Genomic DNA, 55133 nt, shown 5'->3' with positions numbered 1-55133 from the left:
CCGCGTCCTCCTCAGGGGGCGCTTCATCGCCCCTCCCCTCGGGCCGGTGCGAGACCGGACACGGGATCCGACGCGCCGTCGGACATGGACAGCGGGTCCGGTCCGGGGGCGGCGGGCCCTTCCGGGTCGAGGTGCGGAAGCAGCCGGTCCAGCCAGCCGGGGAGCCACCAGTTGGCACGTCCGAAGAGGTACATGGTCGCGGGCACGAGCAGCAGGCGCACCACGGTGGCGTCGATGATGACGCTGATGCCGAGGCCCAGTGCGAGCATCTTGACGGCGACGTTCGTGGAGAGCAGGAACGCGAGGAAGACACTGGTCATGATCAGTGCCGCGCAGGTGATGACGCGGGCGGTGGCGGCGAGGCCGGTGGCGACGGCCAAGTGGTTGTCCTCGTACTGCAGCCAGGTCTCGCGGATCCGGGAGAGCAGGAAGACCTCGTAGTCCATGGAGAGTCCGAAGACGATCGCGAACATCATCATCGGTACGTAGGACTCGACGGGCACCTTCTCGGTGACGCCGAACAGCGCACCTCCCCAGCCCCATTGGAAGACGGCGACGACCACGCCGTAGGCGGCGGCGATGGAGACGAGGTTGAGCACGGCGGCCTTGAGCGCCACCAGCGGGCTGCGGAAGACGGTGAGCAGCAGCAGGAACGCGGCGGCGACCACCACGGCGATGACCAGGGGCAGTTTGGCCGTGAGGGTGTCGGTGAAGGTCTGCGCGGCGGCGGTCGTGCCCGTGACGTAGCCGGTGGCTCCGGTGCCCGCCAGAGCCCGCGGCAGCGTTTCGTCCCGCACCGTGTGGATCAGGTCGGCGGTGGCCTCGTCCTGCGGGCCGGTGGCGGGTATGACGGTGGTGATGAGCAGGGCGTGGTCGGGGCTGGAAACCGGGGGAGTGACGGAGGCGACGCCGGGTACGGCGGCCAGGTCCTTGCGGAGCGAGCCGGCGAGGTCCTGGCGCAGGCTCTCGTTCGCGACCCGGCTGCTGTCGAGGTGGGTGACGACGGTGAGCGGGCCGTTGGCGCCGGGTCCGAAGGCCTCGGTGACCAGGTCATAGGCACGGCGGTCGGTCCTGCTGGTGGACTGGGCCCCGGCATCGACGTGGCCCAGCTGCATGGACGCGACCGGGACGGCGAGCACGCCGAGCACGAGCAGACCGCCGACCAGGAAGAACCACGGGCGCCGGCTGACCCGGACGGCCCAGCGGTGCCAGACGTCGGCCTCGCCGGTGGGTTCGGCGACCGGCTTGCGGACGTGGAGGCGGTCGATCCGCCGGCCGAGCAGTCCCAGCAGGGCGGGCGTCAGGGTCACCGACGCGGCGGCGGCCACGACGACACTGAGTCCGGCGGCGACGCCGAGGGCGCCGATGAAGCCCACGCCTGAGGCGCAGAGTCCGCCCAGGGCCATGGCGACCGTGGCGGCGGCGACCAGCACGGCGCGGCCGCTGGTGGCGACGGTACGGCCGACCGCCTCGGCGGGTTCCGTTCCGGCGTGCAGCAGGGCCCGGTAGCGGGTGGCCAGGAAGAGCGCGTAGTCGATGCCGACACCGAGGCCCACCATGGCGGCCAGCGTCGGCGCGGCCTGCGCGAAGCTGAACTGCCCGGCGAGCAGCCCGATTCCGGCGAGGCTGACGGACAGGCCGATTACCGCCGTCAGCAGCGGCAGGCCGGTGGCGGCGACGCTGCCGAATCCGATCAGCAGCACGAGCACGGCGACGGCCAGGCCGATGGCCTCGGAGGCCCGGTCGGCGGACTTGGGCGTGGCCAGCTCCCCGAGCGGGGCCCCGTACTCCACGGTGAGGTCGTCGGCGCGCAGCGGCTCGACGGCCGCGTCGACCTCGGCGAGGTAGGAGGGTTCGAAACCCGCCGGGTTGCCGTCGAAGCGGACGGTCACCTGGGCGGTCCGCCCGTCCGCGGAGACCGCGCCGGGGGTGGCGAACGGGTCGGCGACGGACAGCACGTCCGGCAGCCGACCCAGATCGGCGACGGTGGCGTCGACGACCGCCCGGTGGTCGGTGACCGCCCCCTCGTCGGACGTGATCACGAGGGCGGAGGCCGTGCCGGCCGACCCGGTGGTGTGGGCCGACAGCAGGTCGGCACCGGTCTGGGTGTTGGTACCGGGCAGCGAGAAGCTGTCCGAGAAGGTGCCGCCCCACGTGTGGTTGGCCAGCCCGAGGCCGACCAGTGCCAGGACCCACAGTGCGACGACCCGCCAGGCGTGGCGGGCGCACCAGCGTCCGCTCCGGTGGAGGAGCCCCGGCTCCTCGGCCGATTCAGTGTTCATGGGGCCACTGTGGTCGGTGTGTGTAAGAGGGGCGTGGGCGCATTGTTCGGGGAATGTACGGGCGCGGTCGCCCGGGGCGGGACGCCGGCCGTACCGCCTCAGCCCGGGGCGGGAGGCCGGCCCGCGTCACGGTCCGGGGCGGGAGGCAGGCCCGCGTCACGGTCCGGGGCCGGCGCCGACGGGAGGCTGACGGTGAAGCAGGCGCCGCCCTCCGGACCGTGCCCCTCGACGCGGAGGGCGGCGCCGAGCCGGCCCGTCAGGCGGTGGGCGATGGCCAGCCCCAGGCCGCTGCCGACCGGGCGGGTGCCGCGGTAGCGCTCGTGCAGGGCGCCGTGGTCGAAGGCGATCCGTACGTCGTCGTCGGTGAGGCCCGGCCCGCCGTCGCGGACCTGGAGCGCGGCCCCGCCGCCCGCGGCGGCCGCTCGGACGGCGAGGACCAGGGGTGCGCCCTCGGGCGTGACCCGTAGCGCGTTCTGCACCAGGCCGTCGATCAGCTGCCGGACCCGGAAGGCGTCCGTGGCGACGACGACGGGCCCGTCGGGCCGCTCCAGCCGGAGGTCCACACCGTGGCGTGCGCACAGGCCGGTCCAGAACGCGGCCGCCTCGGAGAGCACCGCGACCAGGTCGGCCGGGGCCACGTCGAGGCGGAAGTCGTCGGCCTCCAGCCGGGCCAGGTCCAGCAGGTCCCCGAGGAACCGGTCCAGGCGCCGGGTCTCGTCGGCCAGGATGCCGCCCACCTCAGGCACCCGCTCAGGCTCGATCAGCCCGTCGGCGAGTGCCTCGGCGTAACCCTGGAGCGCGGTCAGGGGGGTCCGCAGGTCGTGGGAGACGGACAGCAGGAACTCGCGCTGCCGGTTCTCGCTGCGGGCCAGCGCCGCGTCCAGGACGTTGAGGGCGCGTCCGATGTCCGCGGTCTCCCGGGGGCCGTCGACCGGCGCCGGTACGCCCCGTTCGCCGTCGGCGAGCCGGTGCGCGATCTGCGCGGCCGTCACGAGCGGACGGGCGATCCGGCGGGCCAGGAGCGCGCCGGCCAGGGCCGCGCCGAGCATGCCGAAGACCAGCGGCGCGATCACGTTGCGGCGGATCTGGTTCGTGTTCTCGGTGACCACCGAGTACGGCTCGGTCAGTACGACGGCGCCGCCGCGTACGCCGGGCTGCCCGACCAGCAGGACCTCCCGGCCGCCCAGGATGCCGGTGGTGGAGACCGGCTTCCCCGCGAGCAGGGCCGCTTTGGACGCCCTGTCGACGGCTGGGCTGGCGGTTCCGCTCACGGCGCCGTCCGGGGCGAGGACCGCGAGCTGCACCCCGTTCGGCCCGGCCAGCACCTGGGCGCCGTTGAAGAGGGCTTCGGACAGGACCGGCAGGCGGCTGAGGACCGTTGCCTGACGGGTCAGTTGGTCGCGCTCGCGCTGCTCCGCGCCGTGCGCTGCGGTCTGCCAGGCGATCAGCCCGGTCAGGGCCACCGCGAGCGCGGCGACCACGGTGGTCAGTACGACGATCTTGCGTGCGAGGGAGCCGCTGCGCGGGCCCGCACCGGTGAGGGGTCCGGGTCGGGGGTCGTTCACGGGCCGGGGGCCGTCGCGCTGTACCCGACGCCGCGGACCGTGCGGATCGGGCTCGCCCCGCCGAGCTTGGCGCGCAGCTGCGAGACGAAGACGTCGACCATGCGGGTGTCGCGGTAGCCGGCGTACCCCCATACCTGGGCGAGCAGTTGCTCGCGGGTGAAGACCTGCCCCTCGTGCCGCAGGAGGTGGGCGAGCAGGTTGAACTCGGTGGCGGTGAGTTCGACCGGCTCGCCGTCGCGGCGCACGGTGCGGCTGACGGGGTCCACAGTGAGCCGGCCGGTCATCGCGGGCGGCGGACCGGGCGGGCCCGCCGCCCGGCGCAGTACGGCCTTGACCCGGGCGACCAGTTCGCGTGGGGAGAAGGGCTTGGTGAGGTAGTCGTCGGCGCCGAGTTCGAGCCCGAGGATCCGGTCGGCCTCCTCGCCCCGCGCGGTGACCAGCAGGACCGGTGTCCAGTCGCCGGCGTCCCGCAGGGCGCGGCAGAAGGCGATCCCGTCCATACCGGGCAGGCCGACGTCCAGGACGATCGCCACCGGGTGCATGCGGCGCGCGGCCGCGAGACCGGCGTTGCCGTCGGCCTCGACGTGGACGCCGAAGCCGTCCCGTGCCAAGTAGAGTCGCTGCACGTCGGAGATGTGGCGCTCGTCCTCGACGATCAGCACGAGGCCTTGGGACCGGGTCATCACTGCCTCTCACACGCGGTTGGCAGCACCGATGCTAACCGCGCCGAGCGGCCGTTCCGGTGGGCGCGCCGCCATCCGTACATGACCCGAACAATGTGCCGACCGCGCTCGGGCCGCAGAGATTTGTCCGAAGTGCGACTTTGGCTGGTTTCGCTCTTGCGATCGCTTGCTCGAAAATGCTTGCCATGTTCTGAGGGTAGGCTAACCTAACCACCGTGCAAGCAGCTGAAGAGACCTCCGCGGACACCCGTTCCCACGGTCATGAACTCTCCGTCCGGGGCGTCACCGTGGCGTACGACGGCGTAGACGTCGTCCACGACGCCTCCATGACGCTCCGACCCGGCGAAGTGACCGTCCTGGTGGGGCCGAACGGCAGCGGCAAGTCCACCGTGCTGCGCACCGTCGCCCGGCTGCAGCGGCCCCGTACCGGCACCCTCGTCATCGACGGGGACGCCGACGGCTTCTCGCTGAGCCCCCGTGAGTTCTCGCGCCGTGTCGCCCTCCTGACACAGGGACGCCCCACACCGAGCGGGCTGACGGTACGGGACCTCGTCGAATTCGGCCGGTACCCCTACCACGGACGCTGGGGCAGGGACGATCCGGGCGGCCGGGCCGCGGTGGACCGCGCGCTCGCCCTCACGGGCGTCGAGGAACTCGCCGAACGCGGTGCCGAGCACCTGTCCGGCGGACAGCTCCAGCGCGTCTGGCTGGCCGGCTGCCTCGCCCAGGAGACGGGCGTGCTCCTCCTCGACGAACCGACGACCTACCTCGACCTGCGCTACCAGGTCGAACTCCTCGACCTCATGCGCGATCTGGCGGACGACCACGGCATCGCCGTGGGCGCCGTCCTGCACGACCTCGACCAGGCCGCCGCCGTGGCCGACCGGATCGTCCTGCTCCACAGCGGACGGGTCATCGCCGACGGCGCGCCCGAAGAGGTACTGACGCCCGAGCGGCTGACCGACACATACGGCATCCGCATCGACGTCGAAACCGACCCCCTCACGGGCCAGTTGCGCACCCGCGCGATAGGCCGCCACCACTTGCGTACCGAAAGGCTCAGTACCACCTCATGAGACGACTCCTCATCACCGCGGCGGCCGCCACCGCCGCGGCCCTCGCCCTGACCGCCTGCGGGACCACCGAGCCCGTCGCCGACGACGCGAAGAAGACCGCCGAGCCCATCACCCTCACCGACGCCTCGGGCGCGAAGGTGGAGCTCGCCGGCCCCGCCAAGAAGGTCGTCGGGACCGAGTGGAACGTCGTCGAGAGCCTCATCTCGCTGGGTGTCGAGCCGGTCGGCGTCGCCGACGTCAAGGGCTACCAGACCTGGAACACCGCCGTCCCGCTCAAGGGCGAGGCCAAGGACATCGGCACGCGCGGCGAGCCCAGCATGGACACCATCGCCTCGCTGAAGCCCGACCTCGTCATCGCCACCTCCGACCTGCCGCCGGCCGCCCTCCAGCAGCTGCGCAAGGTCGCCCCGGTCCTCGAGGTGCGCCCCGGCGACGCCGCCGACCCGATCGGTCAGATGACCAAGAACCTGGACCTCATCGCCCGGGCCACCGGCACCACGGCGCAGGCCGACAAGCTCAAGCAGGGCTTCCAGGTCAAGCTGGAGCAGGGCAGGAAGGCGCTCTCCGACGCGGGCAAGACCGGCGCCCCGTACGCCTTCGCGGACGGCTACGTCGTCTCCAACCAGGTCTCGATCCGCCCGTACACCAGCGGTTCGCTCATCGGCGGGGTCAACGAGAAGCTCGGCCTGAAGAACGCCTGGACCGTTCCGGGTGACGAGGCCTACGGCCTGGCCACCAGCGACGTCGAGGGCCTCACCAAGCTCGGTGACGTGGAGTTCGCCTACATCGGCAACGACGGCGACAAGGACAGCAACCCGTTCGCCGGTGTCCTCGCGCAGGACAAGGTGTGGACCTCCCTGCCGTTCGTGCAGAAGGGCAACGTGAACCGCCTGCCCGACGGCATCTGGATGTTCGGCGGAACCGAGTCGATGAACAAGTACATCGACTCCGTCGTCGCCACCCTGACGAAGTAGCACCATGGCCGTCACCGCAACCACCGCCGCCACCCGTCCTTCGTCCCTCACGTCCCGGACGGGCGCGGCCGCGGTGACGGCCGTACTCGTCCTCCTCGTCACCGCCCTCGCGGCCGTGGACATCACCCAGGGCACCGCCTCCGTCGGCGTGCCCGAGGTGTGGCGGGCCCTCACCGGCCGGGCCGAACCGGGCGACGCGTCCGTCGTCATCGCCTCCCGGCTGCCGCGGATGGCCGCCGGACTGTTCGTCGGCGCCGTCCTCGGCATGGCGGGCGCCGCCCTCCAGGCGGTCAGCCGCAACGTCCTGGCCTCGCCCGACACCCTCGCCGTCAACGCCGGTTCCTACTTCGGCCTCGGCATCCTCGCCGTCTCCGGGATCTCGCTCCCGTTGCTGGCCTCCTCCGGCGTCGCCTTCGTCGGCGGTCTCGCCGCGGCGGCCGTCGTCCTCGGCCTTTCCGGCCTCGGCGCCGGCACCGTCCGGCTCGTCCTCGCGGGCAGCGCCCTCACCCTCGGACTCTCCGCCGTCACCGAGGGCCTGCTCCTGCTGTTCCCCCAGCAGACCGAGGGCCTCTTCCGGTGGAACCAGGGCAGCATCGCCCAGCACGGTTTCGGCGGTCTCCTGCAGATGGCGCCGATCGGCCTCGTGGGCCTGGTCGGACTGCTCCTCCTCGCCCGCCGCGTCGACGCCCTGGCCCTCGGCGACGACGCGGCCCGCGGCCTCGGCGTTCCCGTCCGCTCCACCCGGGTCACCGCGGTCGTGCTCGCCGCCCTGCTCTCCACGGCCGCCGTCACGCTCGCCGGCCCCGTCGGTTTCGTCGGCATGTGCGCCCCCGCCCTCGTCCGTCCGTTCGCCCGCCGCTTCCGCGGGTTCACCAGGAACCGGGCGAGCCTGCCGCTCGCAGGGCTCACCGGTGCGGCGCTGGTCCTCGGCTCCGACGTCCTGCTGCGGTCCCTCGTACGCTCGGACGTCGCGGTCGCCGTGCCCACCGGAGTCGTCACCAGCCTCGTCGGCGCCGTCTTCCTGATCGTCATGGCCATCCGGGTCAAGGACACCGCCGGCGCCACCGCCGTCGACCGCCTGCACATCAGGAGCCGGGTCGTCTTCCTCACCACCACGGCCGTCCTGGTGGCCGTACTCGTCGGCGTGGTCCTCGCCGCCCTGCTGCTGGGAGACACCAAGCTGCTCCTCGGCGACGTGATGAACTGGGCGCAGGGCAGGGCCGGACGGACGATCACCTTCGTCCTCGACACCCGCGTACCGCGCATCCTCGCCGCCCTCCTCGCCGGCGCGGCACTCGCCCTGGCCGGCACCCTGGTCCAGGCCGTGACCCGCAATCCGCTCGCCGAACCGGGCGTCCTCGGCGTCTCCGGCGGCGCGGCGCTGGGCGCCGTCCTCCTCGTGACGACGGTGCCGCCGGCCGGATCCTGGAGCGTGGCCGGCGCCGCGTTCGCGGGCGCCGCACTCAGCTCCGTCATCGTCTTCGGGCTCGCCGCCCGCGGCGGGTTCCAGCAGAACCGGCTGGTCCTCGTCGGGTTCGGCGTGGCGACCGCGGCGGCGGCGCTGGTCAGCCTCCTGATCATCCTCACCGACCCGTTCAACGCGACGAAGGCGCTCACCTGGCTGTCCGGCTCCACCTACGGCCGGACCCTGCCCGACGTGGTGCCCCTCGCGATCGTCCTCGTCGTCGGCCTGGTCGTCGCGGTCGCCCGGCGCACCGAACTCGACCTCGTGTCGCTCGACGAGGACACCCCGCGGCTGCTCGGACTGAGCCTGGGCCGTGGCCGCTTCGGCTTCCTCCTGCTCGGCGTTCTGCTCAGCGCCGCCGCCGTGGCCGCGGCCGGCACGATCGGATTCGTGGGACTCGTGGCCCCGCACGCGGCGCGGGCCCTGGTGGGCCGCCGGCACACCCGGGTGGTTCCGGTCGCGGTGCTGCTCGGCGCCGTCCTCGTCTGCACCGCGGACCTGGTGGGCCGCACCGTGATCGCACCGGCCCAGCTCGGCGCGGGCCTCATGACCGCGGTCATCGGCACGCCGTACTTCCTCCACCTGCTGGTACGCAGCCGCCGCTAGCGCGGCGGGGGACCGCCGAGGGGCCGGGTGGGGCGCGCACAGCCGCGCGCCGTACCCCGCCCCTGGGATCGACCGCGGGGACGACCTCTACATCGGAGGTCCGCGGCCGTACGCCGAGGCCGCGGCGCACGCCCGCCGATCCGTTCTGACCGTCGAAACCGTCGAACGCTCCCCGTACGACCCGGCCCTCGACGAGACGGACCCCCAGGCACCCGCCGACGGAGCCTTCTGGACCGAGCTCCACCGCCTGGTCGCCGAGCGCGGCGGGGTCCTGGTCGAGGAGCGCTACGTCGCCGGCGCCCACCACTGGCACCGGCTCACCACCACCGCCGGGATCACCCGCGCCCGGGCCCGGCTGACGCCGCGCGCCCGGCTGGCGGTGTGGCCGGACCTGAGCGACGACATCGAGGCGGGCGCGCTGGCGCACCAACCGGACCCCGGCCGACGAGCGGCGGACCCTGCTCGGCTCGGTGCGGATCGGGGACGTGGTGACCGGCACCGTCGTGAGCGGCCTGGACGACGTCGGCGTCCATGTGGACCTGGACGTGGACCTGGACGTGGACCTGCACGTGGACGGGAAGCGGGGGCGGCCCCTGGGCTTCCTGCGCGTCCCCGAGATGTCCTGGGAGCACTTCGACGACCTGGACCGGGTCGCCCCGATCGGCCGCCGGATCCGCGCCGAGGTACTCGACGTCGACCTGGAGCGGGAGCGCGTCAGCCTGTCCGTCAAGGCGCTGCACCCGGACCCCTGGCGCCCGTTCGCCGACACCCACCGGATCGGCTACAGCCTGCCCGGCGTCATCACCCGGATCATTGCGTTCGGGGTGTTCGTACGCCTCGCACCGGGCGTCGAGGGCATGGTCCACACGAGCGAGCTGCCCGACAGGACGTTCGAGAGCGGGGACGAGGTGCGTGCCACCCTGCTCGACGTGGACCTGCGGCGGCGCCGCATCAGCCTCGCGCTGGACGGTTGAGCGGCCTGCTGAGTGGCCTGCTGAGCAGCCCGCGGAGCGGCCCGCCGGGCGCCCGTACCTCCCCCGGAGCGGGTGACACGAGTGGTGATCACCACCGATCACCGGTTCAGTGGGGGCGTGGACCGATCATCACAGTCCGTACTCCCGCGTGAGCGTGCAGCCCGGTGACCTCCATGGACCACCGGGCACCCACCGGTGACCCCATGCTCACGGCCAGGTTCACACCCCCCGCCGTACCCGAGCTGCTGGTCCACCGGCCCGAGCTGCTCGAGCGCCTGACAGCCGGGGTGCGCGGGCCGCTCACCCTCATCAACGGACCGGCCGGATCGGGCAAGACCGTGCTCACCGCCCACTGGGCGGCCGACCGCCGCGCGCCGCGTCCCCCCATGTGGCTCACCGTCGAACCCGAGGACGCCCCCGGAGCCTTCTGGGCGTACGTCCTGGAGGCCCTGCACCGCGGCGGGGTGGGCCTGCCCGCCGAGGTCGGCAGGCCCACCCGGGCGGAAGGGGTCACCACGTCGTTCCTGGTGCGCCTGGCGGAGGGGCTGGCCGCGTCCCCGCGGCCCGCGGTCCTCGTGCTCGACCAGTTCGACACCGCCCAGCCGCCCGCCACGGCCGAGGGACTGGACTTCGTACTGCGCCACGCGGCCGGGGGCCTGCGCATCGTGCTCACCAGCCGATCGGACCCCCTGCTGCCCCTGCACCGCTACCGGGCGGCGGGCGAGGTCGCGGAGATCCGGCACGCCGACCTCAGGTTCACCCAGGAGGACGCCGAGGCGCTGCTGAACGAGCACCGGCTGGACATCTCGCCGGACGGGATCCGACGGCTGATGGAGCGTACGGAGGGCTGGGCGGCCGGGGTACGCCTGTGCGCGCTGGCGATGCAGCGCAGCGCCGACCCGGAGGCGTTCCTGCGCCAGTTCGCCGCCGACCGCACCACGATCGCCGGCTACCTCCTCACCGAGGTGCTCGACGCCCAGCCTCCGCCCACCCGGGACCTGCTGCTGCGGGTCTGCGTCACGGACCGCGTCCACCCGGACCTCGCGGACGCGCTGACCGGCCGGGACGACGGCGCGCGGACCCTTGCCGGGCTGGCCCGCGACAACGCGTTCCTGGAGCAGATCGACGCCTCGGCCTGGTACCGGCTGCACCCGCTGTTCGCCGAGGTCCTGCGCGCGCACCTGCGCGAGCGCTGCCCAGGTCTGGAACCCCGGCTGCACGGCCGTGCAGCCCGCTGGCTCGCCGGGACCGGGCGGCTCACGGAGGCCGTGCTGCAGGGCGCGGCCGCCGGGGATTGGCCGTTCGCGGCCGCGCAGCTGGTCGACCACCTGGCCCTCGGCCGCCTCTTCACCGGCCTGGACGCGGACCGGCTGGGCCGGGCGTTCGCCGGGATGCCGGTCGGGACGGCGGCCGCGGGGGCGGCGGGGGCGGCGGGGTCGTCAGGGGCGGCGCCCGCGCTGGTCGCGGCGGCCCGCCGCTTGGCCGCACAGGACCTTCCCGGATGTGAGGCCGCACTGCGGCAGGCGGACGCCGCCCTCACGGACTCCAGTGGTTCGCAGGCGCTCCTGGGCCGCGCCTTCCTCGGCGCACTCGCCGGGCGCGCGGCCGGGGACCTGGCGGCCACCGAGCGGGCCGCTGCCGACGTCGACCGGCTGCGGAGGGAGCTGCCGCCGCCCCTGCTCGCCGAGCGGCCCGAACTCGAAGCCCTGTGGCGGGCGCACCTGGGCGCCGCGGAACTCGGCGCCGGACACCTGGACCGGGCCGAGGCCGCGCTCGCCGCCGCCGTCGCCGCGTGCGGGCCACCCGGAGCGGAGCACCCCGCAACGGAGTACCCGCTCTGCGACGCCCTCGGCTCACTGGCCCTGGTCGAACTGCTGCGCGGCCGGTTGAGGCGGGCCGCCGAACACGCCCGCGCCTGCCTCGCCGTCGCCGAGCGGTCCGCCCTTCCGGCCGAGCGCCGGACCGCGGTCGCCCACCTGGTCCTGGCGGGCGTGGCCGCCGAGCAGGACGACCTGCCGGCCGCACGCGGCCACCTCGTCCTGGCGGCCGAGGCGAACGGCCTGCGCCCGGACCCCGCGACCGCAGCCCGGTCCGCCGTCATCGCCGCCCGGATCGCGGTCGCGGAGGGCGAGGCGGACGCGGCGCTCGCCGCGCTGCGCGCGGTGGACCCGGCCCGGCTGTCCCCCTGGGCGCTGGACGCGCTGGCCGTGGCCGAGTCGGCCGTCCATCTGGCCCGCGGGGACGCCGAGGCGGCCCTCCAAGTCCTGGACGCTTCGGCCGCGGACCGGCCGGAGCACGCGGTGGCCCGGGCACGCGCCCTCCTGGCCCTGGGCCGCGGAGCGTGCGCATCCCAAGCCCTGGCGGGCGTACCGCAGGACGACGGCGCCGCCACGCCGGTACGGGCCCACGCGTGCCTGCTCCGCGCGCAGCTCGCCGAGGCGGCCGGCGACTTCGAGGAGGCGCACCGGCGGCTGGGGGAGGCTCTGGCGCTCGCCCGCCCCGAGGAGCTGCGCCGGATGTTCGTCGAGAGCGGTCCCTCGGTGCGCCGGATCCTGGACCGGGACCCGCCGCCTGCCCGCCTGCACGGCTGGCTGACCCCCCGCACCCCGGTCCGCACCGGGCGCGCGCACCAGGACGGCGGGCAACCGCCGGTGGTGGAAGCGCTGAGCGCGCGCGAGGTCGAGGTGCTGCGCAAGGCCGCGGAGCTGCTGTCCACCGAGGAGATCGCGGCCGAGCTGTTCGTATCGGCCAACACGGTCAAGACCCACCTGAAGAGCATCTACCGCAAGCTCTGCGTCACCCGGCGCAGCGACGCGGTCCACCGGGCGCAGGACCTCGGGATGCTCTGAGCCGCGCCGAAGGGGCGGGGGTGCTGGGGACCGCTCTTTCGCCCGTACCGGGCGATGCCAGACGTCCGCCGGGGACCCACGATGGCGGGAGAAGGCCGGGAGCGGGCCGGGCCCCCTCCGCAGCCCCAGCACCCGATGCCTTCGTTCCGAGAGGAGTGAGGGCCTCATGCGCTACGAATTCCGTATCTCGGGGATCGTGCCGGACACGCTCGCCGCGCGCTTTCCCGAGCTCGACCGGATCCCCGTACCGGAGCAGACGCTCCTGTTCGGCAGCGTGGCGGACGAGGCCCATCTGTACGGGCTCCTCACCCGCTTCCAGTCCCTGGGGCTGCGCGTGCTCGAAATGCGCCGGCTGCCGGCCTGAGGCGCGGGGCCGGAGCGGGAGCCCGAGACGGCGACGGGCGAACCACCCGCTTCGGGTGATCACAGGGACCGGGCCCCCGGACGACACTGCGATGTGGGCGCCGAAGCCTGTCACCGACGAGCCGGAGCAGGACGGTCCTGCGCTGTACCGCCAACTGTGAGGTGAATTCCATGGGCCAGCCGACACCGACCGGGGGAAACTGGAACACCGGCCCTGCGCCGGGCAACACGCCGATGTTCTCGGGCGACGACGGCCAGGGCACGGGGAACGTGGGCACGATGTTCGCCGCGGTCCTCCTCCTGGTGGTCGGATGCCTCTCGATATTCCAGGGCATCGCCGCCATCGCCAAGGACGACGTCTACGCCCGCATCGGAAGCTACGTCTTCGAATTCGACCTGACGGCGTGGGGATGGATCCACCTCATCGTCGGAATCGTCGTCGTCCTCACCGGCGTGGGCCTCTTCGCCGGCTCGAACGTGGCCAGGGGAGCGGGCATCGCCCTCGCCGCCATCAGCGTGATCCTCAACTTCATGTGGCTGCCGTACCAGCCCTGGTGGTCGATCATCATCATCGCGATCGACGTGTTCATCATCTGGGCACTGTGCACGAGCTGGACGCACACCACCGAGTGACGCGAGGCCCCGGAGGTACCCGACCCGACGACGGGTCGGGTACCTCCGCGTTCCGGAACGAGCCTAGGCCTGGACCAGCGCGTGCAGATGCTCGTCGTGCCAGCCGTCGGCGTGCAGCAGGGCACTGCGCATGGTGCCTTCGAACGCGTACCCGGCCTTCTCCGCCACGCGGCAGGAGGCCGTGTTGGTCACCGCGTGGCACAACCGCAGGCGGTGCAGGCCGAGATCGTCGAGTGCCCAGCGGCCGACGCGCTCCGTCGCCGCTACGGCGACGCCCGCGCCGCGGGCCGCGGGCAGCAGCCAGTAGACGATCTCGGCACTGCCTCTCGCGAGATCGATGTCGCCCCAGCCGGTCAGCCCCGCCGCCTCGCCGCCCGGCCGGGCGATGGCCCACATCGCGCTGAGCTCGGCCCGCCACCGCTGGTGCATCCGCTCGATCCGCTCGGCCGCTTCCTCCGCGGAGTTCAGGAACAGGCGGTTCCACTGGCGGACGGCCGGGTCCCGGCTCGCGGCCAGCAGGGCGTCGGCATCGCTGATCCGCCAGGGGCGCAGCTCCCAGCCGCCGGGCAGCGCGAGTACGGGCTGCTCCAACGCGGCCAGGCGGCCTGCGGGGACGACGGGCGGTATGGGCGCGTCAGTGATCATCACGGAATCCTGCCACAGCCGCCGAACGCAGCGGCGCTGAGCGTGCACCGGGAAGGAGGCCTGGTGGGCGAGCGCCCGTCGGCCCCGCCGCCGATGCGCGCGAGCAGATCGTCGAGCGCGAGGTACTCCACCCAGTGCTCCCCGCCGGTGGCCCGCGCGCAGTTGGGCGGGACGCGGCGGTGCGCCGAGGGACGTGAGGAGATCCACCACCGGTGACGGGAGCGGCCGCAGCGGTGGATCGGCGGGGGCGTGCAGGGCCCTGGACAGAGCGGCTGAGGGGGTCACCGGTGCAGACTACCGACGTGAGGTGACCGAGCTCCGGGGTCAGGACCAGCCCAGCTCCGTGTAGCGGCGGCCGGCGCGGATGCCCTCGATCGCCGCCCCGGCGTACGGCACGATCGGCGACGGCAGTGCGTCCGTCGGCCACCAGGCCCAGCTGAGGCACTTGTCCGGCTCGCGGACCTCCTCGGTCCCCTCCCATCGGTGCGCGCGGAAGACCAGTTGCATGCGCGGCCGGGAGCCCGGGGGATCGACCACGTGCACGGTGTGCACGAGTTCGAGGTCCGCCGCACGGATCCGCAGGCCGGCCTCCTCCCGCGCCTCGCGGATCAGGCAGGAGATCGCGGACTCCCGCTCGCAGTGCCCCGCGAGGAAGTGGTGGTGCGAGGCACCGAAGGGGGAGTCGGGATGCCGAAGCCCGAGGAGTACGCGGCCCTCGCGTTCCAGGTAGAGGTGGGCCCCGATGACGTTGGGGCAGGCCCGGCCGCCGGCCACCGCGGCGGGGGCCGATGACCGGGCCTGGTGCAGGTCGATGACCTGCTGCGTCCACGGGCACATCGTCAGGTACGCGGTCGTCGCCGCGTCGAACCAGCGGAGCATGATCCCTTCACCGAGCGGCAGGGCGTCGGCGTCGCCGTCCCAGGCGCCGAGGTAGACCTGGATCCGCCCCTGGTCCAGGCCGTCGGGGCTGGTGCAGTCGACCACGGTGAACGGCTCCAGCGGAACCGTCAGGCCCGTCTCCTCCTTCAGCTCCCGCACGATCGCCTCGTGCGCGGTCTCGTTCTCCTCACGGCCGCCGCCCGGGACGCTCCACGTCCCGGGGTCGCAGATCTCCGGTTTGTTCGCGTCGCGCAGGTGCAGCAGGTACTGGCCGCGCGGGTTGACCAGCAGAGCGGCGGTGCCGTTCGGTTCGGCGGAAGTGGTGGACATGGGCGGGCTCCCCCTCGTCGCGTCCTGCGGATGGGCACATCACGCGTATGCATGCCCAAAGAACCGCGGTCCGCGCGGCCTTGACGGTCGGGGCGCGGATTCGACCGGACCGCCTGACCTGACCTGACCTGACCTGACCTGACCTGACCTGACCTGAGCGTACGTACATCCCTACGCCTCAGGTTCCGATGGCCTGCCCGAAGGTGAAGAAGCCGTCCGGGTCCACCCGTTGCTTGATCTCGACGAGCCGCCGATAGTTGGCGCCGTAGTACGCCGTGCGCCAGTCCGGCAGGTCCGGGTCGATGAAGTTCTGGTACGCCCCCTCGCCCACGTACGGCGCCATCGCCTCCCGCAGCCCCGCCAACCAGCGGAGATTCGCCTCCACGGCGTCCGCGCCGTCCTGCTCGGACCAGGAGGTGTCCATGCTGACCAGGCTCAGCGCGTCCCGGTGGACGAACGCGGTGTCGCCCGGCGCCACCCGGTTGATCGCCCCGCCCCACGTGTACAGGGCCAGGCCGCAGCCGTCCGGATTGCCGCTGCCGGGCCTGCGTGCGAGCAGGTCGAGGACGGTGGCGAGGGCCTCGGCGGGCAACGGCTCGGTGGCGAAGTGGGTGCGTACCGCGAACGCCCCGGCGGAGGTCTCGTGCAGCAGGTAGTCCTTCGCCTCCCAGAAGGTGCGGTCGGCGATGTCCTCGCGCACCGGGCGGGTGGCCGCGAGGGCCGGGGCGAGCAGCTCACGCAGCTCGCTCGCCGGGCCCAGGTGCAGACCGACGGCCGACACCGCGGCCCCGGTTCCGTCGGCGGCGCTGACACCGAGCCGGAGGGAGAGTGCATCCGGTGCCTTGCGCGCGATCTCCTGCATCACGGTGAACACCTCGGGCGCGTCCGCCCCCTCCCACAGCAGCAGGCAGGTGGAGACGTCGGACACCGGGCTCGCCCGGAAGGTGAAGGACAGGTTGATGCCGAAGTTGCCGCCGCCGCCCCCGCGGCAGGCCCAGTACAGGTCGGGGTTCTCCCGGTCGTCGCACGTCAGCAGTCGACCGTCGGCGGTCAGCAGCGTGGTGCGCACGAGTGCGTCCGCCGTGAGCCCGAGCGTGCGCGAGGTGGAGGAGGAGCCCCCGCCGAGGGTGAGGCCGGCGATGCCGACGGACGCGCCGTTGCCCAGCGCGAAAGCCATCTCGTGGGGCTGGATCGCTGCGTACACGTCGGACATCCGCGCCCCGCCCGCGGCGGTGACCAGGCCGGTGGAGCCGTCGGCGGTCACGGTGTTCAACGCGCTGAGGTCGAGGACCAGTCCGCTGCCCGCCGAGTAGCCGGCGTAGCTGTGTCCGCCGCCGCGCGCGACGAGGCCGATGCCGCTCTCGCGTGCCCACGCGACGGCGCTGCGCACATCGGCGGTCTTCGACACCGACAGCACGCCGCTCGGAGCGGTGGCCGCGAACCGCTTGTTGAACGGGGCGCAGGCCGCGTGGAAGCCGGAGTCGCCGGGGCGTAGCACACGGCCCGTCACGGCCCGCTCCAGTCGCCGCCAGTCGGATGCGGAGGGGCCGCGCGTCGCGCTCGGGCGGCCGCCGCCGCTCATCGGACCTCCTCGATGTAGGAGATCCCGGTCGCGGCGTGCGGGCCGTAGCGCTCCCACTTCTCACGCAGTCGCAGGCGGCCGTCCTCGGCCACCTCGGGGGTGTTGACCGTGCGTCCGCAGACCACTTCGCCGGTCGCGAAGACGAGGGTGTAGCCCATGGAGAGGGTGCCGTCCGGCTCGCAGGTGCCCACCGTCCAGCCGCGGCGCACCTCGCCGCCGACGACCTCGCCCCACACCAGGTCGCCCTGCTGGTGGTAGACGGCGACGGTCCGGATGTCGCCCTCGGGTTTGCGGAACTTCCGCCCGTCGTAGTTGATCACGGGGCCGACTCCGGCTGCCGGGCGAGGAACTCTGCCGACATGTCGGGGCCCCACCAGATCGCGTAGTAGGAGAAGTCCGCATCGTGCTTGTTGACGATGTGGTGCTCGACCCCGCCCCTCATCAGCGCGATGTCCCCGGCGGCGAGTTCGTGGCGCCGGTCCTTGCAGACCACCTCGGCCCGGCCGGACATGACGATGAACATCTCGCGTTCGTGATGGGCGTGGGCATCCGTCACGTCGCCGGGGCGCAGGACGCACCACGCCCCGCGGAAAGGGGTGTCAGGGGTGTCCAGTCCGGGCCACGGATGGAGCAGTTTCAGATCCAGTCCGTGGTCCCGAACCAGGTTTTCCGGCTCATTTCTCCGAATGGTCACGTCGGATTGTTGCTGGTCGGTCAACGTCCCACTCCGATCGACGTCCCTCATTTTCACGGCGGCGCGTGACGTCGTTCAGGCTAGAAGCCGGGGACTCCCGTCCGACAGGGGAATTGTTCCCTTGTCGAAAGGGAATTGGGGGTACGGTGGCGACGGCTGATCGCCGATCGGTGGATCAGCCGTGCCCGAGACCGGCATCCCGGGCGAGCACGATGGCCTGCGAGCGATCGGCCACGCCGAGCTTGCCGAATATCACCGAGACGCGGTTGCTGACGGTCTTCGACGCGAGTACGAGTTCGCGGGCGATGGTGCCGTTCGACTTACCCGCGGCGATGCGTTCCAGAACATCCCTTTCCCGGTTGGTCAGTTGCGGGAACGGATAGTAATACTGCTGTCCGGACGTCGCGCGCATAAGGGCGCCGAGCCGCCCGGCAATCGATTTGTCGATGATGGCCTCGCCTGCCGCCACGGCCTGGATCCCCCGCAGGATCTGGTCCGCGTCGGCCCGTTTGAACAGGTACCCCCGGGCGCCCGCCTGGAGCGCCGAGGTGATGGCCTGATCGTCGTCCACGGCGCTGAAGACGAGGATGCCCGTGCCGGGCCATAATCGCAGAACCTCGGGAATGACCTTTGCTCCGGCCGATCCGTCCATCTGCGGGTCGAGTACGAGGACACCGGGCCGGCAGCGGCACATTTCCTCGATCACCTCGTCCGCCGTCGCGGCCTCACCGACGACCGAAATGCCACCGGACCGTTCGAGAACGGAACGCACACCGTGGCGAATTGCGGGTTGGGCGTCGGCGAGGACGACGGAAACCGAGGTGGGGACTCGGTGGACGACCGGGAAGTCCTGGTCGGGACGGAGCGGCGCACCCTCTCTTCGTGGATCGGCATGTGGCGAGAGTGGCCAGATTAATCTCATGGTGTTCGTTTTCTGGTTCATTCGTACCTTCCCCCCACTTGATCGTGCCAGGCGGTCCATGCTGACCTGCCGGTACCCAGAATGGTCCAGAGGTCCAGCCCACCGCAACGGTGAGGAGTATGGGAAGAAGTACGATAGTTATGTCTGTGAGGGCATCACTATTCGCCCGTTATTCCATGGCTTCGCACATGCATCGACAATTCGAAATCGAGCCGTGTCACGCACCCACTGATCCGACCACTCCGACATCCTGTGCGCGACGTAGGATCGCCTCCCGGTCGCGCCAGTGGGCCCAGAATGCTCCGGTGTATCCGAGCCCGCCCAGACTGGTCAGGAAGGGATTGTCCGCGTAGTTGTTGTCGTGCTCGCTGGAGCCCGCCAGCGTCGGCAGCATCACCCGGTGGTGGTCCGCGGGATCGACGAGCTCCCACAGGAGATCGACGGAGCGGCTCCAGCGCCCGGCGGGATCGGCGAGCGTGTCGGTGCCCTCCAGCAGATCCGGCGAGAAGTAGCAGACCAGCCGGAAGTTGCCCGACGCGTCGAACATGAACTGCCGCTCGTACTCCACCGGCCCCGAACACTGCGACTGGGGCTTCAGGACGATCGGCTCGGTGGCCGTATTGGACTGCAGGCCCGCCACCGTGCGTACCCCGTCGCACCGCGCGGCCATCTCGATGCCCATCGGGGTGTGCGGGAAGAGCCGCAGCCCCAGCGAGAACCCGGTCACGGTCGCATCCAGTGCCATGAACGCGTCTACGCATTCGCGCATGGTCCGCGGGGTCTCGCCCGGCATTCCGAAGAGCGCCTCGACCATGGTCAGCATGCCGTTGGCGTGGCAGAGTCGGACCAGCCGCTCGGTGTCGGCGAAGGTGTAGTAGGTGGTGCCCTTCTGCGTGACCTTCCAGCCGCTCAGCATGTCGCCCCGGACATGGTCCGAGCCGACGTTCACCCCTCGGCAGCCCGCCGCGGCGAGCAGCTCGGCGAACTCCTCGTCGAAGGGCGCGGGTTGGCAGTAGACCCACAGCCGCAACGCGTTCAGCGGGTTCCCGGCGTCGGAGTGCTTGCGCCGGACGATCTCGCGCAGCAGGTTCTTGGCGTGGGATATGGACAGGTTGAACTCACTGTCGGTGGTGTGCTGGTCGAGCACGCCCTGCGAGGCCAGCGACTGCATTTCGTCGACGACCGCGGCCACATCCCGCCGGCCCGTCCGGATGCCCTTGGCGTCCGGCTCCACACAGTGCGAACAGCGGTAGGTGCAGCCGTTCTTGGTGAGGATCCCGGCCAGCCCGCCGCGCTGGTAGTACAGCAGGTTGTCCACCTTGTGCGGCTCGCCGGAGCGGCGGACGTACATTCCGGAGCGGTCCACCTGCCAGGTCCGGTCCTCGAACTGCCCGGCGGGCAGCGGCGCCGCCGCCATACGGCCCGACAGGGTCAGCGCCGGCGGCGGCACCCGGGTCACCCCTTCCGGCGTATTGCGGATGAGCCCGCTGACCGTGTCCGTGCCACGCCCGGTGACCAGCGCGTCGGCGAGGTCGCAGATGATCTGCTCGCCCGGTCCCTTGACGCCGAAATCGATGCCGAAGTAGTCGACGAGCGCGAAGGGCATGGAGGAGAAGCCGATACCGCCGCCGACGATCGGCGCGTCGGTCAGCCGCCTGATCTCGGTGATGATCTCCTTGTGCTCGCCGACGAAAGGGCGCTGTTCGAAGGCGTAGACGGTGTCGGTATTGCGGACGGTGACACCGACGAGGACGGGACTGTGCGTCCCGAAGTACTCGGAGAGGCAGGACTTCCAGTCCTCCCGGTGGAACGTGAGGTCGACCACCTCGACCTCGAAGTCGGCGGCCTCCAACGAGGTCGTGAGCACATCGAGCGCATAGGGTGCGATCGGTGGGTGCACCTTGTTGGGATTGACCAAAAGCACCAGGCCTCGGCCCATCGAAATTTCTCCCCCCTGGCCTGCACGCAGGCGAAATTGCGTTATCTGACGATGCCGAGGCAGATCCCGAACTCGGGCTTCCCGCCCAGCAGATAGGCGCCGGCCGACTGGAGAATGCGGTCCTGGGCGGTGGCGTGCTGGCACATCGTGGTGGTGTCGCGCATCCAGCGGTCCATCGGCGACGACTGGTGGATCGACCAGGTCTGGAGCAGGTCGCAGAGCCGGGCCACGATCGACCGTGAGGTGCGGAAGGCGTGCACCCAGGCGATCGGGGACGCGGCGCGCTCCTCGGGAGTGAGGTCGTCCAGGGTGCCCCCGGCGGCCAGCACCTCCCACTGGCGGTGCTGGCTCCCGTACACACCGCTGCGGGTGGCGAGGAAGTCCGCCTCGCACTCGGCGAGCAGGACCTGGGCCCGGAAGTGGTCCTTCCAGGCCACCCCGGTCATCCGGTCGACCCGGGTCCGGGCGATCTCCCGCGCGTGGTCCAGGGCGGCCCGGGCCACCCCGAGCGCCACCCCGCACATGCTGCGGGTGAACGCGTCCGGCTGGGCGAGCGGGCCGGGCCGGCCGCGTACCTTCCCGAAGCTGTACGTGTGCTCCTCGGGGACGAAGACGTCGACCATCGTGTAGTCGCAGCTCCCGGTGCCGCGCATCCCCATGGTGTGCCAGTTGTCGATGACCTCCACCTGCGCCCGGGGCACCAGGAACTGCCGCGACTCGTGCGGATTGCTGCCGTCCGGGCTCGCGTACGGCCTGCCGTCCTCGAAGACGAACGCGCCCGAGGTCACCCAGTCGCAATGGGTGATCCCACTGCCGAACGACCAGCGGCCCGAGAGCCGGAAACCACCGGGAACCCGCTCGGCGTGCCCGGTCGGCTGCAGCAGCCCCGCCATGATCGTGTCGGGGGTCGGGAAGATCTCCTTGGCCACCCTCTCGTCGAGGAAGGCACTGAAGACGCCGCTGCTCGCCCCCATCACCGTGCACCAGGCCGCGGAGGCGTCCCCGTGCGCCAGCGTCTCGACGACGCGGGTCTGCTCCATCGTGGTCAGCGCCAGGCCGCCCAGCTCACGGCCGAAGGCCATCCGGAAGACGCCGGCGTTCCGCAACAGGTCCACCACGTCGGCCGGCAGCCGCCGTGCCTCCTCGATCTCCGCCGACCGCTGCCGCAGCAGCGGCGCCAGCTCCTTCGCACGGGCCAGCAGCTCCGCCGCGGTGGCGGGCACCTCGGCTCCCGGGGTCCGGGTCATGGTCATGTGATCGCCCTTCACTTGGCCCTACTTGACGATGCCGAGGCTCATCCGGAACTTGGGCGGCCGGCCCAGCAGGTAGGCGCCACCGGATTCGAGGATCAGGTCCGACGCGGCGACGTGCTGGCACATGGTCGCGGTGTCCCGCATCCAGCGGTCCATCGGCGAGGACCGGTTGATCGACCAGGCCTGCAGCAGGTCGTAGAGCCGGCTCACGATGGCCCGCGAGGTACGGAAGGCATGCACCCAGGCCAGCGAGGACGCGGCCCGCTCGGTGGCGGTGAGATCGTCCAGCGTGCCCCCGCCGGCCAGGACGTCCCAGTGCCGCTGCGAGCTGCTGTAGACACCACTGCGGGCGGCGTTGAACTCCGCCTCGCACTCGGCGAGGGCGACCTGCACGCGGAAGGTGTCCGCCCACACCGTGTTGGTCATCCTGTCCACCCGGGTGAGCGCGGTCTCCCGGGCATGGTCCAGGGCGGCCCGGGCCACCCCCAGCGGTACCGCGCACAGGCTGCGCATGAAGGAGTCCGGCTGGGCGATGGGGGAGTCGGTGCGGCCCCGCACCTTGTAGAAGGTGTAGGTGTGCTCCTCGGGCACGAACACATCGGTGATGGTGTAGTCGCTGCTCCCGCTGCCGCACAGGCCGGTGGTGTCCCAGTTCCCGACGACCCCCACCTCGTGGGCCGGCACCAGGAACTGGCGCGACGCGTGGGAGTTGCTGCCGTCCGGGCTCGCCCAGGGCTCACCGTCCTGGTAGATGAAGGCCCCGGAGGTCACCCAGTCGGCGTGGGTGATCCCGCTGCCGAACGACCACCGGCCGGTCAGCCGAAAGCCACCGGGCACCCGCTCCGCGTGTCCGGCCGGCGCGATCAGCCCGGCGGTGATCATGTCCAGGCTCGGGAACACCTCCTTGACCACTGCGGGGTCCAGGAAGTTGCTGATCGCCCCGGTCATCGCCCCGATCGCGGCGCACCAGGCGGCCGAGGCGTCCCCGTGGGCGAGGGTCTCCACGACCTCGGCCTGCTGCATCGACGTCAGCTCGGGACCGCCCCACTCGGGCCCGAAGCACATCCGGAACACGCCGGTCTCGCGCAGCATGTCCACGACGTCCGACGGGAGTTGCCGGGCCTGCTCGATCTCCGCCGAACGCTCCCGCAACCGCGGGGCCAGTGCCTTGGCCCGCTCCAGGATCTCTGCCGCGGTGGTGGGTGCTTCGGTGCCCGGGTTCCGGGTCGTGCTCATGCGTTCCCCCTCGGGTGACGGTGTGATGCGTCCTGTGTGACCTGTGCGTCCTGCGCCTGTCCGGATGCGCTGCGCCGCCGCTGCGCGGAGGCGGTCATTCGTCCACGTCGAGCAGCCCGGCCGGCATCTCGAACGGCGCGTCCGGATCCGGCGGCCCGATCGGTACGGCGTCCAGCTCGACCAGCGCCTCGGCCGCGTCCAGCCGGTCGAGGCAGGTCCGGGTGTCGTCGGCCTCGCACACGACGAAGGAGTGCCGTGCCAGGTAGCCGCCCGGCGGCAGCCGCAAGGTGGTGCCCGGCTCGGCCATCGGCGCGGCGGTCACCAGACCCGGCGCCCCGCTCGGTACGCGCACCGAGCGCAGCAGGCAGTCCCGCCGCGGGTAGCCGAACCGGATACCGGCCACCGCACGCCGGGTGGGCCTGGTGTCGGGCCGCTGCCCGGTGGCCACGTCGAAGAGCACCTCACCGGGCTCGATGCCGGTGGCGGTCCTGCCGAGGAAGGGGATCAGGTCCCCGCCGAGGCGGCCGTTGATCTCGATGATGAGGGGCCCGCGGTCGGTGAGCCGCAGCTCGCTGTGGGTGATGCCGTCCTCGATGCCGAGCGCCCGGTGGGCGCGGGCCAGGGTGCTCAGCAGCTCCTGGTCCGCCATCAGCGGGTCGGCCGCGTCGACCAGGTGCCCGACCTCCTCGAAGTAGGGCTGGTCGCTGCTGTGCTTGCGGGCCAGGAACATCGGCAGGTACTCGCCCTTGTGGACGGCGCCGTCGACGCTGATCTCCGGTCCGGGTGCGTAGCCCTCCACCATGGCGCTCGCGCGGTACGGCCCGGGATCGACCTCGCTCGCGGACAGGGCGATCCGGAACGCCGCCTCCACCTCGCCCGCGTCAGCCGCGAACACGACACCGATGCTCGCGCCCATCGCCCGGGGCTTGACCACCACCGGGTAGCCGATCCGCTCGGCCGCCGCCCTGGCCTGCCGGGCCGTGGTGGTCAGCTCGAAGCCCGGCTGGTAGAGGCCCGCCGCGGTGAGTTCGGCCCGGGTGCGCCGCTTGTCACGGCAGCCGCGCACACCCGGTACGGACAGCCCCGGCACCCCGAACTCGGCGGCGAGCAGACCGGCGTCCAGAACGAGCGGCTCGTCCCAGCACATCAGCCCGGTGATCCGGCGCCGGGCGGCCACCTCGCGGGCCGCCGCGCCCATCGCCGCGGAGTCGAAGACGTTGGCGACGATGATCTCGTCGAAGTACTCGCGCTGCCAGGTGGGCTTCAGGTTGTTCAGCAGCACCATGTCCAGGCCGGCCGCCCGGGCGCGCCGGCGGATCGGCGCGATCAGGTACTCCCGGTAGACCTTCAGTCCGCTGCCGATGACCAGCAGGGTGCCCTTGCCGGTACTCATCACGGGCTCCCGGTGGCGCTGGTGGCGCTGGTGGTGGCGGTGGCCGGGGTGGTGTCGGTGTCTGCGCGGCGGGTGAGGAGGTCGGTGAGGATGTCGTGGGAGCGGTGGGCGAGGACGCTGATGAGGGAGTCGGCGATGCCGTGGGTTTCTTCGTTGACGCCTTGGAGGTAGACGGCTCCCCAGGCGGATTCGCCGAGGTCGACGCGGTAGTTGCGGCTGACGGTGATCTCGTCGAGGCCGACCCGTGCGGCGAGTTCCCGTACGAGGGCGGGCTTGCGCGAGTCGAAGCCGGTGCCCAGCACCACCAGGTCGCACCGGAGCGGCTCGATCTTGCCGCTCAACCGGTCCCGCAGGTCGAGGACGACCTCCCCGCCCTCGGTCCGGGCTCCCGCGACCTCGGTCATCGCGCGCACCTCGGAGCGCTGCGGCCCCACCATCTTCTGGCGGTACAGCATGGTGTAGAGCTCGTCGAGGAACGGCGGGGCCAGCCCCGCGTAGTTCGTGAAGCGCATCTCGTCCAGGAGTTGCGAGCGGACCTCGGCCGGGCTGTCGTAGAACTCGTCCACGAAGGACGGGAAGAACAGCTCGTTGACGAACTTGCTGGACTGGTAGTTCTGCAGCCCGATCGAGCGCACCACCATGGTGATGTGACTGGCCGGCAGGTTCTCGTGCAGCGCGAAGAACATCTCCGCGGCGCTCTGCGCACCCCCCACGACCACGACCCGGACGGGCTGGTCCTTGGGTATCTGCGTGATCCGGGTGCGGTACTGGGCGCTGTGGATCAGCCGGTCCCCGGGCAGGGCGGCGAACACCTCGGGGATGCGCGGGTCGCGGCCGCCGCCGATGACGAGGTCGCGGCAGCGGATCGTATCGCCGTCGGTGAGCCGGACGCTCCAGCCGGACAGGGTGCCGTCGGCCGCGTGGACGGGGTCGACCCGGGCGGCGCGGGCGTCGTAGCGGATCCTTACGCGTTCGAGTGAGGCGGCGACCCATTGGAGGTAGTCGGAGAACTCCCAGCGGAAGGGGTGGAAGGTCCCCAGATTCACGAACGCGTCCAACCGCCCTTGCGCATGCAGGAAGTTGAGGAAGGAGAACCTGCTGCTCGGATTGCGCAGCGTGACCAGGTCCTTCAGGAAGGAGACCTGGCTGCGTGCCCAGGGCATCAGCAGATCGCGCTGCCACTTGATGTCCGGCCCCTGCTCCAGCAGTAGTGTGCCGTCGGCCAACGCGTCCGATCCGGACTCCTCGATGGCCACCGCCAACGCCAGATTCGCCGGACCCGCACCGATCGCCAGCACACCGACTTCCCGCTCAGTCACTCTTCCCCCTCGATGTCGATTCGGACCATGCCGGCGGCGGCCTCGGCCCGCCGGAGCGCCTCGGTCGAGCTGTCCGCGGTGGCCATGACGATGCCCGCCCGGTGCCAGGAGTGGCGCAGTTCCGCGACCGGGTGCCCCGGCCCCACGGTGACCGCGGCCAGGAAGACGCCCTCCGCCTGCCGGGCCTCCTCGACCCCGTGCACGGCGCTCACCCGGCCCGGTGCGGCCGCGAGGAACCGCACAGCCGCGCCGCCCTTCGCGCTCCGGGGCAGCTCGGCCGGCAGCCCCTCGCCCTTCAGTACCGCGTAGTAGCTGCGCAACAGCTCGACCGGATAGGCCAGTTGGATGGTGTCGAGGATGCCGCCGCCGGGCACCCGGCCCGCGCACTCCACGAGGTACGGGAGCCCGTCCGAGACGATCCACTCGCCGTGGACGAACCCGTCGCGGAAGCCCACGGCCCCGACCAGGAGTTCGGTCCGCTCCACGAGCAACCGTGCGAGGGCATCGGGTATGTCGGCCGGCACGGTGTGGGTCAGCTCCACCGGGTGGGGCCCGGGGAACAGCTGCTTGCCCGTGACGTTGACGAACAGTGCGGCGCCGTCCCGCACGAGCATCTCGACGCTGTACTCGGGCCCCTCGACGTACTCCTCGGCCAGCATGGACAGCTCCATGGGCCGGTCGGGTACGAAGATGCCCTCGTCCTGCACGAGGCAGTCCGCCCAGGCCTGTTCGACCTCGGCCGCATTCTGGATCACCCGGGTGCCCACCGATGCCTGACGGTTCGCCGGCTTGAGCACGACGGGCCCCGACCGGCCGCGCAGGAAGTCCCGTACATCGTCCGGACCCCGTACGGGGACACTCGCCGGGTTCGCAATGCCGACGGCCGCGCTCACCCTGCGCAGCAGGGACTTGTCGCGCAGGATCTGCGCGGCGCCGAGGCCGGCGCCCGGCAGACCGTAGCGCTCGGCCAGCCGGGCGGCGAACGGCGTCGCGTACTCGATGGCGGGGACGACCGCGGCCGGGTCGAGGTCGGGGTGGGCGTTGAAGAACTCGTCGGCCTTCCCCGCGAGGTGGTACTCCCACTCGATGAGACCCCGGACGAACGCCACCCCCTCGATCTGGCCGCGCACCCCGCGCTTGCGGACGACGTCCGGCTCCTCCACGTAGATCACCGAGTCGTCCGGCTGGAACGCCCCGATCGCGGCGAGCGTGACCCCGACGAACCCGACCACCAGGACCGGGCGGGACAGGTGTACCAGGTGCACCGGGTGGACCGCTCCGGGCCCCGGCCGGCCGGTCACGAGGCACCCCCGACGACTTCCGGCTTTCCGGCCGAGTCCGCCTGCGGGCCGGTGACGGCGACCGGTTCCGGCGGTTGTCTCACACCCGCCAGAGCGAGCAGTCCGGCGACGGCGGTCAGCACACCGCACAGCAGCCAGAAGCCGCTGCCGAGCTCGGTCCAGAGCCATACGCCGAACAGCGGTGCGAGGGCGCCGGCGGCGCCGCCCACCGCCTGCATCGTGCCGATGTAGCGGGCCTTCACCGCCTGGGGGAAGGTCGCCGGGTGGGCGAACATGCTCGGCGCGGCGATCATGATCCCCGCCACGACCAGCACCGCACCCGCGATGGTGAACGCACCGGACCGGGAGGAGAGTCCGTAGACGGCGAGGCCGAGGGCCTCCACCAGGTGGCCGGTGATGACGCGGACGTGTTTGGGCAGTCGGCTGAGGTAGGCGGTGATCTTGAGTTCGCACGTGATGAGCACGACGGACGACACCGTGAGCACCGTGCTGTAGAAGCTGGTCGGGTAGTGGTCGGCGGCGAGCTCGAGCGGCAGGGCGATATGTCCCTGGGCGTAGGTGAGCGAGCCGAGCAGCACGGCGGCCAGGTAGTACAGGTACTTCCGGTCGCGCAGCATCGCGGCGTACCCCGAGGCCGGGCGCCCGGCCGCCGGAACTGCTGCGCCGGAGGGTTCCTTCGCATCCTCGGTGCCGGTGCCGGTGCCGGTGCCGGTGCCGGTGCCGGTGCCAGCCTCGGCGCCGGCCCCGGTCCCCTCCTGGACGGCCTTGCGCGGCAGCAGCGCGAACGCCAGCAAGGCGTAGACCAGCGCGGTGCCTCCGTCGATCCAGAACAGCAGGTCCCAGTCGACCAGGATCACTACCGCGGCGATCAGCGGCGCCAGGGCCGCACCGATGTTCAGCGCGATGCGCATCATCGAGAACGCCATGACCTGGTACCGGTCCGGCATCAGGTCGCTCAGCATCACCGCGGCCGCCGGCCGGTAGGCCTGGGTGAACAGGCCCGCCAGCCCGACGACGACGAGCAGCGGCCACAGCGCGCCCGGCCCGCTCAGCCAGGAGATCGCCGCCACCAGCGGGGCCGAGCCCGCCATCGCCGTCACGATCGTGGCCCGGGGGCCGAACCGCTGAGTGAACTCACCGCCCAGCATCGTGCCGAAGATCGACCCGGCGCTGTAGGCGACGAGGGCCAGACCCGCGGCGGCGACCGGCATTCCGCGGAAGGTCAGGTACAGCACGAGGAACGTCTGGACGAAGGCGCCGAGCTGGTTGATCAGCACGCCGCCGAGGAGATAGCGCACCGGCGTCGGGGTCGCCTTCAGTGCCTCGAACACACCGATCGGAGTGTCCTCCTCCGTCTTCTTCATGCCGCTCCCTTCATCAAGGCATCGACGATCCGCCCCGCGACGAGCGGAGCCTGACTGAAACCGGAGCCGCCGCAGGCCGCCCGGGACCACACGGCGGGACCCACCCGGGCCAGAACCGCGCCACCGGTGTCCGCGGCGGTCGCGTAGTGGCACTCCTTCACCGCAGCCACGGCGTAGCGCTCCAGGCCGCACAGCGGGGCCGCTGCGGCCAGTCGCTCCACCCAGGGCGCCTGGTCCTCCGCCGCACCGTCCGCGGTGCCGCTCACTTCCCGGGACACGGCGTCGGAACTGATCTTCAGCAGCGCGCCGCCACCCGGGGGCATCACCCAGGCCCGCCCGTCCGCGCCGAGCCCGCCCGCGGCGGGCGCCGTCCCCCACCATCGCGCCGCGTCCGCGGGCGGCCGCAGGTAGACCATGGTCTGGCGGTGCAGTACCACCGGGTGCCCGACCAGGTCCCGGGTCCACGGACCTGCCGCGACCAGCACCAGGTCGGCGCCGAGCTTCTCGCCGCCGCCCAGCAGGACGTGCGCCGAGTCCACGTCGATCCCGGCGACCGGGCTGTACGGCCGCACCGTCACCGCGGGATGCGCGGTCAGCCACCGGACCGCGGCCCGCAGCACCCGGTCCGCCAGCAGCACCCCGCCGTCGGCCTCCAGCACCGCTGCGGATCCGGCGGGCCACCGCAGGTGCGGCAGGTGCTCCGGGTCCACCGTCCGTAAGGGCACACCCGCGGCGGCGGCCGCCTCGGTCACCGGTGCCACCTGCTCCTGGGGCAGGGCCGTGACCACTCCCACGCGGCGGTAGAAGCCGGCGCCCAGCAGGGTCTCCAGCTCCAGCCACCGCCGGTGGGCGGCGACCATCTGCCCGGTGGCGTCCGCGTCGTCCGCGCTGAGGGTACGGATGACCCGGTGGTGGTCGGACGAGCTCGACTGCGGATTGGGTACCGGGCCCCGGTCCAGCACGGTCACGCGGTGGCCGGCCAGCGCGCATTCCACCGCGGTCAGCAGCCCCGTGACACCCGCTCCGACGACGATCACCCGGCGGGATCCGGCCGCCGCCCTCACGGCCCCGTCTCCGCCAGCCTCGGCAGCCGTACGGGCGTGACCCGCACGGCATCCGACCGGGCGGGGACCGAGCGGTCCGGCAGGGCCTCCTCGGCCAGATCGATCAGCACCGGGCCCGCGCAGCGCAGGAACACCTCCACCTCGTGGCAGAAGTCGCCCGCGTCCGAGGGACCCACCTCCCACCGGTCGAGCCGCGCCAGTTGCTCGGACAGGGTGAAGGCCACCGAGGTCAGGCTGAACCGGCGCACGTCGTAGGCGGCGGAGAATCGTTCCAGCATGAGCCCGGCCGCCGCCCGGGACCGCTCGGACACCGGCAGCGGCCCCCGGTCCGTCCACGCGGCGACCTTGTCGGCCACCCGGTTCCAGGGCCGCACGAGCCGGGTACTGGTCACGTGCTCCAGGGCCGCGCGGTTGAAGTTGGTGCGCTGGAAGTCCGGTCCGGTCGCGGCGAGATAGAACCGGATGAGGTCCCTCGGCACCTCGGCGGCCAGTTCCCGCCCCGTGACGACATGGCCGCGGCTGGTGGAGAATTTGTCGTGGTCCAGCTCGTAGAACTCGTTGGTGACGAAGTGCTCGGGCAGCGTGTAGCCGCCCAACGCCAGCAGCATCGCCGCCCCGACCACCGCGAAGGCGAAACCGGCGTCGGAGCCGAAGAAGTACGCCACCTGCGTACCGGCATCGGAGAACCACAGCTCGTCGTCGGCGGCGAGCACCGCCCCACGCTGCTCGGCCGCGAGGGCGGTGCAGTGCATGCTCCAGGCGATGGTCTCGGCATCCGCGTAGATCACCTGCCCGGCGACCTCCGGGAACGGCGCGGGGATGCCCCAGGAGATCGGCAGGGTGAGGGGATAGTCCGGGAGCGGCCGGGACAGGATCTCCTCGATCATCTGTGCCAGGCGCGGCCGCATCCTCGCACCGAGCCGGGCGAAGTACGCGACGAGCTCATCGCGGTGGTCCTCCAGCGGGAGCACCAGAACCTGCTGCTCCCGCAGTTCGACCGGATCGTCGGGGTCCAGGGTCGAGCGCGGTGCGATCAGGTCGGCGGAGGCGATCCAGTGCCCGCAGTTCTCGCACAGGCCGGCGCAGCCGTCGGCGAGGCACACCGGGCAGCCACCGCGTACGTAGGCGTCGGTGAGGTACTCGCCGGTGCGCGGGGAGTACGGGAACCTGACGCTCTGGAGGCGGAGCTTGCCCCCGCTGTGCAGGCGTTCGAAGAAGTGCCGGACCGTCTTCACGTACCGGTCGCCGAACCGGACAAAGCCGTCCGGCTCGATACCGACGGCCGCGAGCGTCCGCTCGACCTGCGCGGCAGAACGGACGCGCAGGTCCTCGGGCGGGACACCCAGCCTGCGGGCGGTGGTCACGATGTAGTTCTGCGTGAAGTGCACACCCGTGCCGAACAGCACGTCCTGCCCGGCGGAACGTGCGTACCTCGCACAGACGTCCGCGGCGAGGAAGGGGCCGGCCAGGTGGCCCAGGTGCAGGTCGCCGTTCGCGGTCGGGCCGGGCGCGATCACCAACGTCCGCTTCATGACGGACTCCCGGTGGCGCTGGTGGCGCTGGTGGTGGCGGTGGCCGGGGTGGTGTCGGTGTCTGCGCGGCGGGTGAGGAGGTCGGTGAGGATGTCGTGGGAGCGGTGGGCGAGGACGCTGATGAGGGAGTCGGCGATGCCGTGGGTTTCTTCGTTGACGCCTTGGAGGTAGACGGCTCCCCAGGCGGATTCGTCGAGGTCGACGCGGTAGTTGCGGCTGACGGTGATCTCGTCGAGGCCGACCCGTGCGGCGAGTTCCCGTACGAGGGCGGGCTTGCGCGAGTCGAAGCCGGTGCCCAGCACCACCAGGTCGCACCGGAGCGGCTCGATCTTGCCGCTCAACCGGTCCCGCAGGTCGAGCACCACTTCATCGCCGTCGAGGCGGGCTCCCACCACCTCGGTCATGGCCCGGACCGAGGACCGCTGGGGGCCGAGCGCCTTCTCCCGGTAGATCATCGTGTAGAGCTCTTCGAGGAACGGCGGCGCGACTCCGGCGTAGTTCGTGAAGCGCATCTCGTCGAGGAGCTGGGTCCGGACCTCGGCCGGGCTGTCGTAGAACTCGTCCACGAAGGACGGGAAGAACAGCTCGTTGACGAACTTGCTGGACTGGTAGTTCTGCAGTCCCATCGACCGGACCACCATCGTCACCCGGCTCGACGGAAGGTTCTCGCGCAGGGCGAAGAACATCTCCGCGGCGCTCTGCGCACCACCGATCACCACGGCCCGGACGGGCTCGTCCTTCGGTATCCGGGTGATCCGGGACCGGTACTGGGCGCTGTGGACCAGGCGATCCGCGGGGAGACCCGAGAGGACCTCGGGCACCCGGGGATCGCGGCCGCCGCCGATGACGAGGTCGCGGCAGCGGATCGTATCGCCGTCCGTGAGCCGTACGTCCCAGCCGGACAGGGTGCCGTCGGCCGCGTGGACGGGGTCGACCCGGGCGGCGCGGGCGTCGTAGCGGATCCTTACGCGTTCGAGTGAGGCGGCGACCCATTGGAGGTAGTCGGAGAACTCCCAGCGGAAGGGGTGGAAGGTCCCCAGATTCACGAACGCGTCCAACCGCCCCTGGGAATGAAGGAAGTTGAGGAAGGAGAACCTGCTGCTCGGATTGCGCAGCGTGACCAGGTCCTTCAGGAAGGAGACCTGGCTGCGCGCCCAGGGCATCAGCAGATCGCGCTGCCATTTGATGTCCGGGCTCTGTTCCAGCAGAAGCGTGCCGTCGGCCAATTCCGTCGATCCGGACTCCTCGATGGCCACCGCCAACGCCAGATTCGCCGGACCCGCACCGATCGCCAGCACAGCAACCTCCCGATCAGCCACACTTCCCCCTCGATCACAGAGATCCGACTCGCGGACAGGCAGTAGCGAGGCTAGATTTCCGCCGTTCCCGATCGATAGGGGAATTTGTCCCGCCGACTGGGGAATCTCGGGCGGGGAGCGGCACGGGATCGGGGAAGCGGTCGGGGCGCGCCGCTCGTCGCCCGTTGCTCGCTGGTCGCCGGGGCCGATACGTCCATACGGAGGGCGCGGCGCCACCTCTTCGAGGGAACCGGGCGGCCCTACCCAGGCCGAGAGGCCCTCAGCTGCCGAAGGAAAGGGGGACGGCCCCGCTCGGGTCCGTGCGGTGCTCCGGCGCCGTTGTGCGGTTACAAGGAGAAGTCACGTGTCGCGTGTTCTGAAGAGTGCGGGTCTCGCTCTGGTGCTGGGCCTGGCGGTCATCGGCGGTGCGTCGTCGGCGTCCGCGGACGCCACCGCGGAGGGCATCGCGGCCGGCTCGCCCGGTGTTCTCTCGGGCAACCTGATCCAGATCCCGATTCACGTTCCGATCAACCTGTGTGGTAACAGCATCAACGTGATCGGCCTGCTCAACCCGACTGCCGGCAACACCTGCATCAACGCCTGAGGCTCGTGAATCGCGGTCCGTCCCGGTCGGAGGCTCGAACGGGGCGGACCCGCACGCGGCGCACCGCCCTCAGGGCAGGGTGCGTACGTACGTACGTACGTACGTGCTGGTCGCGCAGTTCGTAGCGGGCGGCGAGCACGCCGGTTCGCCCGTCGCCACCTTCCCGGCCAGGTCGGGCTCGGCCCGGACCGCGGCGGCGACCGCTCCGCACGGTTGATGCGCGAGGATGCGCACGAGCGGTATGCGCAGCTCCAGAACCCCATACGCGATGCTCCCGAGTACGGCCTCGTGAATCGACGCTGCCCAGCACGATCGCGACGGGTTGCCGAACCGCTCGGGGGCAGTCCTGAGGGAAGCGCGAAGTTCTCGGCATGCGGGCAGCGGGGGAGTGGCCTCGCGGGCGGCCCGCCGGGCGGCCAGGCGCCGCGTCGCGGTCTGTGCGCCCGATGCCATGCGGGCGGCTTCCACCCCGAGCGCCTCCTCGCCCTTCCCGGTCAGGCGGTAGTACCGGCGGAGCCGGCCCCGCTGGGCCTCTTCGCGGTCCGCCTCGATGACTCCCTCGGCCGCCAGCCGCTCCAGTGCCCCTTAGAGCGTCCCGATCCGCAGCCGTACCTGCCCGTCGCCGACCCCGTAGGGCCATCGGCAATTCGGCCGACCCGTACCCGCGTGCGAGGCTGATCCGACACCCGGGAGGAGATCACACGATGCACACGCCGAGCCGGCCCGAAGACCTCGAACACCCCGAACTGCTGTGGGCCAGGGCGGTGACCATGGCCATGGTCGACACCGCGTGTTCGACCGGTACCGAGTTCGCCCTCGACGACGACGGCCTGTGGTGCCATTCCACGGGCGCCGGCGGCTGGTGGCGCCTGACCGTACTGGACGGGGGACACGCGGTGTTCTGCGGGCAGGACCCCGACGGCAGCCACACCCATGTCGGCGGCGAGCAGATCGACTTCCTCGCGGGCGGCCCCGACTGGCTGCCCTGGGAGCTTCTGCGGGACGACGCCGCCGGCAACCTCTTCGGCTTCGTCTACTGGTGGGAGGGCGGCGCCTGGCACCGGATCCCCTACCCGGACGAGGTGCGGGAGGACGGGCTGGACGGGGCGGCGGCCTGGGTCGGCCCGGACGAGGAGGAGTACCTCGGACTGACCGTCTCCTCGTTCGACGTGCCGCACGTGGTGGAGCGGAGCCTGACCGAGGCCGTCGCCCGGTTCGGGGCGCTCGCGCGGGAACGCAAGGTCGACGCCGCCGCCGTCGCTGCCCTGCTGGCGGCGGCGCCCACCGAAGGCCGTCCGGCGCCGCGCCTCGATGCCGCCCTCGACCTCGCCACCCGCGCGGGCATCCTGGCGTAGCTGCAAGTTCTATCAGGGCAAGGTGTACTGCGAGCACAAGCCCGACAAGCCGAAGCCCGGCCCGGACCCCGCCCCGGGTCCTGTGGACCGGGAGAACCCGGACCGGGTGGTCGTTCCCCACCCGGACGGGTTCGGCGTGGAATTCGAAATCTGAGCGTCCGCCCTCCGCCCCGCCGCCCGCCGCACCGCATGTGCGGCGGGCTCGTTCACTGTTCGGCTCCGCGCGGCTCGGCTACTTGAGTGCGGAGAACGCCCTGGTGAAGGCCAGCGGCTGCTGGAGAATCGAACTGCACGTCGCGTCGGCGTAGTTGACGGCCCCGGCCGCGCACTGCTTGTCGCGCGTGGAGGACCACATGGCCAGTCGGCCGATCCCCTTCGATGCCGCGAACTCCACGAGCTGCGTCGCGTCCGCCACCGTGAAGATCTCGCTCGCGACATCGTTCACGCCGATCATCGGCGTGACGGCCACGGCCTTCCACGCCGCCGCGTCGGAGAGTCCGAGGACGCCCTTGATCTGTGCCTGCGTGGCCGTCGCGGCCTGGATCGCGTACTGCCCCATGTCCCCGCTGTACGCCGGCCCGTAGTCCATCGCCATGATGTTGACGGCGTCGACCCGCACGCCGTTCTTCTTCGCGTCGGCCAGCAGCGCCACGCCCGGCTGGGTCAGGCCCTCGGGCATCACCGGCAGCGTGAAGGCGACGTCCAGGCCCGGGTGGGACTTCTGCAGCCGGGCGATGGCCTGCGCGCGGCGGGCGTTGGCCGCGGTGTCCGGCAGGGCCGCGCCCTCGATGTCGAAGTCGACCTTGGTGAGCCGGTACTGGTCGACGACCTTCCCGTACGCGGCGGCCAGCTCGTCCACCGTGGCGCAGTTCAGGGCCAGTTCGTGACCGGCTGCTCCGCCGAAGGACACCCGTACGTCGCCGCCCTTGGCGCGCAGCGCACCGATCTGGGTGGCGACCTTGTCGTTCGCGAGGTCCGTCACGCCGCCCCACAGCGGCGCGCAGCCGCCGCCGGAGGTGATGAAGGCGAGGTGGAACTCCTTGACGCCCGTCTTCGTCGCGGTGTCGAGCAGGTCGTAGGCGGGGTACAGCGAGGTGTCCACGTACGGGGCGAAGCGCGCGCCGCCGCCCCCGGGCGCGGGGGTGGGGGTGGGGACGGTCGCCGTGGGGGAGGGCGCCTTGGTCCCGGTCGGGGCGGCCGAGGTGACGGGCGCGGTCGGCGCCGGGCTCGCGGTGACGGTGGGCCGGGCGGTGGGGCGCCCGCTGGGCTGGGCCGTGGCGCCCTGGTCCACGGAGCACTTCACCCCGTTGATCAGACACCCGGTGGGATCGCCGGGGGTGCCCGACCCGCTGGCGACGAAGCCGACGGTGACGGAGGCCCCGGCGGCCAACTGCGCGTTCCAGGCGGCGGGCTTCACGGTGACGCGGCGACCGGAGACGGTGTGGGTGCCGTTCCACAGCGAGTCGATTTTCGTGCCGGCCGGCAGGTCGAACTGGAGGGTCCAGTCCGACTGCGCCTGGCCGGTGCTGTTGGTGATCACGTACTGGCCGGTGTAACCGCCGCTCCAGGAGCTGGACTTCGTGTACACGGCGCCGACGGCGGTCGCCTGCGCGGTCCCGGTGAAAGCGAACGCCACCCCACCGATCACCGCCGCGGACACGATCGCGCCCGTGACTTTCGCCGTACGACTCGTCCTGCGCCGGTGCCCGATTGTGCTGCCCATCGCGTGCCTGCCTCTGTGTTACTGGGGAGTTGGGGATCCGGCAGCAGGCTAGCCGCACCGAAACGGACATTCGTTCGTTTCGATGCACACCCGATGACTCTTAGGTTCCGCTTAAGGCGGCGGTAAGGAGGGGCTACGGAACGGTCGGCGGACTCAGCCGTGCGTCGCGTCGATGACGCAGAAGCGGTTGCCCTCGGGATCGGCCAGCACCACGAAGTCCGGGTCCTGCGGATAGGAGTCCCAGTCGACGTGCCGCGCGCCCAGGGACACCAGCCGTGCCACCTCCGCCCGCTGCTCCGCCGCATCCGCCGCGTACAGGTCGAGGTGGACGCGCGGGCGTTCCTGAACGGGCGTGACGCTGCGACCGAGCGCCAGACCCGGTCCGCCCCCGTCCGCCGGGACCAGGACGGTCCACTCCTCGTCCACCTCGCCGTCGCGGGGTACGTACCCGAGCGCCCGGCTCCAGAAGTCCGCGGCCCGCCGTACGTCGGTGGCGCCCATGACAATCGTTCCGATGGTCAGCATGATCAGATTCTGGCGAACCCGGCGCCGCTCGCGCCTACGAAGTCGTGAGCCGCTCGATCGCCACCATCGCCGCGTCGTCGTCCAGGCTGTTGCCGGCCGCGTGCGCGAGCAGGTCCGCGCACACCCGGTCCAGCAGCGCCTGCGGCGGCAGGCCCGACCATGCGGTCACCCGCTCCGCCAGGGGGTAGAAGGTGCCCGCGCCGTCGCGTGCCTCCAGGACGCCGTCCGTGTAGAGCAGCAGGACGTCACCCTCGGCGAACGCGAAGGTCTGCGCGGTGACGACAGAGGTCACGAGCCCGGCGAGCCCCAGCGGCGGCGCCGGCCGGGACACCTCCAGCTGGACGGCTTCGCCCGCACGCAGCACGAGCAGCGGTGGCGGATGGCCGCAGCTGACGAGGTGCAGGACGGGCTCGGAGTCGGGGATGTCCAGGACGGCGGCGGTCACGAAGCTCTCGCCCTGGTCCCCGGCGCCGTCCAGGTCCGTGGTGACCGCCGCCTCCAGGTAGTTCACCAGGCCCGGCAGCCCCGCCTCCTGGTGGGCGGAGGCCCGGAAGGCGCCCAGTACGAGCGCGGCGTCCCCGACCGCCTCCAGCCCCTTGCCCCGGACATCACCGATGATGAGACGCGTGCCCGTGGTCGTACGGGCAGCTGCGTACAGGTCGCCGCCGATCTGGGCCTCGGCCGCGGCGGCCAGGTAGACGGAGGCGACGCTCAGCGGCCCGATGCGGTCGGGCAGCGGCCGCAGGACCACCTCCTGGGCGGTCTCCGCCACCGAGCGGAGTTGTGTCAGTTCCTTCTCGTGCACCTCGCGCAGGTGGGCGAAGAAGGTCACGATGACGGAGATCATCACGAGCGCGATGATCTGGAAGGTGTGGTTCAGGTCGGTCACGCTGGTGCTCGCCACCGCGATCACCACCTGGGCCAGTACGGCGACCAGCCCCACCAGGCCCGTCATCCGCGGCCCCGCGAACGACGCGGTGACGGCCGGCGCGGCGACCAGGAACGGTCCGAGATGCACGGCCGGAGGAGCGAGCAGGTCGACCACCGTGACCAGGGCGATCAGCGCGAACGGGACCGCCAGCTGCGCATGGCTCACCGCCGGGTACCGGTGGTGACGTGGGAGCGAGGGCCGGAGTTCCATCCCTCCTGCATACACCGCCGGGCGATCCGGCACCCCGAGGCCAGGCCGTCGGAGCCCCACCGGAACCGGACAGGCTCCGGGCCGTTCTCCTTCGGATCGGACCGGGCATGATCCGCAGGAGACGGCCCGGAGCGGCCCGGAGCCTGTCCGGAACGGCCTGCGGGCTGCCCCGGGACCCGGACTAGGGACGGCGGCGGGGCTTGCCGCTCTTGCCGCCCTTGGGGCCGCCGGAACCACCGCGGGGGTTCTTGGCTCCCGGCTTGCCGGACGCGGACCGGACGGATCCGCCCTTGCCACCGGCTCCCGGCTTCCGCTGCGCGCTGCCGGCGCCACCGCTGCCGGCTCCGGCACCCGTTTCGGGGCGCTTGCGCTTCGTCTTGGGCTGCGGCGGGGTCGGCGTCCGGCCCCGCGTGCTGTTCACGGTCCGGCCGCGGACGATCCCGATGAACTCCTCCACCAGGTCGGTGGTCTCCTCCTGCGGCCAGGACAGCGCCACCCGCGAGGCCGGCGCGTCCGAGACCGGCCGGTAGGTCAGGTCCTTGCGGTGGTGCAGACGGGCGAGCGACTGCGGGACGACGAGTACGCCCACCCCTGCCGCCACCAGCTCGATCGCGTCCGCCGTCGTCTCGGGGCGCTCGATCGCGGGCTTGCCCGGCAGCTGCTCCCACTCCAGGGTGTCGTCGAGGGGGTGGAACACGATCTCGTCGGCGAGATCCTCGGTGGACACCTCGTCCGCCGCGGCCACGAGGTGATCCTTGGGGACCACGACCACCGTGGTCTCGGTGTAGAGGGGGATCGCGCTGAGGTCCGTACGGTCCACCGGCAGCCGCACGAAGCCGGCGTCGGCACCACCCGCCCGCAGCACGCCGAACGCCTCGGTCGGGGACACCGCGACCAGGGTCAGCGGGACGTCGGGCAGCCGCTCGTTCCAGATACGCACCCATTTGCTGGGTGTCACCCCGGGGACATAAGCGAGCCGGAACGAATGGGGTACTTCCGAGCCTGTCACCCCGCAAGGTTACCGGTCGTGGTCGGAGGTAGCGCACACGCTCGATACTCTTGACACCATGACGTCGCACCAGAACACCCAGACGATGAAGCCCGCGACCGCGGCGAAGAAGCTGGGCGTGTACCTCGAGGCCACCCCCGCAGAGTTCCAGGAGGGTGTCGTCTCGCGCAGCGAATTGAGTGCGCTCCAGGCCGATCCGCCCCAGTGGCTGCAGGAGCTGCGCGCCAACGGTCCGCACCCCCGACCGGTGGTGGCCGCCAAGCTCGGCGTGTCCATCGCGGGCCTCGCCCGCGGCGGGGTCACCGAGCCCCTCACCACGGAGCAGATCGAAGCGCTGAAGCAGGAGGGCCCCGAGTGGCTCCAGCGCGAGCGCTCCACCCAGGCCGAGGTCCGCAAGGAGACGGTCCGCATCAAGGAGAAGAACGCGGAGCGTGCCGAGAAGGACCGCGAACAGAGCTCCTGACCCGGGACTCCACCTCCCGCCGGGCCCGGCTTCCCCATGGGGGAGCCGGGCCCGGCGGCTTCCCGGCGCCCCTACGCCCCGCCGGGTCAGTCGTACGCCCCGCCGGGTCAGACACCGTGCCGCCGGGTGAGTCGGCCGTCCCGCCGCCCGCCAGCAGCCGCACCGCCCGGTCGAGCCGGACCTGCCTGGTCTCCGGTGTGAGCGCCTGGAGCAGCGGCAGGATCACCAGGTAGCGCCCGGTCCGGTCGAGCTCCTCGAACGCCTTGCGGGCCTCCGGGTGCGTAGCGAACGCCGCCGCGAGATCGGGTGGCACCTCCGCCGTCTTCTGCGACTCGTAGGCGTGGGTCCACCGGCCGTCCGCCTGCGCCCTGCGCACCTCGGCGAGCCCCGGCTCGCGCATCCGCCCCGCGGCCGTCAGCTCCGCGACCTTGTCCACGTTCACCTGCGACCACAGGCTCTTGGGTCGACGCGGCACGTACTTCTGCAGGTAGTACCGCTCGTCGAGGGCGCGCCGCTGCCCGGAGATCCAGCCGTAGCACAGCCCGATGTCGACCAGCTCGCCGTCGGTGACCGAGGCGATGCCGGACTTCTTCTTGGCCAGCTTGATCCACACGCCCTCCTGGCGCGTGTGGTGCTCGGCCAGCCAGCGCTCGAACGCCTCCGCGTCCACGAAGCCGATGATTTCCACCCCGCCCAGTTCCGCCATACGCGCAAGCTACCGCCCGCCGGCCGGGGCGCAGGGCGCCGACACGACCCGGGGGCCGGCGCAGAGTTCAGCCAACGCCTCCTCCAACGTGGGCTTACGGGTGTCGAGTTCGAGGATCACGATGCCGTGCTCGGTGGCGAGGGCGCCGACGCGCTCCGCCGTCATGCCGGTCACGGCGAGCCGGCCGGGCCCCGACCGTGAGGCCCGCACGACGCTCGCGCCCCCGCCCGTCAGCACGGCGGCCAGTTCGCCGCGGCGCGGTGTGCCCACGACCACCCGGGCCGCGGCGCCGCGCGCCGCGAACTCCGCCGCGGACTGTGCGAGCACCCTGCGGCCCCGGTCCAGGACGATGATCCGGTCGGCGGTCTGCGCCGTCTGTGCCGCGCGGTCGCCCGTGATCACGACCGTACGGCCCTGGGCCGCAAGCGAGCGCAACAGGCGGCGCGCCCAGCGCACCCCCTCGGCGTCCAGCCCGGCCAGCGGCTCGTCGAGGAGCAGCACGGGCGGATCCCCGAGCAGCGCCACCGCGATCCGCAGCCGCTGCCGCATGGCGGGGGAGTACGTCGCCACGCGCCGCCGCGGCTCCCGCGACAGGCCCGTCTCCGCCAGCACCTCGGCCACCCGCCCGGCCCCGATGCCGTGTGCGCGGGCCAGCGCCCCCAGCCATGCCCCGGCCGTCCGTCGGCCGGGCAGTTCGGCGGGGTCGGGCAGGGACCCGATCTGGTGGGGGCTGCGCGGTCGGCCGCGCAGTGGGACGCCGCCCACGGCGACCGTGCCCGCGGAGGGAGAGTCCAGCCCCAGGATCAGGCGGAGCGTGCTGGTCTTGCCGGCCCCGGCGGCGCCGAGGAGCGCGGTGACGGCGCCGGGCCGGGCCGTGAGGCAGAGCCGGTCCACAGCGGTCCTGTCGCCGTGCGTCTTGGTGAGTTCCTTGACCTCGATCACACGGCCCACCCTGTCGGCACGTCCGGCCCGCGCACATCGGGCCGTCGGCGCAATCGGTGGGGACGCTTCGGCCCGGGGGCGTAAGCCCGGGGGCCGATGCCGGGCCCCGGTGCCGCTGATTACGGTCACGCCATGAACACACCACGGACGGACAGCGGGAACACCGGCAGTACGAGCACCAGTACGAGCACCAGTACGAGCACCAGCACCAGCACCAGCACCAGCACCAGCACCAGCACCAGCACCAGCACCAGCACCGGCGCCGGCGCCGGCGCCGGCGCCGGCGCAACTACCAGTACCAATACCAGCAGCGCAGATCGTATGGAGGCCGCGCAGAACGTGCGGAGTTCGGCGCCGCGGGCCGCCCTCGTGGCCTGGGGCGGCGCCGTCGTCTACGTCCTCGTCGTGGGCCTGCTGATCGGCGGCGTCCCGTACGCCGCCGGGCCGCTCCTCGGAGCGGTGCTGCTGCTGGCCGTGACCCCGCTCGTTCCGCTGCTGCGGCGCCGGCCCCTGGTGGTACTGGTGCTGACCCTCCTCGGCGCCGTGATCGTCGCCGGATGCAGCCGGGATCACAGCCCGGGCCGCTTCCTCGTCTTCCTCGCCTCGGACCTGGTCCTCGGGTACATCGTCGCCACGCGTCCGCGCAGGGCCGCAGTCGTCGCCCTCGTCACGGTGTTCGTCGTGGAACTCCCGGCCGTCGGGCTGCTGTCGGTCGGACCGTACGACCTGATGAGTACGGGCCTGATCGCACTCCTGTCCCTGGGCGCCGTCCATATGACGGGCCTGCGGTTCCGCGAGCGCCGGGAGCACACGGCAGAACTGCGCACGAAGCAGGTGTCCGAGGCCGTCACCGCCGAACGGCTGCGCATCGCACGAGAGTTGCACGACATGGTCGCCCACAGTGTCGGCGTCATCGCCATCCAGGCCGGAGTCGGCAGCCGGGTCATCGACACCCAGCCGGCGGAGGCCCGCGCCGCCCTGCGGGCCATCGAGGCCACCAGCCGCGAGACGCTGTCGGGGCTGCGCCGCACTCTGGTGGCGCTGCGCCAGGCGCAACCGGACGGCCCCGAGGGGCAGGAACGCGAGCAGGCCCCGCTCGGACCCGCCCCGGGACTCGCCGACCTCGACGGGCTGGTGGCCACCACCGCGGACGCCGGTGTGCTGGTCGACGTACGGTGGGAGGGGCGGCGGAGCCAACTGCCGCCCGAGATCGACCTGTCGGCGTACCGCATCGTGCAGGAGGCGCTGACCAACGTGGTCCGCCACGCGGGCACCGGGCACTGCCGGGTCACCATCGGCTACGGGGAACAGGAGCTGACCGTGGAGGTCGTCGACGACGGGCGCGGCATGCCCGGCGGCAGCGGAAGTACGGGATTCGGCATCACGGGGATGCGTGAGCGGGTCAGCCTGCTGCACGGCCGCTTCAGCGCCGGCCCTCGCGGCGGCGGCGGCTTCCGGGTCGAGGCGGCGCTGCCGCTGCCGGTCACCGCGGGATTCCCGGACGGGCAGCGATGACCGACGCTCCCGCGCGGACCGTCCGCGTCCTGCTCGTGGACGACCAGCCGCTGGTCAGGTCCGGCCTGCGGGTCCTCATGGCCGACACCGACGACCTGGAGGCGGTCGGCGAGGCCGGGACCGGCGGGGACGGGGTCCGCCTCGCCGCCGAACTCCGCCCCGACGTGGTGGTGATGGACATCCGGATGCCGGGGATGGACGGGATCGAGGCCACCCGGCGGATCACGGCGCAGACCGACGCCGTCAAGGTGCTCGTGCTGACCACCTTCGACGAGGACGATCATGTGTACGGGGCGCTGCGCGCCGGCGCGAGCGGATTCGCCGTGAAGGACATGGCCGTGGAGGAGATCCTCGCAGCGATTCGGGTGATCGCCGCGGGGGACGCCCTGATCGCGCCGGGAGTCACCCGCAGGCTGATCGCGGACTTCGTCCGGGGGCCGGGGCCCGCGACGCCCCGGGACCGGGCGCCGCAGACCTCTACGGGTGTCACCGAGCGCGAGCGGGAGGTCCTGACCCTGGTGGGGCGGGGTCGTTCGAACAGCGAGATAGCCGAGGAGCTGTTCATCTCGGCGGCCACGGCCAAATCGCACGTATCGCGTCTGTTCACCAAGCTCGGCGCCCGGGACCGGGTACAACTCGTCATCACCGCCTACGAGATGGGGCTGGTCTCACCGCCCCGCTGAGGTCCCGTACAGCGCGGGCGGCCGGGCGATCGGGCGATCGGGTGCCGAGGCCGCGGGGTGCCGAATCGGTTCCTCAGGCGGTCACGGTCTCCGGGCGGCTCTCGTCCCGGCGCCCGAGGGAAGCGGTGGAACGCGAGGAGAACAGCCCGTCCACGGCGAGAGCGCCGGGGCCGGTGAACACCAGCAGGAGGAAGGCCCAGCAGAACATCGCCGAGGCCTCGCCACCATTCTGCAGGGGCCACAGCGCACCGGGCTGGTGCACGGTGAAGTACGCGTACGCCATCGAGCCGGAGGCGACGAAGGCGGCCGCCCGCGTGCCGAGACCCAGCAGGATCAGGGCGCCGGCGACGAGCTGAATGGCGGCGGCGTACCACCCGGGCCAGGTGCCGGTCGCGACGGTGCCGCCACCGTGCGCACCGCCGAGGACGCCGAAGAGGGAGGCGGCCCCGTGCGAGGCGAAGAGCAGTCCGGTGACGATCCGGAACAGGCCGACGGCGTAGGGCTGGGCATGGGCGAGTCGTGCGTTCATGGGGGGAGGCTCCTTCGGTCGGGGACGGATCCCGAAGTCGTGCCGATGCCCTCGAGCGAGGGCGAGCCATAGGTTAGGTAGGCCTAACCGGGCTGACAAGTGCGACTTCCGGCCACCCACCGAGGGGCCCGACGCTACTGCGCGCCCGCACGGCCGCGCCGGTGGCGCGCGCGGAATTCCCCTCCCCGGCGGCAGTGGGCGGCGTACGCGCGACAGGGCGAAGGGTCGGAGACCGGCCGGTCCACTCCCCTGTGACGGACCGGCAGATCCGCGTCCGAGTGCGCGCCCGAGCCCGAGCCCGAGTCCGAGCCCGAGTCCGGGGCAGGGGCAGGGGCAGGGGCAGGGGCCGTGTCCGAGTCCGTGTCCGAGGCCGCGCCCGAGCCCGGGGCCGCGCCCGGTTCGCGTCCGATCCCAAGCCAGGGCCCAGCACCGGCCCGAACCCGCGTGTGCATCACGCGCAGGTGTCCCCTGATCCTGCGTGCAGGGGATGGGTCGCCCGGCCGTGTGTTTCGCGCGCCGGTCGGCCCTGTCCGCTGGCGGCCCGGGGGCCGCTGGGGTCCGCTGGAGGCGTGAGCATCCTCCCCGGACGTGACTGGTGGACCGGACTCCCGCCCGCGGCGGGGGCCGCCGTCATGGCCGCCGGCATCATCTCCGTGGGCCTGCACCTGACCGGGTATGCGGTGGTGTCGCTGGCCGCGCTGGTCGTCTCCGGGGTGCTCTGGCTCGTGCTCGCCGCCGACTTCACCTCCCGGCTGCTGAGCGACCGCGGGCGCTTCCGGGCCGAGGCCGACACACCGGCCGCGCTGACGGCCGTCGCCGCCACCACGGTCATCGGGGCCCGGCTCTCGCAGCAGGGCTGGCAGACGGTGGCCGCCGCACTGCTCGCGCTGGCCGCGCTGCTGTGGCCCGGCCTGCTGCTCAACGTCGTACGGCACTGGCGGCGGCGCATGCCGGGGGCGGCCTTCCTCGGCTGCGTGGCCACCCAGGGGCTCTCCGTCCTCGCCGCGTCCCTCGCCGCCGCCGACCAGCAGGACTGGCTGGCCTGGGCGGCGCTCGTCACTTTCTGCCTCGGGCTGCTGCTGTACGTGGCGGCCCTCTTCCGCTTCGACCTGCGCGAGGTGGTGGGCGGGGCGGGCGACCACTGGGTGGCGGGCGGCGCCCTGTCCATCTCCGCTCTGGCCGGATCCAGGCTCACGGCGTCACCCGTTTGGACCGGTTCGGTGCACAGCACCCTGCGTACCGTCACCCTGGCCTTGCTCGCCCTGTCCCTCGTCTGGTACGTCGTCCTCCTCGGCGCCGAACTGCGCCACCCCCGGCCGCGCTACGACATCCGGCGCTGGGCCACCGTCTTCCCGCTCGGCATGACGGCCACCGCCTGCCTCTCGGTGGCGGACCCGGCCGGGATCCCCTGGCTGCGCCCGCTGGGCGAGGTGCTGCTCTGGATCGCCGTGGGCGCCTGGCTGCTGACCTGCGTCGCGCTGCTCGCCTCGCACCTCACCGCCGGACGCGGCGCCAAGGCGCCGGGCCGCTGACCCCGCCCGTGCCCGGCGCGCGCTGCGCCGTGTGGCGAGGGCGCCCGCGCCTCGCCTCGGCCGACCCGCACACGCTCGCCGACTGGTGGGCCGACGCCCTCGGCCGGGAGGTGGAGCCGAGTGACGAACCGTTCATCCGCGGCCTGATCGAGGCGGGCCACGCGACCGAGGCCGACACCAAGGCCCACCGCGCCACCCTCGTCCGGAGATCGGGCGCCGGGATCCGCCACCGGGACGCCGACCCCGAGGGCAACGAGCTCTGCCTATCGCACTGATCCGGGGTGCGGAGCGGTGCGGTCGAAGCCGTGGCAGGGCCACGACGAGTTGTGGTCGGAGCACGCTGCGCCGAGGAGAACGTAAACGCGTCGACAGCGCCCCTCGGCACCCGGCAGAGTGGCCGTCCGTGACGAGCAGCGAACTGTGGACCCGTGCGACCGCCGACCGCTACGACACCGAGGAGACCGAGACGTCCTCGGCTGCCGTTCTCGGACCGACTCTCGCCTTCCTCGCCGAGCTCGCCGGAGACGGCCGGGCACTGGAGTTCGCCATCGGAACCGGACGAGTGGGCGTCCCGCTCCGGGAACGCGGCGTGCGGGTGGCGGGCATCGAACTGTCCGAGCACATGGCAGCGGTGTTGCGGCGCAAGATCGACGAGATCACGCTCCCGGTGACCATCGGGGACATGGCCACCACCGTCGTCCCCGGCGAGTTCGCCCTTGTCTATCTCGTCTACAACACCATCACGAACCTGCTCACGCAGGACGAGCAGGTCGAGTGCTTCCGCAACGCCGCACGTCATCTGGAGCCCGGCGGCCGATTCGTCATCGAGCTGGGCGTGCCGCCGCTGCGGTTGCTGCCGCCCGGCCGGATCGCGGTGCCGTTCGACGTCTCCGAGCAGCATCTCGGCATCGACACCTTCGACCTGGTCGAACAGATTCTCGTCTCGCACCACTTCACCCGCGACGGCGACGACGGCCGCTACCGCCGCGACAACTCCCGGCATCGGTACGCCTGGCCGGCAGAGCTCGACCTGATGGCACGGATCGCTGGGCTCGAGCGGGAACGCCGCGTCGCGGACTGGGACGGGGCTCCGTTCACCCAGGACTCCGCGAAGCACATCTCCGTGTGGCGCAAGCCGACCTGAGGTCGGCGTCAACGTAAGCCGTGCCTGTCTTGACACTCCTGTCGGGAGCCCAGGCGCCGCAGGCCCCGGGGGTGTCACGCTGCGCGGGGCGCCTCTAGTGTTGATCCATGATCACGATGCCGTCACGGGTTGAACTGAGCCCGCTCACCCTCGCCGACGAGGACGAATTCTGTGCGCTCGTGCGCGCGAGCGCCGAACTGCACCAGCTGTGGGCGCAGCTGCCCGCGACCGCGGAGGACTTCCGGGTCTGGATGCGCCGCTTCGACGACGGCGCCAACCTGGGCTTCCTGATCCGTGTCCGCGAGACCGGCGCGGCCGCCGGCATGGTCAATATCAACTCGATCATCCGGGGCCGCTACCAGGGCGCGTCCCTGGGATACGCGGCATTCGCCCCGTCCGCCGGGCACGGGTACATGACCGAGGGGATCGCCGCCATCCTGCAGCACGCCTTCACCGACCTGCGGCTCCACCGGTTGGAGGCCAACATCCAGCCGGCGAACGAGGCGTCCCTCGCCCTGGTCCGGCGGCTGGGCTTCCGCTTCGAAGGGGTTTCGCCCGACTACCTCTACATCGACGGGGAGTGGCGCGACCACGAACGCTGGGCCGTCACCGCACCGACCCCCTGGACCCCCGATCCGTCCCTTCCCCCTCGGTAGCGCGACGCCGCCGGGGTACGTCGTGCCCGACGCGCGCATCTCCGGCGCGGAGCGCGGTCGCCCCGACGATCGGCCCGGGCCGATCCACCGGCATCGCCCGGACACCCCCTAGGCTGCCCTGCGTGAACGTCATCCTCTTCGGCGCGACCGGCATGCTCGGCCGGGGCGTCCTGCGTGAGTGCCTGCGCGACGAATCGGTCGAGAGCGTCCTCGCCGTCGGCCGCACCCCGCTCGGAATCAGCCACCCCAAACTGCGCGAGTGCGTCCAGGAGGATCCGGCCGACCTGGCCGCCGCCGGGGTCGACCCGGCCGCGTACGACGCGTGCTTCTTCTGCCTCGGGGTGTCCTCCGTCGGCATGAAGGAGGAGGCGTACCGGCGCGTCACTTACGACCTGACGCTCGCCGTGGCCCGGCCCCTGGCCGCCGCCAACCCCGGCATGACCTTCGTCTACGTGTCCGGCGAGGGCACGGACAGCACCGAGCGGGGCCGTTCCATGTGGGCCCGCGTCAAGGGCAAAACGGAGAACGACCTGCTCGAACTCCCCTTCCGGGCGTACATGTTCCGTCCCGGCATCGTCCAGCCGGTGCGCGGCGTGCCCTCCAAGGCCCGGCTCTCACGGATGTTCTACGCGGTCCTCGGCCCGCTGGTCCCGCTCGTGCGGCGCGTCGCACCGAACCTCGTCATCACCTCAGAGGCCTTCGGGCGCGCGATGATCGCCGTCGCGACCCCCGGCACGGAGGTCCCCGGCCACATCCTGCGGCCCGTCGACATCAACCGCCTGGGCGGGCCGCGGACCAGGCATAATTGACTACCGGGCACACCCTCCCGCGCGCGAGAATGAGCCATCTCAAACCGGGAGGACCCCATGAGCCAGGAGACCCTGACTCTGCATGACCTGCTGCCTGCCCAGGCGCTGGTGGACGCGATCGACGCCGGGTACGTGACCCGCAAGTCGCACCCCGAACTGCCGCTGTCCATCTACACCTACACGCGGACGGCCCAGTACGAACGCGTCTGGGACGAGGTCACCACGCGCTGCCGCGGACTCGTCGCCGACGACACCACCGGCGCGATCGTCGCGCTGCCGCTGCCGAAGTTCTTCAACGTCGGCGAGCACGAGTCGGGTCAGCCGTACGCCCCCGCCCTCCCGGACGAGCCCTTCGAGGTGTACGACAAGGTCGACGGCAGCCTCGCCGTCGTCTTCCACTACGCGGGCCGCTGGCGGGTCGCGTCCAAGGGGTCCTTCATCAGCGCCCAGGCGACCTGGGCCCAGCGCCGGCTCGACGGCCGGGACACCGCGGCCCTGCGCCCCGGCACCACCTACCTCGCCGAGATCCTGTACCCGCAGAACCGCATCGTCGTCGACTACGGCGAGCGCCGGGACCTCGTCCTCCTCGCGGCCTTCGGCCAGGACGGCACGGAGGTCCCGCTCGCCGAGGCCGCGCCGCACTGGGAGGGGATCGGCTCCGTTGTCACGGTGTGGCCCGCCATGCCCATCGACGAGCTGATCGCGCTGACCGAGTCCAACACCCTGCCTGGCGGCGCCACCGCGACCGGCACCCAGGCGGAGGGCTTCGTACTGCGGTTCGCCTCCGGCGTGCGCGCGAAGGCGAAGCTGTCCGAATACGTACGCCTGCACCGGGTGCTCACCAAGGTCACCGAGCGGGACATCTGGCGTGCCCACGGCATCCAGCGGTTCGCCGACCTGCCCGCCAAGCAGCTCGCCCAGGGCGTCGGTTCCACGGTCGCCGAGATCGAGGCCTCGGGCGGCAAGCCGCTCGACGCGCTGCTGGACCAGGTGCCGGACGAGTTCGACACGTGGGTGCGCGAGGTGATCGACCGGATCGAGGGCGAGGCCGCACTGCGCGAGCGTGCCATCGACGAGGCGTACGCGGGCCTCGCGCACCTGGCCACCGACCGGGGGGCCTTCGCCCGCGCCGTGAAGGAACTGCCCGACCGGGAGGTGCGGGCCGCGATGTTCCTGCGCCTGGACGGCCGGAGCACGGAACTGGCCGTCTGGCGGAACGTGCGGCCGGAGACGTCCGACCCCTTCACGAACGACGAGGAGAACTGAACCGTGTCCGAAGAGACACTCACGAACACGTCCACGACAACGGGCGCGGACGCGGACGTGAAGGCGGACGTGAACGCTGCCGCCGTGGCCGCCGCCGAGGAGGCCCCGCTGCCCGTCGTCCACGTGATGACGGGCCTGCCGGCCTCCGGCAAGACCACGGCCGCGCGAGCCCTGCAGGCCGAGGCCGGCGGCCGTATGCGCCGCGTCAATCTCGACGACCTGCGCCTGATGCTCGACCTGCCGGACCCCGAGCGCGGCCGCAGCCACGCGCACGAGCAGACGGTACTGACCGTCCAGGACGCGGCGGTCCGCGCGGCGGTCGACGTCGGCTTCGACGTGGTCGTCGACAACACCCACCTGACCAAGCACATCCCCAAGCGGCTCAAGGCGGCCGTCGGCGGTCTCGCGACGTTCGTCGTGCACGACTTCACCGACGTCCCGCTGGAGGAGTGCCTTCGCCGGGACGCCGCCCGCGAGCGCCAGGTCGGCGAGGAGATCATCCGCATCCTGGCCGAGAAGCACCAGAAGGCGCGCAAGGGCGGCTGGCGGCTGACGGCGGAGTGGATGAACGGCGGGGCGAGCGGGGTGGCCGCGCCGCCCGTCACCCAGTACGTGCCCGACCCTGCGCTGCCGGCGGCGGTCATGTGCGACATCGACGGCACGCTCGCCCTGACCGGCGACCGTGGCCCGTACGACTTCTCGCGCTGCGAGATCGACCTGCTCAACGAGTCGGTACGGCACGCACTCGATGCCTTCCGGCGCGCCGACGGCGACACGATCGTGCTGCTGTCGGGCCGCGGCGAGGAGCACCGCCCGCAGACCGAGGCCTGGCTGCGGCGCCACGAGGTGCCGTACGACGAGCTGTGGATGCGTGCGCGGGGCGACACGCGCCGCGACGACGTGGTCAAGGCGGAACTCTTCGACACGCATGTGCGCCACCGGTACGCGGTCCGGATCTCGCTCGACGACCGGGACCGGGTGGTCGCGATCTGGCGCCGGATGGGCCTGCCCACCTGGCAGGTCAACTACGGCGCTTTCTGAGGGGCCGGCGCCGTGCCGAACGTGCTGATCGTGGACGCCGCGAACGTCGTCGGCTCGGTGCCGGACGGCTGGTGGCGGGACCGGCGGGGCGCAGCCGTCAGGCTGCGTGACCTGCTCGCCGGCCGGGCCGGGGACGAGGAGGTCATCCTCGTCGTAGAAGGGGCCGCCCGGGGTGTGGAGTCCGTTCCCGGCGTACGGGTGGACCCGGCGCCGGGGAGCGGCGACGACCGGATCGTGGAGCTGGCCGCCGCCTACGCGGAGCGCGGGTGCGTCGTGGTGACGGCCGACCGCGAACTGCGGGAACGGGTCCGGGCGTACGGCGTGGAGTGCGTGGGCCCGCGTGCCGTACGCCCGGTGGACTGACTGCTCGACTGTTCGACTGCTTGATTCGCTGACCGGAGTCGGGTCAGCGGCAGTACTTCACCTCGGAGAGGTTCTTGACGTAGCGGGCGGAGACCCAGCGCTCCTTGTCGTACGCGACCTTGGGCATGGCGTCCTGGTCCCAGTCGCTGTTCCGCTCGGCCAGGCGGTACCAGAGGCTGTTGCCGTCCACCTTTTCGCCGTGCTTCTTGCAGGAGATCTCGACCCGGCTGTTCGGGTACACGTGGCCGAGGGACTGCGCGCGGGTGCTCGGCCGGCTGCGGACCGTCAGCGGGCCCTTCGACACGACCCGGCCGGTGGCACGCTCGCCGGGGTACACGCCGGGCTGCGCCCCGCCGACGACGATCTCCTGCGGCGGCCGGTTGTCCGCCGGGCCGTCGTCCGCGACGGCGGCGCCCGCTCCGACCAGACCGAGAACCAGGCTTCCGGTGGCGAGAGCGAGGGTGGTTCTGGTGGGCTTCAGCATGAGCCGGCTCCTCTACGAAGACATCCGCCCGGCCGCGACGCGCGGCGCGGGGCGGCAACCAGGCGGTTGCCAGGGACGACTATGACGAGGACAGGGCGTACAGCCCCGGTGGCTCACCGTCCTTTAACCCGATATGACCAATTTGGCCACCGGGAGTACTCCACCAGTGGAGCAGCAGCGCACGGCCGCGCGGCGAGGGCCCCCGGGGGGACAGGGCCAGTGCTGGCCGGTGGGCCGGCACGAGGAAAATCTACGGGCGGACCACCCCCGGCCGCGCCCATCCACAGGTGGAGACCGGCCTACCACTTTCGGTGGCGATGCTCTACAACCTGGGTGGTATGCGAGGGGGCTGACGTGCTGTGCGCGTTGTCGCACTTCCGGCGGCCCGTCCGTGCCCGGCATCCGGGTGTCCATGAGGACGACGACGTCCGGCCGGGTTTCGGCGGCGAGCCGGACCGCCTCCTTGCCGTCGCACACCGCGCCGGCCCTGTCCAGCCGCGCGCAGGCCGTGGTGACGGCACACGAGTTCGGCCTGGCCGCCCGGATGCCCTGATCGCGCGATTCGGGGTGCGGGCGGCGACGGCCCGCGCCAGAGTGGGTGCCATGGGTATCGAAGACTACGGCGGCGGCGCCGGCGCACACGAGAGCGGCGTCCTCGTCGTCACGACCAACGACGTTCCCGGCTACCGCGTCGAGCGGGTGATCGGCGAGGTCTTCGGTCTCACCGTCCGCTCCCGCCACCTGGGCAGCCAGATCGGCGCGGGCCTGAAGTCGATGATCGGCGGCGAGCTGAAGGGTCTCACCAAGACCCTGGTGGAGACCCGGAACCAGGCCATGGACCGCCTCATCGAACAGGCGAAGGCGCGCGGCGGCAACGCCGTTCTGATGATGCGCTTCGACGTCACCGACGCCTCCGACGTCGGCACCGAGGTGTGCGCGTACGGGACGGCCGTGGTCCTCGTCCCCGCCTCCACCTGACCCCCGCCGGACACCTGCGTCCACCGCAGGTCGAGGACGGCGCCGCACCCCGCCGGTACGGTGGTGCCCCGAAGACGAAGGGGCGGGCCCGATGAGTCAACGCAAGTCGGCGGCAGAGGTGTTCGACGAGATGGGTGAGCGTTACGAGGAGGTGTTCGGGCGGGTTCCGGGCCAACTGGCCGCCCTGGACTGGCTCACCGCCCGACTTCCCGCCGGGGCGCGGGTATTGGACGTGGGCAGTGGCACCGGAAGGCCCACCGCGGAGACGCTGGTCAGGTCCGGCTGTGCCGTCACCGGCATCGACGTCTCGGCGGCGATGGTCGAACTGGCCCGCGCCAGGGTCCCGCAGGCCCGCTTCGAGCAGGCCGACGTACGCACCTACACGCCCGAGCGGGCCGGGTTCGACGCGGTCTGCTCCTTCTTCCCGCTCCTGGTGATGGACCAGCCGGAGGTCGCCGGGGCGCTGGACCGCATGGCGTCCTGGGTCGCCCCGGGCGGCTACTTCGTGATGGCCACGGTGCCGGGGGACATCCGGGGGCTGGACATCGAGTGGATGGGCCACGAGGTCACCGTCAGCAGCCTTTCCACGGCAGACCACCTGGCCCGGCTCGCCGACCGGGGCCTGGAGGTGCTGCACCACCACACCGCGCACTTCCAGCCCGCCGACGACCGGGCGGGCCCCGAGGAGCACCTCTTCTGCTACGCCCGCCGGAGCGCCTGACCGGCCGCGCCGGCCGAGCGGGCGGGGCCGAAGCACGCCGGATTCCCGTAGCGGATCCGGGGCCCGACCGCCTGCGGACGGCGATTCGCGGGGCCGGGTGCCTCAAGGGGACGCGGGTGCCCGGCCGGTACGGGGCGTCCGCGCGCCCGCTCGCGGCGCACGGTCCGGACGCAGGCCCGCTGCCAGCCCCACGATCACCACCAGCAGGCAGTCGGCTCCCGGCCCAAGTCCTCGCGCGTCTTGAGTCGGTGGCACGGACGGCATGGCCGTGTGAACGGCCGGGCACCCGGTCCTGGCCCAGCTGGTCCTCGCCCGTCTGATGGACTCGGGTGCACTGGAGCGGCACCTGCGCTTCGTCCGGCGCCGCCACCGCCACCGCCACCGCCGCCGCCGCGATGCCATGCTCCGGGCCATCGAGGCGCTGCTGCTCGGGGCGCGGGTGCACGGGGCAGCGACAGGGCTGCACCTGACGATCACCTTCGACGGCGCCGGCTTCGAGGACACCGCCCTGGCCTCGGCGGCCCTGGCCCTCGGCGTCAAGACCCATCCGCTGTCCTGGCACCGCGTCCGCCCGCGTCCGCCCGCGTCCGCCCGGGCCCGCCCGGCCTGATCCTCGGCTACGCGGCGGGTCCGGCCGGCGAGATCGAGGAGGGAATCGCCGCCCTGGCCACGGCCCTCGCGGGTGTCCGGTCGGACACCGGTCGGACACCGGTCGGACACCGGTCGGACACCGGTCGGACACCGGTCGGAAAGTTCTACCGCAACGGCGGCAACCTTCCGGGGGGTCGCGCGTCGTGCGGGGGTGAAGGGCGTGGTCCCGCGCCCTCGACCCGACCGTGGAGAACCACCGTGAAGAACCTGAAGCGTGTCCACCCGGCCCTCCGCCGGACGGCCGTCGGCGCTGCTGCCGTCACCGCTGCCGCTGCCGCTGCCGGCGTGGCCGTCGCCCTCGCCGGTCCCGCCGTCGCCGCGAGCGGTGGTTCGGCCGCGCCCTCCCCGGCGGTCGGCCTGCCCGCGAGTGCCTCACCCTCCGCAGGCGTGGTCAAGCCCTCCCCGTCGGTGAGCACCCCGCCGAGCGCGGGATCGGACACGAGGAGTGCGTCCCCCAGCGTGTCCCCCAGCGCGGCTCCGGGCACGGCCACCGTGCCCAGCGTCAGCCCGTCGGCCCCGGGGTCGGACGCCAGGCCCAGCGCGTCCCCCTCCGAGCCCGCCGCCTCCGGCCCGCCGGAGCTCGCGCATACTGGCTCCTCGGCGACCACGGTCGCCATGGGTGCGGGGGCCACCGGCCTGGTCCTTGCCGGCGCCGGAGCCCTGTACGCCGTGCGGCGCCGCGCGAACAGCTGAGGAACCCCGTGCTCCAACTCGCACCACCCGTCGGCCCCCTCACACCCGGCTTCGGCCGGGGGTGGCGGGGCCTCTGGTCGTTGCTGCGGCGCGAGCGGTCCGCCCCGTCCGTCTCCCCGCGGTCGTACGGCGGCCCGTACGGGTCCTCGTACACGCACGACCACACGGCCCACGGCGACCCGCGGCCGCCCACCGTCACCGAGCTCTACCACGCGCACCGGCTGCGGATGGTCCGGCTGGCGGTGCTGCTCGTCGACGACCTGGCCACCGCCGAGGACGTGGTCCAGGACGCCTTCACCGCGCTGTACCGGCGGCACGGTGAGCAGATCACCGAGGTCGACAACGCGTTGGGCTACCTGCGCACCGCGGTGGTCAACACCTCGCGCTCCGTGCTGCGCCGCAGGCGGACCGTCCGGGCCTGGACCCCGCCGGCGGCGGCCGACATCCCGTCCGCCGAGGACCACGTGGTCCTGGACGAGGCGCACCGTGAGGTGCTCGCCGCGCTCGGCCGGCTCACGCCGCGCCGTCGCCAGGTCCTGGTGCTGCGGTACTGGGCTGACCTCAGCGAGGCGGAGATCGCCACCACGCTGGGGATCAGCCGGGGAGCCGTGAAGTCCAACGCGAGCCGCGGTCTGGACGCCCTGGAGAAGATTCTGGAGGGACGGATATGACGGGTGACGGCGAACGCCTCGCCGAGCGCCCCGTCGAGCGCCGGCTGCGGCAGGCCCTCGACGCGCGTGCGGACAGCATCGATGTCCGTCGGCTGCGGCCCGCTGCTCCGCCGGGGTCGCGAGCGGGGAGGCTGCGGGCGGTCGGGCTGCGGAGGTTCGCGCTGCCGCTGGCGGGTCTGGCGGCGGCCGCGGCCGCCGGGGTCGGCTACCTGCTGCTGGCCCCGGATCCGGCGCCGGGCCCGGTGCTGCCGGCCACCCCGCCGAGGATCACGGCCCCCGGCCCGTCCTCGGAGGACCCGAAGTCACCGACTCCGCAGCCTTCCGTATCAGGGGGGGCGGACCCCGGACGTGGACTCCTCGGGGAGCCCGTCCGCTTCCTCGTACCCCGGCCGGTCGGCGAGCCCGTCGGCCTCGGTCTCGGTCTCGCCCAGGCCGTCGGGATCGGTGTCCCCGTCGGCGAGCTCGTCCGGAGCGCGGGGAGCCGAGGTGACGTCCTCACCGCCGACGGGCTCGGCCTCGCGCTAAGCCGGCCAGGCGCCGGCGTCCGGCCCTGAGGCCCTCCGAGGCGGAGGCCCTCAGGGTCTCAGCGCCGGAGGTTTTCCACCGCCGCCACGAGTGGGGCGAGTTCCGGCTTGCCCGAGGCCTCGTCGAGGGCCTCGCGCAGGGCGTTGTCGTTGGTGGGGCGGGCAGCGGCCAGGAGGGCCAGGC

At 72.4% G+C, this 55133-nt stretch carries 58 protein-coding genes and 2 pseudogenes (2 of these 60 only partly in view); 28 read left to right on the top strand and 32 right to left on the bottom strand.

All coding sequences use genetic code 11. The features are described from left to right. The 4 genes from ACIQZO_RS04305 to ACIQZO_RS04290 form a co-directional block, all read right to left on the bottom strand. Positions 1-27, bottom strand: the start of a protein-coding gene (locus ACIQZO_RS04305; protein ID WP_403619858.1) for a hypothetical protein. Its footprint begins 693 nt before the window's first position; 27 of the gene's 720 nt are visible here — the first part of the coding sequence; its start codon is at positions 25-27; the stop codon falls past the left edge of the window. After that, positions 24-2282: an MMPL family transporter gene (locus tag ACIQZO_RS04300; protein ID WP_403619855.1), complete on the bottom strand. Its 2259-nt coding sequence runs from the start codon at positions 2280-2282 to the stop codon at positions 24-26. Before ACIQZO_RS04300 ends, ACIQZO_RS04305 begins: the two co-directional genes overlap by 4 nt. A 98-nt stretch (positions 2283-2380) precedes the next feature. Then, complete coding sequence (locus ACIQZO_RS04295) at positions 2381-3847, bottom strand: histidine kinase dimerization/phospho-acceptor domain-containing protein (RefSeq protein ID WP_403619852.1); 1467 nt, start codon at positions 3845-3847, stop codon at positions 2381-2383. Beyond that, entirely contained in the window at positions 3844-4530 is a 687-nt protein-coding gene (locus ACIQZO_RS04290) for a response regulator transcription factor (protein WP_403619849.1), read from the bottom strand. The genes ACIQZO_RS04295 and ACIQZO_RS04290 overlap by 4 nt, the downstream gene beginning before the upstream one ends. Positions 4531-4745: 215 nt before the next feature. Between ACIQZO_RS04290 and ACIQZO_RS04285 the strand changes: the two genes are divergently transcribed. The 7 genes from ACIQZO_RS04285 to ACIQZO_RS04255 all read left to right on the top strand — a co-directional run bounded on the left by ACIQZO_RS04285 (position 4746) and on the right by ACIQZO_RS04255 (position 13470). After that, positions 4746-5606, top strand: a complete 861-nt coding sequence (locus ACIQZO_RS04285; protein ID WP_403619846.1) for an ABC transporter ATP-binding protein — start codon at positions 4746-4748, stop codon at positions 5604-5606. Beyond that, positions 5603-6580, top strand: a complete 978-nt coding sequence (locus tag ACIQZO_RS04280; RefSeq protein ID WP_403619844.1) for an iron-siderophore ABC transporter substrate-binding protein — start codon at positions 5603-5605, stop codon at positions 6578-6580. Before ACIQZO_RS04285 ends, ACIQZO_RS04280 begins: the two co-directional genes overlap by 4 nt. 4 nt (positions 6581-6584) lie before the next feature. Continuing rightward, a complete protein-coding gene (locus ACIQZO_RS04275; RefSeq protein ID WP_403619841.1) occupies positions 6585-8651 on the top strand; it encodes an iron ABC transporter permease in 2067 nt (688 codons plus the stop codon). A 485-nt stretch (positions 8652-9136) separates the two neighbouring features. Continuing rightward, complete coding sequence (locus tag ACIQZO_RS04270; protein WP_403619838.1) at positions 9137-9625, top strand: S1 RNA-binding domain-containing protein; 489 nt, start codon at positions 9137-9139, stop codon at positions 9623-9625. 173 nt (positions 9626-9798) lie between these two features. Further along, complete coding sequence (locus ACIQZO_RS04265; RefSeq protein ID WP_403620874.1) at positions 9799-12474, top strand: LuxR C-terminal-related transcriptional regulator; 2676 nt, start codon at positions 9799-9801, stop codon at positions 12472-12474. Positions 12475-12640: 166 nt separating this feature from the next. After that, positions 12641-12838: a hypothetical protein gene (locus tag ACIQZO_RS04260; protein WP_403619835.1), complete on the top strand. Its 198-nt coding sequence runs from the start codon at positions 12641-12643 to the stop codon at positions 12836-12838. Positions 12839-13008: 170 nt separating this feature from the next. Further along, the gene (locus ACIQZO_RS04255; RefSeq protein WP_403619832.1) at positions 13009-13470 is read left to right on the top strand and encodes a hypothetical protein; all 462 of its coding nucleotides are present in this window, start codon (positions 13009-13011) and stop codon (positions 13468-13470) included. A 63-nt stretch (positions 13471-13533) separates the two neighbouring features. On the opposite strand, the gene ACIQZO_RS04250 is transcribed toward ACIQZO_RS04255, so the two are convergent. The 16 genes from ACIQZO_RS04250 to ACIQZO_RS04175 all read right to left on the bottom strand — a co-directional run bounded on the left by ACIQZO_RS04250 (position 13534) and on the right by ACIQZO_RS04175 (position 32221). Continuing rightward, positions 13534-14115 carry a GNAT family N-acetyltransferase gene (locus ACIQZO_RS04250; protein ID WP_403619829.1) on the bottom strand — a complete coding sequence of 194 codons (582 nt, stop codon included), beginning with the start codon at positions 14113-14115 and terminating at the stop codon, positions 13534-13536. Between the two features lie 324 nt (positions 14116-14439). Further along, positions 14440-15324 carry an NUDIX domain-containing protein gene (locus tag ACIQZO_RS04245; protein WP_403619827.1) on the bottom strand — a complete coding sequence of 295 codons (885 nt, stop codon included), beginning with the start codon at positions 15322-15324 and terminating at the stop codon, positions 14440-14442. A 178-nt stretch (positions 15325-15502) separates the two neighbouring features. Beyond that, positions 15503-16906: an FAD-binding oxidoreductase gene (locus ACIQZO_RS04240; RefSeq protein WP_403619824.1), complete on the bottom strand. Its 1404-nt coding sequence runs from the start codon at positions 16904-16906 to the stop codon at positions 15503-15505. Next, complete coding sequence (locus ACIQZO_RS04235; protein ID WP_403619821.1) at positions 16903-17226, bottom strand: hypothetical protein; 324 nt, start codon at positions 17224-17226, stop codon at positions 16903-16905. The genes ACIQZO_RS04240 and ACIQZO_RS04235 overlap by 4 nt, the downstream gene beginning before the upstream one ends. Further along, positions 17223-17600, bottom strand: a complete 378-nt coding sequence (locus tag ACIQZO_RS04230; protein WP_403619818.1) for a cupin domain-containing protein — start codon at positions 17598-17600, stop codon at positions 17223-17225. The genes ACIQZO_RS04235 and ACIQZO_RS04230 overlap by 4 nt, the downstream gene beginning before the upstream one ends. 175 nt (positions 17601-17775) lie before the next feature. After that, positions 17776-18543, bottom strand: coding sequence for a response regulator (locus ACIQZO_RS04225; RefSeq protein ID WP_403619815.1), 768 nt, complete (start codon positions 18541-18543; stop codon positions 17776-17778). A 196-nt stretch (positions 18544-18739) separates the two neighbouring features. Continuing rightward, complete coding sequence (gene tsrT, locus ACIQZO_RS04220) at positions 18740-20461, bottom strand: tryptophan 2-C-methyltransferase (RefSeq protein ID WP_403619812.1); 1722 nt, start codon at positions 20459-20461, stop codon at positions 18740-18742. Positions 20462-20502: 41 nt separating this feature from the next. Beyond that, positions 20503-21714, bottom strand: coding sequence for an acyl-CoA dehydrogenase family protein (locus tag ACIQZO_RS04215; protein ID WP_403619809.1), 1212 nt, complete (start codon positions 21712-21714; stop codon positions 20503-20505). A 21-nt stretch (positions 21715-21735) separates the two neighbouring features. Then, entirely contained in the window at positions 21736-22950 is a 1215-nt protein-coding gene (locus tag ACIQZO_RS04210; RefSeq protein WP_403619806.1) for an acyl-CoA dehydrogenase family protein, read from the bottom strand. 94 nt (positions 22951-23044) lie between these two features. After that, entirely contained in the window at positions 23045-24343 is a 1299-nt protein-coding gene (locus tag ACIQZO_RS04205; protein ID WP_403619803.1) for an ATP-grasp domain-containing protein, read from the bottom strand. After that, complete coding sequence (locus ACIQZO_RS04200) at positions 24343-25662, bottom strand: lysine N(6)-hydroxylase/L-ornithine N(5)-oxygenase family protein (protein WP_403619800.1); 1320 nt, start codon at positions 25660-25662, stop codon at positions 24343-24345. The genes ACIQZO_RS04205 and ACIQZO_RS04200 overlap by 1 nt, the downstream gene beginning before the upstream one ends. Continuing rightward, the gene (locus ACIQZO_RS04195) at positions 25659-26927 is read right to left on the bottom strand and encodes an ATP-grasp domain-containing protein (RefSeq protein WP_403619797.1); all 1269 of its coding nucleotides are present in this window, start codon (positions 26925-26927) and stop codon (positions 25659-25661) included. The genes ACIQZO_RS04200 and ACIQZO_RS04195 overlap by 4 nt, the downstream gene beginning before the upstream one ends. A 32-nt stretch (positions 26928-26959) precedes the next feature. Next, positions 26960-28327, bottom strand: coding sequence for an MFS transporter (locus tag ACIQZO_RS04190; RefSeq protein WP_403619794.1), 1368 nt, complete (start codon positions 28325-28327; stop codon positions 26960-26962). Beyond that, complete coding sequence (locus ACIQZO_RS04185; RefSeq protein ID WP_403619791.1) at positions 28324-29391, bottom strand: NAD(P)/FAD-dependent oxidoreductase; 1068 nt, start codon at positions 29389-29391, stop codon at positions 28324-28326. The genes ACIQZO_RS04190 and ACIQZO_RS04185 overlap by 4 nt, the downstream gene beginning before the upstream one ends. Beyond that, a complete protein-coding gene (locus ACIQZO_RS04180; RefSeq protein ID WP_403619788.1) occupies positions 29388-30923 on the bottom strand; it encodes a class I tRNA ligase family protein in 1536 nt (511 codons plus the stop codon). Before ACIQZO_RS04180 ends, ACIQZO_RS04185 begins: the two co-directional genes overlap by 4 nt. Beyond that, a complete protein-coding gene (locus tag ACIQZO_RS04175; RefSeq protein ID WP_403619785.1) occupies positions 30920-32221 on the bottom strand; it encodes a lysine N(6)-hydroxylase/L-ornithine N(5)-oxygenase family protein in 1302 nt (433 codons plus the stop codon). The genes ACIQZO_RS04180 and ACIQZO_RS04175 overlap by 4 nt, the downstream gene beginning before the upstream one ends. A gap of 364 nt (positions 32222-32585) precedes the next feature. Between ACIQZO_RS04175 and ACIQZO_RS04170 the strand changes: the two genes are divergently transcribed. Then, positions 32586-32825: a chaplin gene (locus tag ACIQZO_RS04170; protein WP_403619783.1), complete on the top strand. Its 240-nt coding sequence runs from the start codon at positions 32586-32588 to the stop codon at positions 32823-32825. Positions 32826-33002: 177 nt separating this feature from the next. Here ACIQZO_RS04170 and ACIQZO_RS04165 read toward each other — a convergent pair. Together ACIQZO_RS04165 and ACIQZO_RS04160 are read right to left on the bottom strand one after the other, a co-directional pair. Further along, positions 33003-33119 (bottom strand): annotated as a pseudogene (locus ACIQZO_RS04165) (carbonic anhydrase); the annotation flags it as partial. A 189-nt stretch (positions 33120-33308) separates the two neighbouring features. Next, positions 33309-33395: pseudogene (locus tag ACIQZO_RS04160) on the bottom strand (PadR family transcriptional regulator); the annotation flags it as partial. A 134-nt stretch (positions 33396-33529) separates the two neighbouring features. On the opposite strand from ACIQZO_RS04160, the gene ACIQZO_RS04155 reads away from it, so the two are divergent. Both ACIQZO_RS04155 and ACIQZO_RS04150 read left to right on the top strand, forming a co-directional pair. Further along, on the top strand, positions 33530-34180 hold the full coding sequence (locus ACIQZO_RS04155) for a hypothetical protein (RefSeq protein WP_403619780.1): 651 nt from the start codon (positions 33530-33532) through the stop codon (positions 34178-34180). 22 nt (positions 34181-34202) lie between these two features. Then, entirely contained in the window at positions 34203-34334 is a 132-nt protein-coding gene (locus ACIQZO_RS04150) for a hypothetical protein (protein ID WP_403619777.1), read from the top strand. A 78-nt stretch (positions 34335-34412) separates the two neighbouring features. Here the strand turns inward: ACIQZO_RS04150 and ACIQZO_RS04145 are convergent, their stop codons facing one another. From ACIQZO_RS04145 to ACIQZO_RS04130, 4 genes are all read right to left on the bottom strand, one after another. After that, the gene (locus ACIQZO_RS04145; protein ID WP_403619773.1) at positions 34413-35903 is read right to left on the bottom strand and encodes a cellulose binding domain-containing protein; all 1491 of its coding nucleotides are present in this window, start codon (positions 35901-35903) and stop codon (positions 34413-34415) included. 153 nt (positions 35904-36056) lie between these two features. After that, the gene (locus tag ACIQZO_RS04140) at positions 36057-36428 is read right to left on the bottom strand and encodes a VOC family protein (RefSeq protein ID WP_403619770.1); all 372 of its coding nucleotides are present in this window, start codon (positions 36426-36428) and stop codon (positions 36057-36059) included. Between the two features lie 34 nt (positions 36429-36462). Beyond that, the gene (locus ACIQZO_RS04135; protein ID WP_403619767.1) at positions 36463-37569 is read right to left on the bottom strand and encodes a PP2C family protein-serine/threonine phosphatase; all 1107 of its coding nucleotides are present in this window, start codon (positions 37567-37569) and stop codon (positions 36463-36465) included. A gap of 181 nt (positions 37570-37750) precedes the next feature. Then, positions 37751-38578, bottom strand: coding sequence for a LysR substrate-binding domain-containing protein (locus tag ACIQZO_RS04130; RefSeq protein ID WP_403619764.1), 828 nt, complete (start codon positions 38576-38578; stop codon positions 37751-37753). A 58-nt stretch (positions 38579-38636) separates the two neighbouring features. Between ACIQZO_RS04130 and ACIQZO_RS04125 the strand changes: the two genes are divergently transcribed. After that, entirely contained in the window at positions 38637-39041 is a 405-nt protein-coding gene (locus ACIQZO_RS04125; protein ID WP_403619761.1) for a DUF5997 family protein, read from the top strand. On the opposite strand, the gene ACIQZO_RS04120 is transcribed toward ACIQZO_RS04125, so the two are convergent. From ACIQZO_RS04120 to ACIQZO_RS04110, 3 genes are all read right to left on the bottom strand, one after another. After that, positions 38989-39747 (bottom strand): YdeI family protein, encoded by a 759-nt coding sequence (locus ACIQZO_RS04120; protein WP_403619758.1) that lies wholly within the window; start codon positions 39745-39747, stop codon positions 38989-38991. The two genes, ACIQZO_RS04125 and ACIQZO_RS04120, sit on opposite strands and share 53 nt — an antisense overlap. Positions 39748-39756: 9 nt before the next feature. Next, complete coding sequence (locus ACIQZO_RS04115; RefSeq protein WP_403619755.1) at positions 39757-40689, bottom strand: ABC transporter ATP-binding protein; 933 nt, start codon at positions 40687-40689, stop codon at positions 39757-39759. Positions 40690-40814: 125 nt separating this feature from the next. Further along, positions 40815-40991, bottom strand: a complete 177-nt coding sequence (locus ACIQZO_RS04110; RefSeq protein ID WP_403619752.1) for a hypothetical protein — start codon at positions 40989-40991, stop codon at positions 40815-40817. 19 nt (positions 40992-41010) lie between these two features. On the opposite strand from ACIQZO_RS04110, the gene ACIQZO_RS04105 reads away from it, so the two are divergent. Beyond that, entirely contained in the window at positions 41011-42204 is a 1194-nt protein-coding gene (locus ACIQZO_RS04105) for a sensor histidine kinase (protein WP_403619749.1), read from the top strand. Then, positions 42201-42887 (top strand): response regulator, encoded by a 687-nt coding sequence (locus ACIQZO_RS04100; protein WP_403619746.1) that lies wholly within the window; start codon positions 42201-42203, stop codon positions 42885-42887. The genes ACIQZO_RS04105 and ACIQZO_RS04100 overlap by 4 nt, the downstream gene beginning before the upstream one ends. A 73-nt stretch (positions 42888-42960) precedes the next feature. On the opposite strand, the gene ACIQZO_RS04095 is transcribed toward ACIQZO_RS04100, so the two are convergent. Next, on the bottom strand, positions 42961-43416 hold the full coding sequence (locus ACIQZO_RS04095) for a DoxX family protein (RefSeq protein WP_403619743.1): 456 nt from the start codon (positions 43414-43416) through the stop codon (positions 42961-42963). Between the two features lie 569 nt (positions 43417-43985). On the opposite strand from ACIQZO_RS04095, the gene ACIQZO_RS04090 reads away from it, so the two are divergent. The 8 genes from ACIQZO_RS04090 (at position 43986) to ACIQZO_RS04055 (ending at position 50227) form a co-directional block, all read left to right on the top strand. Further along, positions 43986-44948 (top strand): tellurite resistance/C4-dicarboxylate transporter family protein, encoded by a 963-nt coding sequence (locus tag ACIQZO_RS04090; RefSeq protein ID WP_403619740.1) that lies wholly within the window; start codon positions 43986-43988, stop codon positions 44946-44948. 8 nt (positions 44949-44956) lie between these two features. After that, a complete protein-coding gene (locus tag ACIQZO_RS04085) occupies positions 44957-45223 on the top strand; it encodes a hypothetical protein (protein WP_403619737.1) in 267 nt (88 codons plus the stop codon). 128 nt (positions 45224-45351) lie between these two features. Beyond that, on the top strand, positions 45352-46092 hold the full coding sequence (locus ACIQZO_RS04080) for a class I SAM-dependent DNA methyltransferase (protein WP_403619734.1): 741 nt from the start codon (positions 45352-45354) through the stop codon (positions 46090-46092). Positions 46093-46199: 107 nt separating this feature from the next. Further along, the gene (locus tag ACIQZO_RS04075; protein ID WP_403619731.1) at positions 46200-46748 is read left to right on the top strand and encodes a GNAT family N-acetyltransferase; all 549 of its coding nucleotides are present in this window, start codon (positions 46200-46202) and stop codon (positions 46746-46748) included. 122 nt (positions 46749-46870) lie between these two features. Beyond that, a complete protein-coding gene (locus tag ACIQZO_RS04070) occupies positions 46871-47557 on the top strand; it encodes an epimerase (protein WP_403619728.1) in 687 nt (228 codons plus the stop codon). Between the two features lie 57 nt (positions 47558-47614). Further along, a complete protein-coding gene (locus ACIQZO_RS04065) occupies positions 47615-48823 on the top strand; it encodes an RNA ligase (protein ID WP_403619725.1) in 1209 nt (402 codons plus the stop codon). Positions 48824-48826: 3 nt separating this feature from the next. Continuing rightward, entirely contained in the window at positions 48827-49864 is a 1038-nt protein-coding gene (locus tag ACIQZO_RS04060; protein WP_403619722.1) for an AAA family ATPase, read from the top strand. A gap of 12 nt (positions 49865-49876) precedes the next feature. After that, the gene (locus ACIQZO_RS04055; RefSeq protein WP_403619718.1) at positions 49877-50227 is read left to right on the top strand and encodes an NTP pyrophosphohydrolase; all 351 of its coding nucleotides are present in this window, start codon (positions 49877-49879) and stop codon (positions 50225-50227) included. A 43-nt stretch (positions 50228-50270) separates the two neighbouring features. Here ACIQZO_RS04055 and ACIQZO_RS04050 read toward each other — a convergent pair whose 3' ends face one another. Then, a complete protein-coding gene (locus ACIQZO_RS04050) occupies positions 50271-50711 on the bottom strand; it encodes an SH3 domain-containing protein (RefSeq protein ID WP_403619716.1) in 441 nt (146 codons plus the stop codon). A 412-nt stretch (positions 50712-51123) separates the two neighbouring features. On the opposite strand from ACIQZO_RS04050, the gene ACIQZO_RS04045 reads away from it, so the two are divergent. The 7 genes from ACIQZO_RS04045 to ACIQZO_RS04015 all read left to right on the top strand — a co-directional run bounded on the left by ACIQZO_RS04045 (position 51124) and on the right by ACIQZO_RS04015 (position 54979). Then, positions 51124-51264 (top strand): hypothetical protein, encoded by a 141-nt coding sequence (locus ACIQZO_RS04045; protein WP_403619713.1) that lies wholly within the window; start codon positions 51124-51126, stop codon positions 51262-51264. Between the two features lie 50 nt (positions 51265-51314). Continuing rightward, positions 51315-51689, top strand: a complete 375-nt coding sequence (locus ACIQZO_RS04040; protein WP_398675108.1) for a YbjQ family protein — start codon at positions 51315-51317, stop codon at positions 51687-51689. A gap of 91 nt (positions 51690-51780) precedes the next feature. Then, complete coding sequence (locus tag ACIQZO_RS04035; protein ID WP_403619710.1) at positions 51781-52410, top strand: class I SAM-dependent methyltransferase; 630 nt, start codon at positions 51781-51783, stop codon at positions 52408-52410. 319 nt (positions 52411-52729) lie between these two features. Further along, a complete protein-coding gene (locus ACIQZO_RS04030; RefSeq protein ID WP_403619707.1) occupies positions 52730-53020 on the top strand; it encodes a hypothetical protein in 291 nt (96 codons plus the stop codon). 239 nt (positions 53021-53259) lie between these two features. Then, positions 53260-53754, top strand: coding sequence for an LPXTG cell wall anchor domain-containing protein (locus ACIQZO_RS04025; RefSeq protein WP_403619704.1), 495 nt, complete (start codon positions 53260-53262; stop codon positions 53752-53754). 8 nt (positions 53755-53762) lie between these two features. Then, on the top strand, positions 53763-54425 hold the full coding sequence (locus ACIQZO_RS04020) for an RNA polymerase sigma factor (RefSeq protein ID WP_403619701.1): 663 nt from the start codon (positions 53763-53765) through the stop codon (positions 54423-54425). Beyond that, complete coding sequence (locus ACIQZO_RS04015; protein ID WP_403619698.1) at positions 54422-54979, top strand: hypothetical protein; 558 nt, start codon at positions 54422-54424, stop codon at positions 54977-54979. Before ACIQZO_RS04020 ends, ACIQZO_RS04015 begins: the two co-directional genes overlap by 4 nt. A gap of 29 nt (positions 54980-55008) precedes the next feature. On the opposite strand, the gene ACIQZO_RS04010 is transcribed toward ACIQZO_RS04015, so the two are convergent. Then, positions 55009-55133: the end of a MarR family winged helix-turn-helix transcriptional regulator gene (locus ACIQZO_RS04010; protein ID WP_403619695.1), read on the bottom strand. 328 nt of this gene lie beyond the right edge of the window; only the last 125 of its 453 coding nucleotides appear in the window; its start codon lies beyond the right edge, outside the window; the stop codon is at positions 55009-55011.

The organism is Streptomyces sp. NPDC097617, assembly GCF_044761485.1.
In the GTDB taxonomy this organism is placed as follows: Bacteria; Actinomycetota; Actinomycetes; order Streptomycetales; family Streptomycetaceae; genus Streptomyces.
Note: the sequence above shows the minus strand (reverse complement) of the source record. Positions and strands in the feature narration are given on the sequence as shown.

What these genes read in the sequence shown, in the direction of transcription:
- ACIQZO_RS04290 (WP_403619849.1), bottom strand. Translation starts at nt 4,530, where the DNA reads ATGACCCGGTCCCAAGGCCTCGTGCTGATCGTCGAGGACGAGCGCCAC.
- ACIQZO_RS04155 (WP_403619780.1), top strand. Translation starts at nt 33,530, where the DNA reads ATGCACACGCCGAGCCGGCCCGAAGACCTCGAACACCCCGAACTGCTG.
- ACIQZO_RS04180 (WP_403619788.1), bottom strand. Translation starts at nt 30,923, where the DNA reads ATGAAGCGGACGTTGGTGATCGCGCCCGGCCCGACCGCGAACGGCGAC.
- ACIQZO_RS04260 (WP_403619835.1), top strand. Translation starts at nt 12,641, where the DNA reads ATGCGCTACGAATTCCGTATCTCGGGGATCGTGCCGGACACGCTCGCC.
- ACIQZO_RS04240 (WP_403619824.1), bottom strand. Translation starts at nt 16,906, where the DNA reads ATGAGCGGCGGCGGCCGCCCGAGCGCGACGCGCGGCCCCTCCGCATCC.
- ACIQZO_RS04210 (WP_403619806.1), bottom strand. Translation starts at nt 22,950, where the DNA reads ATGAGCACGACCCGGAACCCGGGCACCGAAGCACCCACCACCGCGGCA.
- ACIQZO_RS04050 (WP_403619716.1), bottom strand. Translation starts at nt 50,711, where the DNA reads ATGCTGAAGCCCACCAGAACCACCCTCGCTCTCGCCACCGGAAGCCTG.
- ACIQZO_RS04045 (WP_403619713.1), top strand. Translation starts at nt 51,124, where the DNA reads ATGAGGACGACGACGTCCGGCCGGGTTTCGGCGGCGAGCCGGACCGCC.
- ACIQZO_RS04255 (WP_403619832.1), top strand. Translation starts at nt 13,009, where the DNA reads ATGGGCCAGCCGACACCGACCGGGGGAAACTGGAACACCGGCCCTGCG.
- ACIQZO_RS04140 (WP_403619770.1), bottom strand. Translation starts at nt 36,428, where the DNA reads ATGCTGACCATCGGAACGATTGTCATGGGCGCCACCGACGTACGGCGG.
- ACIQZO_RS04100 (WP_403619746.1), top strand. Translation starts at nt 42,201, where the DNA reads ATGACCGACGCTCCCGCGCGGACCGTCCGCGTCCTGCTCGTGGACGAC.
- ACIQZO_RS04125 (WP_403619761.1), top strand. Translation starts at nt 38,637, where the DNA reads ATGACGTCGCACCAGAACACCCAGACGATGAAGCCCGCGACCGCGGCG.
- ACIQZO_RS04095 (WP_403619743.1), bottom strand. Translation starts at nt 43,416, where the DNA reads ATGAACGCACGACTCGCCCATGCCCAGCCCTACGCCGTCGGCCTGTTC.
- ACIQZO_RS04190 (WP_403619794.1), bottom strand. Translation starts at nt 28,327, where the DNA reads ATGAAGAAGACGGAGGAGGACACTCCGATCGGTGTGTTCGAGGCACTG.
- ACIQZO_RS04300 (WP_403619855.1), bottom strand. Translation starts at nt 2,282, where the DNA reads ATGAACACTGAATCGGCCGAGGAGCCGGGGCTCCTCCACCGGAGCGGA.
- ACIQZO_RS04280 (WP_403619844.1), top strand. Translation starts at nt 5,603, where the DNA reads ATGAGACGACTCCTCATCACCGCGGCGGCCGCCACCGCCGCGGCCCTC.
- ACIQZO_RS04145 (WP_403619773.1), bottom strand. Translation starts at nt 35,903, where the DNA reads ATGGGCAGCACAATCGGGCACCGGCGCAGGACGAGTCGTACGGCGAAA.
- ACIQZO_RS04275 (WP_403619841.1), top strand. Translation starts at nt 6,585, where the DNA reads ATGGCCGTCACCGCAACCACCGCCGCCACCCGTCCTTCGTCCCTCACG.
- ACIQZO_RS04035 (WP_403619710.1), top strand. Translation starts at nt 51,781, where the DNA reads ATGAGTCAACGCAAGTCGGCGGCAGAGGTGTTCGACGAGATGGGTGAG.
- ACIQZO_RS04030 (WP_403619707.1), top strand. Translation starts at nt 52,730, where the DNA reads ATGGACTCGGGTGCACTGGAGCGGCACCTGCGCTTCGTCCGGCGCCGC.
- ACIQZO_RS04065 (WP_403619725.1), top strand. Translation starts at nt 47,615, where the DNA reads ATGAGCCAGGAGACCCTGACTCTGCATGACCTGCTGCCTGCCCAGGCG.
- ACIQZO_RS04105 (WP_403619749.1), top strand. Translation starts at nt 41,011, where the DNA reads ATGGAGGCCGCGCAGAACGTGCGGAGTTCGGCGCCGCGGGCCGCCCTC.
- ACIQZO_RS04225 (WP_403619815.1), bottom strand. Translation starts at nt 18,543, where the DNA reads ATGAACCAGAAAACGAACACCATGAGATTAATCTGGCCACTCTCGCCA.
- ACIQZO_RS04075 (WP_403619731.1), top strand. Translation starts at nt 46,200, where the DNA reads ATGATCACGATGCCGTCACGGGTTGAACTGAGCCCGCTCACCCTCGCC.
- ACIQZO_RS04135 (WP_403619767.1), bottom strand. Translation starts at nt 37,569, where the DNA reads ATGGAACTCCGGCCCTCGCTCCCACGTCACCACCGGTACCCGGCGGTG.
- ACIQZO_RS04120 (WP_403619758.1), bottom strand. Translation starts at nt 39,747, where the DNA reads ATGGCGGAACTGGGCGGGGTGGAAATCATCGGCTTCGTGGACGCGGAG.
- ACIQZO_RS04265 (WP_403620874.1), top strand. Translation starts at nt 9,799, where the DNA reads ATGGACCACCGGGCACCCACCGGTGACCCCATGCTCACGGCCAGGTTC.
- ACIQZO_RS04040 (WP_398675108.1), top strand. Translation starts at nt 51,315, where the DNA reads ATGGGTATCGAAGACTACGGCGGCGGCGCCGGCGCACACGAGAGCGGC.
- ACIQZO_RS04015 (WP_403619698.1), top strand. Translation starts at nt 54,422, where the DNA reads ATGACGGGTGACGGCGAACGCCTCGCCGAGCGCCCCGTCGAGCGCCGG.
- ACIQZO_RS04205 (WP_403619803.1), bottom strand. Translation starts at nt 24,343, where the DNA reads ATGAGTACCGGCAAGGGCACCCTGCTGGTCATCGGCAGCGGACTGAAG.
- ACIQZO_RS04245 (WP_403619827.1), bottom strand. Translation starts at nt 15,324, where the DNA reads ATGTCCACCACTTCCGCCGAACCGAACGGCACCGCCGCTCTGCTGGTC.
- ACIQZO_RS04215 (WP_403619809.1), bottom strand. Translation starts at nt 21,714, where the DNA reads ATGACCATGACCCGGACCCCGGGAGCCGAGGTGCCCGCCACCGCGGCG.
- tsrT (WP_403619812.1), bottom strand. Translation starts at nt 20,461, where the DNA reads ATGGGCCGAGGCCTGGTGCTTTTGGTCAATCCCAACAAGGTGCACCCA.
- ACIQZO_RS04250 (WP_403619829.1), bottom strand. Translation starts at nt 14,115, where the DNA reads ATGATCACTGACGCGCCCATACCGCCCGTCGTCCCCGCAGGCCGCCTG.